Below are 57,671 nucleotides of genomic sequence, written 5' to 3' on the forward strand. Positions count from 1 at the left end.
ATGGCTTTATGATTTTGGGAAAAATAACCGATATTGACCAACAGGCCGATCTCCCTGCCGCGCTACGTGCGATCGTCAAACAAGCATTAGCCTTAGCGCCAGAAACGCTAGAACCGGGGCGCTATGAAATCGACGGCAATGATATCTTTATCAATGTGATGGCCTTTGAAACCGCCGATGCGCAAAGCAAACGTTATGAACAGCACCGCGACTATGCCGATATTCAAATTCTGCTTAGCGGCAATGAACGTATCGATTTTGGTCCCGCCAATTCTGGGCAAGAACTCGATACTTATCATGAAGACGATGACTATCAGCTGTGTAGCGAGGTAGAACCGCAACAAACGCTCCACATGCAAGCGGGCATGTTTGCGGTGTTTCTCCCCGGTGAACCGCATAAGCCAGGATGCGTCGCAGACCAATCGCAGACGATTAAAAAAGCGGTGATCAAAGTACGGAAACGCTGTCTCACCCACTGAGATTTCCAAATCATAATAACAATGCAGTAAGACGACTGTTTCTCTTTGACCGCGTGATGTGTATATACCCCCTATATGTACATCGCGCTTTTTTTAACACCTCACTCTTGCTACGCTCTATCACATCAACTCTCCGCAGCCACGATCGCCTTAAGCAGGTGAAAACAGGGAAATTATGCAGCCTCAAGCCCCTCGCCTTAAACCGGGGAAAATCCTCGACACCTTAGGTGCGATGCAAAACAGCCTGACTCGTGTTGCCCAACGCATTGCGCAGTACATTCTTCGAGCCCCTCAACGCGTCACGCAGCTTTCCATTGCCGAGCTTTCCCGACAAACGCAGGCGGGCGAAGCCTCCGTGATCCGTTTATGCCGCACGCTGGGCTATAAAGGCTTTCAAGATTTCAAAATGGATTTGGCTATCGAATTGGCCACCGCGGAACCTGAAGCCAATGCGCCGTTGCTCGATGCTGAAATTGGAGATATCGACGATGCGCACACCATTGGCTTAAAACTCCAAAATACGATCAACAACGTGTTGTCTGAAACGCTCAATTTGTTAGATATGCATCAGGTCGGTCAGGTGGTTGAGGCGCTGAGAAACAGCCAGTCGGTATATATTTTTGGCGTGGGTTCCTCGGGCATCACCGCAGAAGACATGAAACATAAGCTAATGCGCATTGGGCTGCGTGTTGATGCCGTGACCAATAATCATTTTATGTATATGCAGGCTACGCTGCTCAACGCTGGCGATGTTGCGATAGCCATCAGCCACTCGGGAAGTTCGCCAGAAACGGTGCATGCGCTCACGTTAGCGAAACAGGCCGGAGCAACCACCGTTGCGCTAACGCATAATTTAGGCTCTCCATTGAGCGAGGTAGCAGATTTCAGCCTCATCAACGGTAATCGGCAAGGTACGTTACAGGGAGACTCTATTGGCACCAAAACAGCACAGCTGTTCGTCTTAGATTTGCTGTACACCTTGTTGGTTCAGAGAGCACCAGAGCAGGCGAGAGAGACGAAACTGCGCACCATGAGAGCCTTGGATATAACAAAATAATCCTTCGGTAGCGCCACAGTTTTACCCGGTTTCAGATACAAAAAAGCCAGTCAAATGACTGGCTTTTCACTGACTTAACAACCTAGCTTCACGCTGTTATTTAACATTGTGATTTAGCATTGCTATTTAACAACGCGCAATGAAGGTCGTCCGCGAGGCGGCGGCGTTGGTTCATCGCCATCGTCATCAGACTCAACGGGAACGTCTGGCAAATTACCATCAATCACCGTCATGCTTGGCTCGCTTGTCGTTTCATCGTCTTCTACCGACATCAACGGCATTTCGTTTTCGTAAGCAGGTTCAGGCTCAAACATTGTACCAGCCCCATTTTCACGCGAGTAGATCGCCATGACTGCGGAGATAGGCACATAGACATTACGAGGAACGCCACCAAAACGCGCATTGAAGCGAACGGCATCATCGCCCAGCTCAAGATTACCAACGGCACGCGGCGCAATGTTCAATACGATTTGACCATCGCGAGCAAACTCCATCGGCACCATCACACCATGGCGGTTAACATCAACCACCAAGTGCGGCGTAAGCTGGTTATCAAGCAACCACTCATAGAAGGCACGCAGCAAGAATGGGCGGCGTGGCGACATTTGAGACAATTCCATGATTAGCCTCGGGTATGCAGACGCATTTCACGCTCAGCTTCAGTCATAGAAGCCAAGAATGCATCACGCTCAAAGACGCGAGTCATGTAGATTTTCAGTTCTTTAGAACCAGCGCCAGACAATTCAATGCCCAGAACCGGCAAACGCCATAACAGCGGTGCCAAATAGCAGTCAACCAAGCTGAACTCGTCGCTCATGAAGAATGGCTTCTGAGTAAAGACAGGCGCGATAGCCAGCAGCTCTTCACGCAGCTGTTTGCGCGCGTTGTCAGCTTCCTGAGCAGTACCTTTTTCAATCTTGTGCAGCAGTGAATACCAGTCGTTTTCGATGCGATGCATCATCAGACGGCTTTCACCACGGGCAACTGGATAAACTGGCATCAATGGTGGATGCGGGAAACGCTCGTCCAGATATTCCATGATGATACGGGATTCATACAGAGTCAGCTCACGGTCAACCAACGTCGGTACTGTGCGGTACGGGTTGAGGTCAATCAGATCCTGCGGCAGGTTATCCATCTCAACCTGCTCAATCTCGACGCTGACACCCTTTTCAGCCAGTACGATACGTACTTGATGGCTAAAGATGTCGGTCGGGCCGGAAAACAGCGTCATTACCGAACGTTTGTTGGCAGCGACAGCCATGAAAACCTCCAGGTATATTCAGAATTTTTACTGCTACCAGCCACCAGGTGGCCAGCCAGAAGTGATGTCACCCAGATTCGGAAAGCCATTGCTGTTCAAAATACAAACAAAAAATGAACAATACCGGACATTTGGGCAGAAAATTGGATGATAGTTTACCAGATTTTGTGACCTTTGTGGTGAGTCGATTCTGGAAATGGGAAAAAAGAGGTGGCAATCAGCAGATTACCGTGCTTATTCGCGGGTAACAATCCATAAAAAAACCCGCCGAGGCGGGTTTTTTCGCAAATTGCAATCTGCCGAAGCAGAATCCAATTAACGCTTGGAGAACTGAGGACGACGACGTGCTTTACGCAGGCCGACTTTCTTACGTTCAACTTCACGAGCATCACGAGTAACGAAGCCTGCTTTACGCAGTTCGCCACGCAGTGACTCGTCATATTCCATCAGTGCGCGGGTGATACCGTGACGGATCGCACCAGCTTGACCAGAAATACCACCACCTTTAACGGTGATGTACAGGTCCAGTTTACCAATCATATCGACCAGTTCCAGCGGCTGACGAACTACCATGCGGGCAGTTTCACGACCGAAGTACTGTTCCAGAGAACGTTGGTTGATTACGATTTTACCACTGCCCGGTTTGATAAACACGCGAGCGGCGGAGCTTTTGCGGCGACCAGTGCCGTAGTATTGAGTTTCAGCCATTGCCTATAATCCCGATTAAATGTCAAGAACTTGCGGTTGCTGTGCCGCGTGATTGTGCTCGTTACCAGCGTAAACTTTCAGTTTACGGTACATAGCACGACCCAGCGGGCCCTTCGGCAGCATGCCTTTAACCGCGATCTCAATGACACGCTCAGGGTGGCGAGCAATCATCTCTTCAAAGGTCGCTTGTTTGATACCACCGATGTGGCCGGTGTGATGGTAATAGATCTTGTCAGAACGCTTGTTGCCGGTTACAGCAACTTTTTCTGCGTTCAGAACGATGATGTAATCACCAGTATCAACGTGCGGAGTGTATTCCGCTTTATGCTTGCCACGCAGGCGACGAGCCAGTTCAGTAGCCAAACGGCCCAGAGTCTTGCCGTCTGCATCAACTACGTACCAGTCACGTTTTACGGTTTCTGGCTTAGCTGTAAAAGTTTTCATTAAAAGCTTACCCAATTTAAGTTACACGTTGGTGAACACCCAAACGCTTACCTGTGTAAAAAAGTAAATGTATTAGAGGCTCACACGACCATCGTCCAGCAAACCTACCCCTTCGAATAGCCAATGCCGGCACATAAAGTTTTTGGGAAAAAAAACTTCGTTGTAACGTGGGGTCGCAAGATTATAGAGAAGTAGAATCTAAAGATCGAATAATTTTTCGGGCTAAAATTGATTTTATGATTGCATCCGGTAGACAGCGGCACCGGATGCGAGTGTTTTTTAAACAAAACGTTATGGCAAATGCTCTAAGCGCAAATAATCTTCGCTTTGCATCTCCTGTAAACGAGACAAGCAGCGCTGATATTCAAACTTCAAATGATCGCCCTGATAAATTTCGAACATCGACAGCTCCGCGCTGATGATCAGTTTTACATGACGCTCATAAAACTCATCCACTAGCGCAAGGAAGCGGCGCGCCGTATTTTCATTCAGCGTATCCATCTTCTTGACATGATGCAAAAACACCGTGTGATAGCGCCGCGAAAGCGCAATATAGTCAAGCTGGCTACGCGCCTCCTCACACAGAACCGAGAACTCAACGGCTAATACACCTCCCGAACTGCACAGCGCAGGCAGTGGTCGATGGTTGATCTCTAACACGGGGTTAATCTCTCCTACGCTGCCCGCTAACTTGGCAAACATTTCATCCATGCGCTGCCGCGTTTCGGTGGTCATCGGGGTAAAATACAGTCCTGCTTGCGTCAACGTACGCAGACGATAATCGATACCCGCATCCACATTCATCACGGTGCAATAGCGTTTAATCAGATCAATGGCGGGCAGAAAACGGGCGCGCTGCAAGCCATTATGATAAAGGTTATCTGGGGGAATATTTGAGGTAGAAACCAGCGTAATACCACGGGCAAATAGTGCTTGCAACAGCGTGCCCAACAGCATGGCATCGGTGATATCCGACACAAAAAACTCATCGAAACACAGCACATCCGCTTCGTTTTTAAAGCCATCGGCAATGATTTCTAATGGATTTTCTTGCCCTTGCAACGCAACAAGCTCTTCTTGTACCCGCAGCATAAAACGGTGGAAATGCAAACGCAGTTTGCGTTCGCCGGGAATGCTGTGGAAAAACAGATCCATTAGCCATGTCTTGCCGCGCCCAACCCCGCCCCACATATATAGACCTTGCACCGGCTCCTGCGGCTTAGCTGCAGATTTTCCCCACAGGCTCTGCAAACGACCGCGCAATCCTCGACTTTCGACGACGGGTGTAGACTGTTCTCTCTCAATAAGCGCTTGCTGAATGGCTGTTAGAGCCTCGACAGTTTGCCGCTGAACGGCGTCTGGTTGGTAGTCTCCGGCATCGAGCGCCTGCTGATACAGCATGGTTGGCGTCAAGACGGACGTGGTGCGATTTGATGGCATTAGGTACAGGATCCCTACTCAATTTTTATCATTAGTTATATACCCAAAATAATTCAAGCAGCATTGCGGCGGCAAGTGAGCTCATCCCGATGAGCTTACATCAGTAAGTGATTCGGATGCGCGAATGTAGCCAACAAAAATGCGGCTTGAAGTATGACGGGTATAAAGAATTTTAAAAATCTTAAACGCTACTTTTCGTGCAGCTTAGCGGCTGATTGTCGCCTGTTAACTGACTTTTGTCTTGTATCGGCAATTGTTTTTGCCCGTAAACCTCTCAGCAATGCACCTTCAGGATTCCACTCAGGTAAGGTTAACGGTTATAGTGTGCTTATGTGTAGGATATGTCGTTGAATCCCTACTAAGTAAAATAGCTAACGCAAGCACATTCTATATACAGATAGGAGTCATCATGACCTGGGAGTATGCGCTTATTGGTTTAGTCGTCGGTATCGTGATTGGTGCGGTAGCGATGCGTTTCGGCAACCGAAAACTTCGCCAGCAGCAGGTGCTGCAAAACGAGCTCGAAAAGAGTAAAAACGAGTTGGAGCAATATCGCCAAGAACTGGTGAGCCATTTTGCTCACAGCGCCGAGTTACTCGATAACATGGCGAGCGACTATCGCCAGCTGTATCAGCACATGGCGAAAAGCTCAAACAATCTGCTGCCAGATATGCCGCCGCAGGATAATCCTTTCCGTTACCGCTTGACCGAAGCGGATAACGATCAGGCTCCAGTTGAGTTCCCGCCACGTGATTATTCCGATGGTGCATCTGGATTACTCCGCGCTGAACGCCGCGACAAATAATAAATATACCCAAAATAATTGGCGGGTATAAAACACTTCGGTGGCTGTTTTTTCTAACAGCCACCTCTTTTAATTACTCTTCTTAATCCCCACTTTGTTATTCTGAATAATATGGAACTTAATGCGCGCTGTTCGTTCTGAGTAGCACACCGGATTAATTTGCCCAAGACACATTGACCCTTTTGAAGACCATGAGAAAACATTCCATGATGAAGAAAAAATCTTTATTGCTCAGTGCGCTTGCTTTAAGCATGGGCTTAACAATGTTATCCGCACCGTTTGCCAATGCCGCATTACCACCCATCGTTGCTGGACAAAGCGTACCAAGCCTAGCGCCGATGTTGGAGAAAGTGCTGCCAGCCGTGGTTAGCGTTCACGTTGAAGGCATGCAAAATGCCAAACCAACGCCGGCGGCCAAAGGTGGAGAACGTCAGTTTGAGGGCTTAGGTTCAGGTGTCATTATTGATGCAGCCAAAGGCTATGTGCTGACCAATAACCACGTTATCAGCAATGCGACTACCATCAAAGTGCAGCTCAACGATGGACGCGAATACGCCGCTAAGCTGATTGGCCGTGACGAACAATCGGATATCGCGTTAATTCAGCTCACCGATGCGAAAAACCTGACGGCGATAAAAATCGCAGACTCAGACAAATTGCGCGTGGGTGATTTTGCCGTTGCCGTGGGTAACCCATTTGGTATTGGGCAAACAGCCACCTCAGGCATTATTTCTGCGTTGGGTCGCAGCGGGTTAAATCTCGAAGGTCTGGAAAACTTTATTCAAACGGATGCTGCCATCAACCGTGGTAACTCCGGTGGTGCCTTGATTAACCTCAACGGCGAGCTAATCGGGATTAACACCGCGATCTTGGCGCCGGGCGGCGGTAATATCGGCATTGGTTTTGCGATCCCAAGTAACATGGCGCAAAGCCTCAGCGCTCAGCTGATCAAATACGGCGAAGTTAAACGCGGCGTTCTCGGCATTCGTGGCCGAGAAATGACGGCTGACCTCGCGCAGGCCTTCAAGCTTGACGCGCAGCGCGGTGCTTTCGTAAACGAAGTCTTGGCAAACTCTGCCGCGGCGAAAGCAGGTATTAAAGCAGGCGACGTGATTATCGCACTCGATGGCAACCCGCTCAGCAGCTTCGCCGAGCTGCGCGCCAAAATTGGCTCAGCCGCACCGGGAACCGTGCTAAAACTCGGTTTACTGCGCAACGGCAAGCCATTAACAGTTCCCGTTACGCTTGAAAATAGCGGTGTTACCACCACTCAGGCAGAAAATATCAGCCCTTCACTGCAAGGTGCAACGCTAAGCGATGGCGATGTGAAAGGTACGCCGGGAATTAAAATTGATGACGTTGCCAAAGGCTCTGTTGCAGCACAAATGGGCATGCACAAAGGCGACCTGATCATTGGTATCAACAGCGAGCGTATTCGTGATATCGCCTCTTTACGTAAGGCTCTGGCGGCAAACCCACCGGTCATTGCGCTGCACTTATTACGTAACGGTGAAGGCCTGTATTTGCTGATTCGCTAGATGCGACTTCACTAAAAGAGTGATTTAAACAAAAACTGCACAAAAATCGGGCATAGGCGTGTGCCGTGCCCGATTTTCTCTGTTATTCTTCGCCTATCTTTTCTTACCCTTTCAGAAACTTCATGTTTACTAAGATATTACGCTCAGTTTTTCTGGGGCTTGTGGTAGCCATCATTTTGCTGATTGCGGTGCCATCACTGCGTCCGGTAGGGCTTTTTTCGTTATTTAAAGCAGCCTCATTCGAAGAAGCACCTGTTAGCTACAATTCTGCGGTGAAACGAGCTGCCCCCGCCGTCGTTAACGTTTACAACGGCAGCATGAATAATAGCGGTCAAGGCAACAATGGCTTAGCAATCAAAACTCTAGGCTCTGGCGTTATCATGGATAGCCGAGGCTACATACTCACCAATAAACATGTTGTCAGCGGCGCAGACCAAATCGTAGTCGCTCTACAAGATGGCCGCGTTTTTGAAGCTATGCTCGCCGGTTCAGATACGCTCACCGATTTGGCCGTGCTGAAAATTCAGGCGACCAATCTGCCGGTTATCACCATCAACCCAAAACGAGTTCCTCACATTGGCGACGTGGTTCTGGCTATCGGCAATCCCTATAACATTGGGCAAACCACAACCCAAGGGATTATCAGCGCCACCGGCCGTGTAGGGTTAAGCACCTATGGACATCAGAACTTCTTACAAACCGACGCCTCAATCAACCACGGTAACTCAGGCGGTGCATTAGTGAACACGCTGGGTGAGTTGGTGGGAATCAATACCCTATCGCTTGATAAGAGCAACGACGGTGAAACGCCTGAAGGTATTGGTTTTGCCATTCCAACCGCCCTTTCTACCAAGATCATGGCCAAGCTGATTCGCGATGGACGCGTTATTCGTGGTTTTATCGGCGTGAGCGGCAGAGAAATTGCACCGGCGCGCAATCAGCCGCAAGCCAATGCGATGGAGCGTATTCAGGGTATTATCGTGCGTGACGTGGCCGCTAACGGCCCTGCGGCTAATGCCGGAATTCAGCCGGGCGACATCGTGCTCAACGTCGATGGAAAACCCGCAGTCAGCGCGGCCGAAACCATGGATCAGGTGGCTGAAATTCGCCCTGGAACGGTAGTACCGGTAATTATTATGCGTAACGGTGAACGCATGACGCTCAGCGTGACCATCGAAGAGTTTCCAAACGTCGATTGATCACCTTCAGCGCAGCGAAAAAATGCCATAAAAAAACGCCATCGAAAGATGGCGTTTTTGTTTTCAAGCGTAGGCTAAATTACTCGCCTTTTACGCGCTCGATGTTTGCGCCCAAGGCGCTTAACTTGTTCTCGATGCGGTCATAACCACGGTCGATGTGGTAAATACGATCGACGATAGTTGTACCTTCCGCAACGCAGCCAGCAATAACCAAACTTGCAGACGCACGCAGGTCAGTGGCCATTACCTGCGCACCAGACAGTTTTTCAACGCCGTAGCAAATCGCAGTATTACCTTCGATTTCAGCATGAGCACCCATACGGATAAGCTCAGGGATATGCATGAAACGGTTTTCGAAGATGGTTTCGGTGATAACACCGGTACCTTCAGCCACCAGGTTCAGCAAGCTGAACTGAGCCTGCATATCGGTTGGGAAACCAGGATGCGGAGCAGTACGAACGGTAACGGCTTTTGGACGCTCACCGTGCATATCTAAGGAGATCCAGTCTTCACCGGTTTCAATATCTGCACCCGCTTCACGCAGTTTTGCCAAAACAGCATCCAGCGTATCAGGACGGGTATTACGGCAGATAATTTTGCCGCGTGTAACCGCAGCGGCAATCAGGAAAGTACCGGTTTCGATACGATCTGGCAGCACGCGATAAACACCGCCGCCCAAGCGCGCAACACCTTCAATGGTGATACGGTCTGAACCAGCGCCTGAAATTTTTGCCCCTAAGGTGTTCAGGAAGTTCGCGGTATCCACAATTTCCGGCTCACGTGCGGCGTTTTCAATAACCGTTGTGCCTTCAGCCAGCGTAGCCGCACTCATGATGGTTACGGTAGCGCCAACGCTCACCTTATCCATAACGATATGCGCGCCTTTCAAGCGACCATCAACGGAAGCTTTCACGTAGCCTTCTTCCAGTTTGATCTCTGCACCCAGCTGTTCTAAACCGGTGATGTGCAAATCAACGGGGCGAGCGCCAATCGCGCAACCACCCGGCAAGGAAACCTGACCATAGCCAAAGCGAGCAACCAGTGGGCCCAGCGCCCAAATAGACGCACGCATGGTTTTCACCAGATCGTAAGGAGCACATAGCTCATTTACGTTGCTCGCATCGACGTGAACCGAACCGTTACGTTCAACGCGCACACCTAACTGGCTTAACAGTTTCATCGTGGTGTCGATGTCTTTCAACTTCGGCACGTTTTGAATTTCTACAGGCTCTTCCGCCAGCAACGCAGCGAACAGAATTGGCAGGGCTGCATTTTTTGCACCAGAAATGGTGACCTCGCCGCTTAGGCGAGTGGGCCCCTGCACACGAAATTTATCCATTATTACCGATCTCAGTTAAATATTTGAAACAACCATCACCGCGAACGGTAATAGCGAGTATTGGGATCACAACGCATTAAGCTTGCGATCGCGCTGCCATTCTTCAGGGGTGAAAGCCTTGATCGACAGTGCGTGAATTCTGTTATCTGCAATGTATTCCATCAGAGGTGCATACACCGTCTGTTGTTTTTTAACACGGCTCATACCAGCAAACTGTTCGCCGACAACAATCACCTGAAAGTGGCTGCCGTCACCGGTTACATGGGCTTCCTGCAGGGATAATGCGTTCATCAACACATCTTTAATTTCGTTGTTGTCCATGGGCGCTCAATCATTGAATAAAGAAAAAATATGAACATCGTTTTGGCATTATTGGCATAAATGCTCTTTGCAGCCAAAAGGACTAAGCCGCCCATATTAGAGTAAATATGCTCTATCTTAAACAAAGAAAAGCCCCCGATAGCATCGTTATCGAGGGCTTTAGAAATAATCCTAATTATTGCACTGGGTTAGGAGGCTAATTCAGCCCCTTCAGCGATCAGGATGTCATTGAGGTTATAGAGCGCAATCAGCGTGCGTAGACGCTCGCTCACACCGGTAATCACAATCTGGGAAGCACCGCTCGCAGGCGTGTTTTGCACGTGAACCAGCATAGCGAGGCCCGCAGAATCCACACGCGCCAACTCGCTTAAATCCAGACGTTTCTTACCTTCAAGCAACGTGTGGCGATCGTCCCAAAAACTCATGAGTGAATCTCGGTCGAGAATACCAATCAGCTTGAGCGTATCTTCTTCGCTACGCCATTGCAGGATATTCGGCGTCATTATTTTTGATCCAGCGTAATCGGCTGTTGCGCAGATGAGATCAGCTGTTTGGTTAAACCATCAACGCCGTTCTGACGCAGAATAGATGCCCACTCATTTTGTTTGGTGGTGATCATACTGACGCCTTCTGCGATCATATCAAATGCCTGCCAGTTGCCCGTTTGGCTGTTTTTACGCCATTGGAAATCCAGACGAACCGGAGGACGCCCCTGCGGGTCAATGATAGTGACGCGAATAGGTACGATGGTCGCATCGCCCAAATCACGCTCTGGTGCAATGTTGTAGGTCTGACCATGATACATTGCCAGCGCCTGACCATAAGCCTGTTCTAAGTATGACTGGAAAGCCTTGAAGTAAGCGTCACGCTGTGCAGGTGTCGCGCCACGGTAATACTGACCCAGCACCAGTGCGCCTGCGTATTTTACCTGCACATACGGCATCAACTCTTCATGCACGATGGTGCGCAGATAGTTAGGATCCTGCTTGATTTTAGGCTGTTCGTTTTTAAGACGATCAAAAGTTTGCTTGGCTGCGGCATCCATCAGCTTGTAAGGGTTTGTCTGATCGACGGCAGCATTTGCCAGTGTTGGTACCAGTGGGGCTACCGCCAGCAGTGCCACCATTAACATACGTTTAAACATGAATAAATCCCCTTAAATTAATGTGCTGCCGGAGCTTCAGCAGGCGCAGATGCGTCGCCCGAAGCGCTGTCTTTCTTGTTGGCGTCATCGTTGCCACTCTTATATAAGAACTGGCCAATCAAATCTTCCAATACCATCGCCGACTTGGTGTCTTGAATGGTGCCGCCATCTTTAAGGATAGACGTTCCCATTTCAGGATCTTCAAAGCCCACGTTTAATGCGAGGAATTGCTCACCCAATAACCCTGATGTGCGAATAGCCAATGAGCTGGTATCTGGGATCTGGTTATATTGCTCGTCGATATCCATCGCGACGCGAGGCAGGTAGGTTTTAGGATCTAAAGTAATATCCGCAACGCGCCCAATCACAACGCCGCCGATTTTGATTGGCGAACGTGCTTTTAACCCACCGATGTTATCGAATGTCGCATAGATACGATAGGTTGGCTCATTGCCCAGCGATTTAACGTTTGCAACCTGCAAGCACAGGAATACTACCGCACACAGCGCGATAAGCATGAATACGCCAACCCAAATTTCACTTTTTTTCGTTTGCATTGCATCAGTTCCCAAACATCAGTGCTGTCAGCACAAAATCTAATCCCAAGACCGCCAGTGACGAATGCACGACGGTGCGCGTGGTCGCGCGACTAATCCCTTCAGAGGTGGGTATCGCATCATATCCGTTGAACAAGGCAATCCACATGATTGTAATGGCAAACACCACGCTCTTAATCATGCAGTTGACTAAATCCGTATGGAAATCGACCGAGCCCTGCATCGCTGACCAGAAGAAACCGCTATCAATGCTTTTCCAATCGACGCCCACTACAGATCCGCCCCAGATACCGACGGCCACAAAAATCGCCGTCAACAAAGGCATACTGATAAGGCCAGCCCAAAAGCGTGGCGCAACGATACGCCGCAGCGGATCGACGGCCATCATCTCCATGCTAGAGATCTGCTCGGTGGCTTTCATCAAACCAATTTCCGCCGTCACCGCAGAGCCTGCTCGCCCCGCAAACAGCAACGCAGTGACAACTGGGCCAAGTTCACGCAGCAGCGACAGCGCCACCATCATGCCTAGACTCGCCTCAGCGCTGTAGGTGGTTAAAATGAGGTAGCCCTGTAAACCGAGCACCATGCCGATAAACAAACCAGAAACCACGATGATCAGCAGAGACTGCACGCCAACGCTGTAAAGCTGTTTACGCAGCAGCGGCCATTGTTTGGCAAATTCTGGTTTACCTATCAAGGCATTAAACATCATCAAGCCTGCGCGCCCAAATGAAGCACAGACGTTGATTCCTCGGCGTCCAAACGACGCCAACGCATTTAACAGCATGAGATCACTTACTCCCTGATCCTAATGGGGCTAATCCAAGCAGCGCGGAACGATAATCGCCAGCCGGATAGCGGAATGGCACGGGTCCATCCGCGATGCCGTCAAGGAACTGTCGGACTCGCGGATCGCTATTGCCGCTGAGCTCCGCTGAACCACCTTGAGCCACAACGCGCTGATCCGCCACAATATAAGCGTAATCCGCAATACTCAATACCTCAGGCACGTCGTGAGACACCACCACGCAGGTAATACCCAGCGAGTGATTTAGCTCATCAATCAGTTTGACCAAAACGCCCATTGTTATTGGATCTTGCCCAACAAAAGGCTCATCAAACAAAATCATTTCAGGATCAAGCGCAATGGCACGTGCCAGCGCCGCGCGCCGCGCCATCCCGCCAGAAAGCTCTGACGGCATTAAACCACCGGCACCACGCAGCCCTACCGCCTCTAACTTCATCAATACCGTCGTGCGGATTAACGATTCTGGCAGTTGGGTATGTTCACGCAGCGGAAACGCCACGTTATCGAATACGGTCAGATCGGTAAACAACGCGCCAGATTGAAATAGCATGCTCATTTTTTTGCGAGCTTCAAACAGCTTATGACGCGAAAGCGATGGGATATTTTGCCCATCAAACCAAATTTCACCTTTATCTGGGCGGATTTGCCCGCCAATCAAACGCAGTAGCGTGGTTTTACCGATCCCCGAAGGCCCCATAATGGCAGTGATTTTTCCTTTCGGGACGGTCATCGTAATATCGGTAAAAATTTGCCGGTTACCACGGCTAAAACTCATGCCGTTGATTTCCACCAAATTTGTTGCCTGTTGATTCATGAGCAAGATTCTCTTAGTCATCTTTATGGCACTGATTTATGGCGATTTTCGCCCTCATCCATGAAGCTGCATTAGATTTCACAGCACACGCGTTCCAAACGGTATTCCAAAGATCGGGATTCTCTCACGTTCTGACCCAATACCGCGCCAATACTTTGGCTATATTTATAACAATTTTGCGATTACGGCGCTTAAACCAGACTTATCCGGCTCATTCTGACAAATAATTCTCATGTTTTTCTGGCTAAAGGTGCCATGGGTTTTACTTTTCCCTCTCTGGCAGTCAGAATTGTTAAGATTCACGATAGTTATGGCTTAACGCTGCATCGGTAGTTCATTTTCAATGAATTTCCGCCTCATTTGATAAGCCAAATCTTCGGAAATCATTTTTTCGCTTAACGTTTTTTACTATACCCAAAATAATTGGCGTTGCATCAAGGCGGCAAGAGAGAGGATCCCGAATGCAGCCAGCTCAGGGACAACGTCAAGTATGACGGGTATAGAAACTGCAAATGCTGGATTATACCCAACAAAGGACTCTGCATGCTGCTCGCCACCCTATTGTTGATCGTTGGTTTAATACTATTAGTTTATGGCGCAGACCGCTTAGTTTACGGTGCCGCAGCTATAGCACGCTCATTCGGCGTCCCGCCGATGATTATTGGGATGACAATCGTGGGGATAGGTACATCCCTGCCCGAGCTGACGGTTTCCCTCACCGCGGTAATGAATAATCAAATAAACACCGCTGTCGGTACAGTCATTGGCTCAAACATCGCGAATATCTTACTTATTTTAGGCAGCGCCGCGATATTACGCCCACTTTCAGTTCGGTCTGATATTCTCAGGCGCGAACTGCCGTTAATGTTAGGCGTCACAATTTTGTGCGGGTTTGTCCTTTATGACAATCAGCTAACGCGCCTAGACGGCGCTCTTTTGATTCTCGCCTTTGCGGCTTTTATGTGGCTGATGTTAAAGATGGCACGACTGGCGATGCGCGACGGCAACGATCCGCTCACCGATGAGCAGATGGCAGAACTTCCCAAGGATACCAGTAATACGGTGGCTTTATTATGGATTGCCTTGGGGCTGATTATTTTGCCGCTGTCGGCCAAGATAATCGTTGATAATTCAACGGTAATCGCCCGTTATTTCGGCGTCAGTGAATTGGTGATTGGCCTAACCATTATCGCCATTGGTACAAGCCTACCAGAACTCGCAACGTCCATCGCGGGAGCGATAAAAGGCGAGCACGATATTGTGTTGGGTAATATTATTGGCTCCAATATTTTCAATATTTTGATTGTACTTGGTGTTCCAGCCCTCATATCACAAGGGGATACCCAATTCGATCCTAGCGCCTTTAGCCGCGACTACTGGGTCATGCTTGGCGTGAGTGTAATGCTGACGGCCCTGTGTATCAGGCGAAAGCACAAAATTGGACGAAAAGCCGGAGCGCTGCTGCTATGCGGATTTGTTGCCTACGTCGTGCTGCTGTTCATACATCAGCCAATCGATATGTATTAAATAAGTACGAGACGGTGAGTACCGCTTCATTAAACGTACCGCCGATTAAACCGCTGAATCGAGTGAGAAAAAAACATGTCACATTTGGATTTACAGCCGGGATTTGATTTCCAGCATGTGGGAAAGCAGGTTCTTCAGACTGAACGCGAAGGACTGGCACAGCTAGATCAATACATTAATCAGGACTTCACCCACGCCTGCGAGGCGATTCTGGCCTGTATGGGGAAAGTTGTCGTCATGGGCATGGGCAAATCCGGTCACATTGGCCGAAAAATTGCCGCGACGCTCGCCAGTACAGGAACCCCGGCGTTCTTTGTGCACCCTGGTGAAGCTAGCCACGGCGATCTCGGCATGGTCACCTCCCATGATATCGTGCTGGCGATTTCTAACTCCGGCGAATCTCACGAGATCCAAGCGCTGATTCCGGTGCTAAAACGCCAAAAAGTTAAGCTTATCTGCATGACAAATAACCCTGAAAGTTCAATGGGTAAAGCTTCAGATATCCATCTGTGTGTTAAAGTCCCGCAGGAAGCCTGCCCGTTAGGGCTAGCGCCAACTACCAGTACGACCGCAACGCTGGTCATGGGCGATGCGCTGGCCGTTGCACTGCTGCAAGCGCGTGGTTTCACCGCTGAAGATTTTGCACTGTCGCACCCTGGCGGCGCATTGGGCCGTAAATTGTTGCTGCGCGTGAGCGACATCATGCACACCGGTAGCGAATTACCACACGTCAGCCGCGATGCTTCACTGCGCGATGCCCTGTTGGAAATTACGCGTAAAAATCTTGGGTTAACCGTCATCTGTGATGATTTGATGAAAATCGAAGGGATTTTCACCGATGGTGACCTGCGCCGGATTTTTGATTTGGGTGTTGATTTAAACAATGCGAAAATTGCCGACGTGATGACATCCGGCGGAATTCGTATTCGTCCAAACGCTCTAGCCGTCGATGCATTAAACCTGATGCAGGCACGTCATATCACATCGTTGTTGGTTGCCGACGGCGATCAACTGATCGGCGTCGTTCATATGCATGATATGCTGCGCGCTGGCGTGGTTTAAGATTTAACGTTTTAGGTGAAAAATTAATGAATGAACAAGGTATGAATATCGCTACCTGTTACGGCCCAGTTGCCCGTAAAATCATGGACAGCGCAGCAGATATTCGTCTCGTCATCTGCGACGTAGACGGTGTGTTATCTGACGGCCTGATTTACATGGGTAACAATGGCGAAGAGCTCAAAGCGTTTAACGTGCGCGATGGCTATGGTATCCGCTGTCTCATTACCGAAGGCATTCATGTGGCGATCATTACCGGTCGCCAATCCAAATTAGTCGCCGACCGCGCGGCTACGTTGGGAATTGAGCACCTATATCAAGGGCAATCTGATAAACTGATTGCCTTTGAAAAAATTCTCTCCGATCTGAATTTGCAGCCAAATCAGGTTGCGTATATTGGTGATGATTTGATCGACTGGCCAGTCATGGCCAAAGTAGGACTTTCCGTTGCTGTAGCAGACGCGCACCCTATTTTATTACAGCGCGCTCAATATGTTACCCGTATTGCAGGCGGGCGCGGTGCTGTTCGTGAGTTATGCGACCTTATCCTACAGTCACAGGGCAAACTGGATGAGGCCAAAGGGCTATCAATATGAGTAAAACCAAACGCTGGGTCATCCTGCTATTAACGGTCATTGCATTGGCGCTGATTGGATGGAATATCACCGAAAATGATTCCGATTCCGTGCTGACCCCCACGAATAATCAGGAACCGACCTACCGCAGCCAGCATACTCTGACCGTGGTCTATGACCCGACAGGTAAACTAAGCTATAAGCTGGTAGCAGAAGATGTTCAGCATTTCACCGAGGATAAAACCAGCTGGTTTACCCATCCGGTGTTGACGACTTACGATCAGGACATTCAACCGACCTGGTCTATTCGCGCTGATAAAGCAAAACTTACCGATGACCGTATGCTTTATTTATACGGCAACGTTGAAGTAAACAGTTTGACGACGACCTCGCAATTGGAAAGGATTACCACCGATAATGCGCAGGTAAATCTAGTGACTCAGGACGTCAGCTCTGATGATGAAGTCACTCTTTATGGGTCAAACTTCACCTCCCATGGTCTGAAGATGCGCGGGAACATGCGGGAAAAATCCGCAAGGCTGATTGACAAGGTAAATACCTATTATGAAATTCAAAACAAACAACAAAATCCTTAGCCTTATCATTGCCGGTTCATTGATCGCAGCCAGCGCCCCTGTGCTGGCGCTGACCGGGGATACAGAGCAACCGATTCATATTGACTCGGCTCAGCAGTCTTTGGATATGCAAGGCAACACCGTGACGTTTACCGGTGATGTGGTCGTGACCCAAGGCACTATCAAAATCAACGCCGATAAAGTTGTAGTGATCCGTCCTAACGGTGCTCAAGGCAAAGAAGTCGTTGAAGGTTACGGTAATCCCGTCACTTTCTATCAGATGCAAGACAACGGCAAACCGGTTAGCGGTCATGGACAGAAACTGCGTTATGAATTGGATAAAGACTTTGTCATCCTGACCGGCGACGCTTTCCTGAAACAGGTTGATAGCAGCATCAAAGGCGACAAAATCACCTATCTGGTTAAACAGCAGCAGATGGAAGCCTTTAGCGATAAAGGCAAGCGCGTAACCACGGTACTGATCCCATCCCAGTTGCAGGATAAGGGCGGCAAAGCGGCTCCGGCGGCAGCGCCAGCTAAATCACAACCGCAGAGCAAGCCTGCCGCACCGCAGGGTAAATCTCCGTTTAGTCAGTCCTCACAGACCAAGAGTAACTAATTCGTTATGGCAACTTTAATTGCTGAAAATCTGGCCAAGGCCTACAAAGGCCGCCGCGTCGTTGAAAACGTTAGCCTCACCGTTAACTCAGGCGAAATCGTAGGGCTGCTAGGGCCTAACGGCGCGGGTAAAACCACCACCTTTTATATGGTTGTTGGTATTGTGCCACGTGATGCGGGTCGCATTGAGATTGACGATGAAGACATCAGCCTGCTGCCGTTGCACGCACGTGCTCGTCGTGGGATCGGCTACCTGCCGCAAGAAGCCTCTATCTTTCGCCGCCTGAGTGTGTATAACAACCTTATGGCTGTGTTAGAGATTCGCGAAGATTTAACCAAAGAGCAGCGTGCCGATCGTGCCGATGAGCTTATGGAAGAGTTCCACATCGCTCATCTGCGTGACAACCTCGGACAATCGCTGTCTGGTGGTGAACGCCGTCGCGTTGAAATTGCACGTGCATTAGCCGCAAATCCTAAGTTCATCCTGTTAGATGAACCTTTTGCGGGCGTTGACCCAATCTCTGTTATTGATATTAAAAAAATTATCGAACACCTGCGCGACCGCGGTTTGGGCGTATTGATTACTGACCATAACGTGCGTGAAACGCTAGACGTTTGTGAACGTGCTTATATCGTGAACCAGGGCAACCTCATTGCTCATGGTACGCCATCTGAAATCTTGGCCGATGAGCAGGTTAAACGCGTCTATCTGGGTGAAGAATTCCGTCTGTAACGGCGGCTATCTTGCGTCATATTTACCCTGTGCCATCTCGTGCAGGGTATACCGCACGGTGGTCTTCATGCGGCCGGACTCTTTTTAGTTTAGCAGGCACTCTGCTTACACCAATGGAAATGAGCTCGCGATTATGAAGCAAGGTTTGCAACTCAGGCTAAGTCAGCAGTTAGCGATGACTCCACAGCTGCAGCAGGCAATTCGCCTGTTGCAATTATCAACGCTAGAGCTTCAGCAAGAGATTCAACAAGCATTAGAAAGCAACCCGCTGCTTGAACAAGATGACACTCACGATGAAATCGAAACTTCAACGGAAGAAGTCAACGAAGAGCTGGATACCCGCGAACAGCTAGAGCAGCCGGACATGCCGGAAGAACTTCCTCTCGATGCCACATGGGACGAAATCTATACGGCTGGCACCCCATCAGGTACAGGAACGGACTACAGCGACGACGAGCTGCCGATCTATCAGGGTGAGACCACCCAGACCCTGCAAGACTATCTGATGTGGCAAGTTGAACTCACCCCATTTAGTGATACCGATCTGGCTATTGCCACCGCCATCGTCGATGCTGTGGATGATACTGGCTACCTCACCTCTTCTCTCGACGATATTTTAGAGAGCATGGGCGATGAACACGTCATGATGGATGAAGTCGAAGCGGTACTTAAACGCGTACAGCGTTTCGACCCCGTCGGCGTCGCCGCCCGCGATCTGCGTGATTGCCTGCTGGTTCAGCTCTCACAGTTTACCGATGGAACACCTTTCCTTAACGAAGCACGCCTCATTGTTGATAAGCATTTAGATCTCTTAGCTAATCACGATTTCCGTAATCTGATGCGTTCGACTAAGCTAAAAGAAGATGTCCTCAAAGCGGCGATGCAGCTGATCCAAACGCTCGATCCGCGCCCAGGGCTTTCTATCAACACCGGCGAGTCCGACTACGTGATCCCAGACGTTTTGGTACACAAACATCAAGGACGCTGGGCAGTTGAATTAAATCAGGACAGCGTTCCACGCCTTAAAATTAATCAGCACTACGTTTCGCTCGGAGCACAAACCCGAAGCGATAGCGATACCCAGTTCATCCGCAGTAACCTGCAGGAAGCGAAGTGGCTGATTAAAAGTCTGGAAAGCCGTAATGAAACCTTACTGAAAGTGTCGCGCTGTATCGTAGAGCAGCAGCAGGCATTTTTTGATAATGGCGCTGAGTTCATGAAACCGATGGTGCTGGCCGATATCGCCCAGCAGGTCGAAATGCATGAATCCACCATCTCGCGTGTAACAACGCAGAAGTTTCTGCACAGCCCGCGAGGCATATTTGAACTGAAATATTTCTTCTCGAGTCACGTCAGCACCGAAGACGGCGGTGAAGCCTCCTCAACGGCAATCCGTGCTCTCGTGAAGAAACTCGTTGCGGCGGAGAACCCTGCCAAACCGTTGAGCGACAGCAAGCTAGCGACCTTGCTTGCCGATCAGGGTATTATGGTTGCCAGACGTACCGTTGCTAAATACCGAGAGTCTTTGTCCATCCCACCGTCAAACCAACGCAAACAATTGGTTTGACCATAACAGAGAAGGAAGACACTATGCAGCTCAACATTACCGGACACCATGTCGAAATAACCGAAGCTTTGCGCGAATTTGTCACCACTAAATTTGGCAAGCTAGAGCAATATTTTGACCGAATAAATCAGGTTTATGTGGTACTGAGCGTGGAGAAAATCCAGCACATTGCGGAAGCAACGGTACATATTAACGGCGGTGAGCTGCATGCTACCTCGGAGCAGCTAGATATGTATGCTGCGATTGATACTCTGGTTGATAAACTGGCGCGCCAGCTCAATAAACATAAAGACAAATTGAAACAACACTAGCGTTTAAATTGTTTAAACGCCTGCTGACTTCATCGGCCTGTTTCCTCCATGAAACGGGCCGATAAGCCATCATGGGGAGCATGAAAAATCAGCCCTTTGGTCTGATTTAAATGAAGAAGATGAGATGAGTAACGATTTAACTATGCCATTAACCTCCGTACTGAGTCCGGAGTGCACGCGCAATGCAGTTCACTGTTCCAGCAAGAAACGCGCTCTGGAAATCATCAGCGAACTCGCAGCTGCACAGCTGAACCTGCCACCACAGATCGTCTTTGATGCGATCTTAACGCGTGAGCGTATGGGGAGCACCGGCATTGGCAACGGCATTGCGATTCCTCACGGCAAGCTTGAGGAAGACACCCTGCGAGCCATTGCGGTTTTCATTCATCTAGAACAGCCGATAAGCTTTGACGCTATCGATAATCAGCCCGTCGACCTGCTGTTTGCCTTGCTAGTTCCCGCTGACCAATGCAAAACCCACTTACAAACGCTCGCGATTATGGCGCAGAAATTGGCCGATAAAGGTGTATGCCGCCAATTACGCAGTGCGCAAAGCGATGATGAGCTGTACAAAATCATTACAGAATAAAGCGTTAGCACGCTGTCAAAACAGTGGCAGTAAGTGCTGCGTCACGTTACATTGGGTATAACAATGAGTGATAGACCTCCCTTGGGAGGTCAAATTTCCACAGACAGTCATAAGGCTGTCCGAAATTAAGGGGAGTTGTGACATGGTGCTGATGATTGTCAGCGGCCGTTCCGGTTCAGGGAAATCCGTTGCGTTACGTGCGCTTGAGGACATGGGATTTTATTGTGTAGACAATCTTCCCGTTGAGCTCTTGCCGAATTTAGCTCGCTCTCTGGCCGATCGCGGAACCTCCGCCGCCGTCAGTATTGACGTGCGTAACATGCCAGAATCTCCAGAAGTTTTGGAAACAGCGATGGACAGTCTGCCTGACAGCTTCTCTCCACAGTTGCTGTTTTTAGATGCCGATCGTAATACGCTAATCCGCCGATACAGCGATACCCGCCGTCTGCACCCTCTCTCGACTAAAAATCTGTCGCTCGAAAGCGCCATTGATGAAGAGAGTGATTTGCTGGAGCCACTACGCTCACGTGCCGATCTTATTATCGATACGTCCGAAATGTCGGTACATGAACTGGCTGAAATGTTGCGTACACGCCTGCTTGGCAAACGCGAGCGCGAGCTGACGATGGTGTTTGAATCATTTGGTTTCAAGCACGGTATTCCGATTGATGCCGATTATGTCTTCGACGTTCGCTTTCTGCCAAACCCGCACTGGGACCCAAAACTACGCCCAATGACAGGTTTAGATAAACCGGTTGCTGCATTTTTAGATCGTCATACCGAAGTGCATAACTTTATTTATCAGACCCGCAGCTATTTGGAACAATGGCTGCCAATGCTGGAAACCAACAACCGCAGCTATCTCACGGTAGCCATCGGCTGTACCGGCGGCAAACATCGTTCTGTTTATGTGGCTGAACAGCTTGCAGATTATTTCCGCTCACGCGGGAAAAACGTGCAATCTCGTCACCGTACGCTAGAAAAACGTAAATAGGCACCGTTGAATGACCGTTAAGCAAACCGTGGAAATCAAAAATCGTCTGGGCATGCATGCTCGCCCAGCGATGAAATTGTTTGAACTGGTTCAAGGCTTTGATGCAGAAGTATTGCTGCGTAACGAAAGCGGCGTTGAAGCCGAAGCCAGCAGCGTCATCGCACTTCTGATGTTAGATTCCGCTCAAGGCGGTCATATTGAGGTTCAGGCCGAAGGGCCGGATGAAGATAAAGCGCTAGAAGCCGTGATTTCGTTGTTTGAAGCCGGATTTGATGAAGACTAGTTGATTCCATATTTTCATGTTAAAAGCCTCTACGCGCAGAGGCTTTTTTATTTTAATTTTCTGTGATCAACAAGATGAGATTAACTTCGGCTCAAACAATCCATCGCAATATCCCTAAACTGCTCAAAGTCAGTGCTGGCCAACAGTCGCCCTACGGCACGCTCTCGCATAAAGGTCACGAACAAGTCGTAAATAGCCATCGCCTCTTCATAATCCTGTTTGCTAATGGCGAGCAGAAAAATCACATGCGCCGTTTCGTTCTCGCCCCAACGCACGCCTTGCGGAGCAAGCACGGTGTAAATCACCGTTTTCTTGGCCAGCAATCCTAATGAATGGGGTAGCGCAATACCCTCGCCCAGCATCGTAGACACAATGCCTTCACGCTCAACCAGCGAAGGATGAAAATCTGCGTCGACGTACCCTTCCTGCTGGATTTGATGGCAAATACGGGCAAACAAATCCGCCTGCGAAACAGGCTCATGCAAGACACAGAAATGAGTCGCATCAAAAAATTTTTCCAACATATAAGGCTTGGTACGATCGACTAAGACCAGCTTAGCCAACTGCTCTAACTGAAAACTGGTTGGGAAAGGTGCTACGGTGACAACCGGTTTATTCTTCTCAGGCACCTTCGCCATGGAGATAACAAAGTCTTCTTCGATATGCTCGAGCTTTTCATACTCTCTTAGCGAATCAACCTGATTGACGATCAGCTGTGGAAACTCACGTTTCAGCTTGGTTTCCAGCAAGCGCAACGTAGACATACCGGAATCACAGACCAGCAGCGCCTGCGGATGACGCTCGTAACCAATGTCATAATGGCGCTCCAACCCCACGCCGATGTGCAAAACCAGATAGCCAATTTCATTATCGGTAATGGTATAGGGCATATTTTTACCCCAACTCGACACCGCAGCCAGCGTCACATCATAGGCTAATGGATAATGCTGTTTGATATGCTCAAGCAGAGGGTTAGGGATATTTATCTGGTACTTAGCGCGAGTCATCATCGTTGCAATATGCGACAGCAAATCGCTGCTCAGTTGCTCATCGTCACGTAAATCGTAGTTATAATGCTCGTTGATAAAGCTAAGAATATGGCTTACCAGCGCATGGTTTTCATCGCCATCAATATTTTGCAGGCTGCTGGCATCCGTGATGCGTCGGGCAGCAATTTGCACGCTCAGATAGGCTACTTCGGTTTCAGGAATACCGCAGCCAAATCGCTCTTCCAGATAACGGGCAACGTCACGCGCGGCCTGAGTAAACACCGGTTCTACGTCGCTAACATCCAATATATCTAACAGAAAACCGGTGCGAATACGGTGCAAAATAATGCCGCAATAAATCAGTAGCTGCTGCTCAGCTTCATCCGTTAAACGGATATGATACTGCTGCATGGTGAGATGCAATTGTTCGCGCAGTTGGGCAATATCAATTTCAGGTAATACTTTGCCTCGCAGCTCGCCAAACAGCGGATCGCCCGCAGGATACTGAAACAACAGGTTTGCCAAACAGGCGCGCACCGCGTTCTCACGGCCAAACAGCTTCATACCATAGTGCGGCTTACTTTCTATCGTTAATCCGTACTTACCCACCATGTCACGCACATCGGCCATATCACTTTGCAATGATGCTCGACTAACAAACCAGCTGTCCGCCACATCATCGAGTTTGATTGGCTCACCCTGCGCCAAAAAACGCAGCAATAGATGCGTTACACGATCTTTTGCCGAGCGCGGTACGCTTCGCGTCGCTCGACTTTGCTGCTGTAGCAGTGAAAAACGGTCGGCATCATGCACATCTAACCGGTAGCCGCTGCCCCGTAAATGCACAAACTCGGCACCATATTGGCTCAGGATATCGTTCAACGCGGTGACGTCGGTTCGCACGGTTCGAGTTGAGACAGCAAAACGCCGCGCTAGCTCCTCTTGAGGCAACGTTTCCTCAAGAAGCGCATCAAACACCTGATTTAAACGAGGATAAGGAAATGAGATCATGCTAATACCGCTGCTAACTTACTGATGGACGCAACCCTGCGCAAAAAAATCATAGAGAAAACCAAATATGCAGAGGCAATTTATGGACCAACTTTACACTGATGTATCAAATCATACGGTGAATGGTTGCATTGGAATTATATCGTTCACTAGCAGATGCAGACAGGCAAGTAATGTGATCTAACGGGCAGAATTCGGAATTACTTCGCGGCGAGAAAAAAGAGAATGGCTGAAAACAACCTTAAAATTTACCTCACCCTATCCCTGCTCAAAAGTGGGAATCATTCATATTCGTTTAATGGCGCTCGATCGGCTCTTCCTTCTACCAACAAGGGCGACTGGGAGAAGCTATCTCTCCCAGCCCAAAAAGACTAGCCCACCAGCTTCTTCACCATCCCCAGCAACCGCGCAACATCTTCCGGACGCGTATTCCCCGAGGCTTTATCAATGATCGAACTGTAGATATGCGGGATCACTTTTTCTACGCCAGCATCCAGCGCAATTTTCAGGATCGCTTCAAAGTTATCCAGATCGATCCCGCCCGTTGGCTCTAGCCAGAAATTCTGTTTCGCACAGGCTTTAGCCACATACTCAAACTCTTCACGGCATTTCAACCCGCCCATTGGGAAGTATTTCACCGAGCTGCCGCCCATATCCTGTAATAGCGCAATCGCAGACTCGACAGGCACAATCGCATCAGGTCCTTGGCAGCTCAGCGGGCCGGTAGAGATCTTCACCTGCCCAACCGTGCCGGTAGGCGATACTAAACCATTCACCACCGATGCATTCTGCCCAAGCATTCCACGGCTGGTGCCCACGCCGGTAAATACCTGATTCACATGCTGTGGCTGCACCTCAGCTGAAATCTGCGACACCATCAGTGATTGGTTAGGATCTCCGGCCCCCAGTCCCACGGACAGCGCATTATTAATCAGCGCTGAGTACTCTTTCATATCCGCAACGGCAGAAGAAACATCGGGATAATCTTTCGATAGCACCCCAACCAGCACATAGCCTTCGGCGGCTTCATAAATTTCGCGGGCGTTCTCTTTGGAACCCGCCAACACGTTCAGGCAAACACGATTTTTATAAAATTTAGGTGTCAGTTGCATCAGTTAACTCCCTTAATTAGAACAATGCTTTAATACACTGGTAAACGGTATGCAGCTGCTCGGCGCTAACGCTACGCACGTCCACTTCGATTTTTCCTTCGTTGGCCTTGTAGCCACGGAAATAAATCGCGGGATCGCCGTTCTTCAAACGATCAACGATCTCCTGCGTGCTGATCCCCAGCGCCGCATGATCGAACGCGATTTCAGTACGAGCAATATCGCGACCGGCGCTGTCCCAAACGACTTTTGCCTGTACGCCGTTAAGTGAATTCAGGTTCTCGATGAACGCCGTCATTTTTTCGACCATCTGCTGGCCGCTCTCTTTTTCAAGCGTCATATAGCTGGCGATGGCCTGAGTCAGGCCAAGAATGCCCTCTTTACCCACTTTCATCGCACGCCCAATCCCATTGGACTGAAGCTTCACCCACTCAACATACTGCTGCTTACCGATCACCAAACCACTGGTTGGGCCTTCAATCGCCTTAGCACCGCTATAAATCACCAGATCGGCACCCATATGGTAATAGCACTGCAAATCCTCTTCCGCCGCCGCATCAACAATAAGCGGTAGCTGGTGAGCTTTCGCGACTTCAGCGGCCTGTGCCACATTCAGCATGCTTTTCTGCACACAGTGATGGGATTTGATATACAGAATGGCGGCCGTATTGGGCGTAATCGCCGCAGACAGCTGTGCTGGTGAACATTCATTGGCATATCCCGCCTCACGCAGCGTACCTCCGCCCAATTGCACCATGGTGCCCACCGGCGCACCAAAGTTCACGTTATGGCCTTTTGGCACTACGATCTCGCTGGGAACATCATGCGGATGCGCATGCAGGTTTTCCAAACGGTACAGATTATCTTTAACGATTACCGCAGCCACCGACTGAGCGATTCCCGCAGAAGCGCAAGACACCACCACTGCATCTTCCACGCCAAGCAAATCAGCAATATAGCGACCGGTTTTATTCACCAAATCTTTGACTTCAAAATAGTGATTCAGGCCAAAATTGACGGCTTCAACCACATCTTCGCGCGGCGTCGATACGCCCAAAATGGTCATACGGCCTGAAGTATTGATCACCGTTTTCAGGTTATATTTCTGGTAGATAGACTGATTAGAAGACATTTCTGGATTCTCCATCCTGAGTAAGCATTGGCTGCCCTGCCACAACGGCGGCCAGCGGCAGGATTAGGGTTTGCCCGCTCCTGCTTTGTTGTTCCGAGTCTGCAAAAACCTGCGCCTGTTCAACCACATCAAAGATCGTAAAGTCAGCGTCGCAGCCCACGGCTAAGCGGCCTTTATTTGGCAAACGCAGCGCCTGAGCGGCATTGGCGGTGACGCAGTTGATGATTTGTGGCAACGAGAGCCCGACCAGCAGGAATTTAGACATCACGTAGGCCAGGCTATAAACCGGCCCCTTGATACGATTTTTACAGTAGATATCTGAGCTAATGGTGTGCGGGTAAATCCCCTGCGCGATAGCCACTTCAGCCACATCAAAACTAAAGCTGGCGCTACCGTGCCCAACATCGAGTAAAACACCACGATTCAACGCGCGCTTCACCGCACTGCGTAGCTCCCCTTCAGGGGTCAGAATGCGGTTCGGTTTGCCGTTATAGCAGTGGGTAATGATGTCACCCTGAGTCAGTAAATCAGCAATGTCATCGAGGTTTGGTGGATTGTTACCGATGTGCACCATCAGCGGTAAACCGCCGTTGTTGGCCTGAATTTCTTTGGCTCGCACCAGTGGCTGAATCCCATTTTGCTGCACCACGCTGCTGCTCATTCGCGCCTTAATACCGACCACAAAGCCTTGATGCGCCCGAATCGCCTTATGCGCCAGCGCATCATCAATATCATTCATATCTCCCAGCTCATTTTGGCGCAGCAGGCCAATGCGAGAGATGTTCAGAAAGGCAAACACGTTGGTTTTAGCGCTACGTGTTAGGCGATAAAACTCATCGATGTCATCAGCGCCGGTGCTTCCCGCATCAACAACGGAGGTCACGCCGCTGGAAACACCCACCAGATCGGGCTCATCGTTATAAATGGGAGAGGAGGGATAACAGTGGGTATGGGAATCAATCCAGCCTGCGCTGAGGAAATATCGGCCTTGCAGATCGATTGTTCTCGCTGCCGTCGCGTTATGTTCCAGCGAGCCTAGCGCCGCAATTTTTCCCTCTTTGACAGCAATATCCACCACGCTGCCGTCGGCACATTTTCCCTGTTTAATGATTAAATCGTACATCGCACACCTTCTTACTTCTTAGTTCAGGTGAAGAATGTCCCGCGCCACGGCGCGGGCATTGAGGAGATTTGAATAGTTAAATCGCGACTGGGAAAATTGAGCCAAAAATCATGGCACCCAGAATTGCACCACCGGTGATCGGCTTCTGCCAGAGATAGAACAACAGAGCGCCAATCAGTGAGCCGATACCAATAGGAATCGACGCGGTAATCGCAGACAGAATAATCAACGGCCCCAAGAAGCGACCGGAAGCATTCCCCGCGCCCATCATGACGTCAGCACCGTAGGTTGAGTTGCTCTGATTGATGGTAAATTTACGTGCCAGAATAATCAGGTAGCCAATCGCTAAACCAATGGCCAAGCCGGTTGCCAGCGAAGCGCCAAAGTTCTCTACTGGATAAGCAAAGCCAGCCCCGAGTAGCAGTGCAGGAACCCCTAAACCAACGCCGGTTTGGATAGCACCGCCGATATCCAAAATTCCCACCAGAGAACCTTCGATAATACGCGCAAACAGGAAGCTCGCTCCGAATGCCGCTACCGCACCGTAAGAGCCGGTATCAATGCCCGCACGCAGCATGGAAACAAACGCCACTTCGTTAAATGCACCGATGCCATACAGGTAGTACATATGCGTACCGGCGAACACACCGGCAGAGAGCAAGCCAACAAAGATCGGGAATGACCAGTCGGCGTACCAGAAGTTATTCTTTAATTTCTCGTCCATTATCTGCACTCCGCCTGATTATTTGCCGCTAAGGGTGTTATGGATTTGGTCTAACCAGAACGGCACACCAAGATGGAAGGACTCCAGCATTTTCATGTCGAAACCACGGAAGAACCCGCTCAGCACAAACAGCAGCACGATAACCGCCATCATGATCTTAGTGACCTTGTTCCAACCGCTCTCTTCCACGCCTTTACCAATCAGGATGCCCAATACCAAACCGGGTACGGCGTTCCCCATGATAAGCTGCGCCAAACCACCGAAGATCGTGGCCCAGAAGCCAGAGCGACGTCCTGCATCAATGGCGGCTAACCAGAAAATTACCGGCATCACGGTATTCACCAGCAGGTTCGCCGCAGGAACCAACACCTTGACGGCGGTGATTTGCAACGCGGCGGGTACCGCCGAAGCCGTTGAGTTCAGGAAAGCAACCACAATCACACCGATGATGCCGCAGGCAATCGCCATCTTTTTAGGATCGTGCATGGTAGTGGCTAAGTCGCGGTTTTTCATCAGCAATACGGCTGCACCCCAGTTAGGGATGATGCGGTGATCGACGTCCTGCGTGAATGCACCGGCGGCAACGGAAGATGCCCAAGCGTTAAAGAAGAAGCCTAAGCCAAAAGAGAAATGCGAAGCCGGATCGCCCTCGCAGGAGTTCAACTCACCTAAAGTACGAAACGCCCCCATACCCTGAACCGTGGGTGCATGAAACATACGCGCAGCCCCTGCGCCAACCCCCACGCCAACCAATCCGCCGATAATAATCGACTTCAGGAGGATAATTAGAAACATCAGCATATTCCTTATAATGTTATATACCCTTCGCCTTGCAAACTGCTGCTTTTGGCATGCATGCTGAAAACGATGGAGTACAGGAGAACATTAAATAATTAATATTCTCCTATTGTGATAATACACTGGAGTGGTTATACCCCTGTTATATTTGGCACAGCGCCAAGTATTTAGGGCATTAATTTAAAATCAATTTTATCGGTATCGACCGTCGTCATATTCACCGTAACGTCAATGGTTACAGAATAGAGGTATTTCTTTCTTGGCAAGAAAAAGAAAAGAAACTTTTCGGTCGTTATTTTCTCTTCTGCCTTTATGACTTTAATATCGACTGGTTCAATTCTGAGGAATACTTTTTTTGACTCCCGCAGTAATGCACCCTGAACGCTACTTAAAGCGGCGGCAAAAGCTTTTTGCTTGGTATCACTTTTACCACTGACGGTTACCGTCGTCGTGATATTTTCTTTCATAAATTAGCAACCGTATTTTTTTGCATACGCTTCAACTAATCTCTGGCCTAACTCTTCTTTATCCATAAAGCCAAAACCCAGCACGTTATAGCCTTCGTTAATTGCGGTTACGCCTTCTTCAACCGAGCGCATACCATATTTTGCTTTATAGCCATGCTTAGTTTGAGCCGTAATTGCACCAGCGCCGCCGCTGCCGCAGAAAGAGATCCCCAGGTTCGCTTCTTCTTTCTTCATTACGTCGCCCAGCTTCATATCAGCCGCAACCCCTGGGATGACAACTGCAACACCGCCAGCAGCTTCGACACCCTGTCCCACTTTCTGACCTTTACCCAGACGATCACCGATTACCACCTTAATTGCAGTCATGATTATTCTCCCGTTACACAACTTAATTCATTTTCTTTGGCCACTTCAAAGTGGACAGATAATAAATGTGCTTCTTCATAAGCTAGATTATTAAACCAGCTAACAACCTGCTCTGCTAAATTTAGAGATAAAGGCGAAATTTCATCGAAGAGAGAAATATCGACTTCAGGTAATGCTTCACCCGTATGAGAACGTAACACCATGGCTTTAACGTGCGAAAATAACATCTGTTTTTGCACGTCATTAGGATAAATACCTTTATCCGTAAGCAGGCTGACAACTTTTTCAAGCGTCGTATTAGTTTCTGATTCTACTATTTTCTCATCCACTGAGAGTTGTTGTTCTGCCACGCCTTCTCTCCCCTATTATTCATTTCAACCGGAGCGTTATCTCTGTTGATGTTTGTACCCTACCGCGGATAAATAAAAGTGAGCAGAGGGTCTTTTTCCAATTCAAACTGGAAATTAATGCCAAAAACCATTTCCAGTTCAAATTTCGTTTAAAGTTCGGCAGTGGAAAATATTTTATTCCCTGATTTATCAGGAAAAAACAGTTGAGAGGTTATAAACCCGGATAGATTTTGATACTATCAAAGAGTCGGATATAGACTGTCCGATTCGTGATACAGCTCACTTTTAAAAATCTGGCAAGCTATCTATTATCACGTTATAGAAATTTAGAAGAACTCTGAACCCTTGCGCTTACGGGCGCGAGGGTTTTCTTTTGACACAAGACAACAAGAACAGGAAAGCCTCCTGTCTACCTTACATGGAGAGAACTATGTCACGACCAGCCATTATTCTGAACGAACTCGATGCTGCCCGCTTAGACACGCTGCTTGAGCAGCCCGCTTTCGCCAGCCTGCCGGTCGCTGAAGCATTAAACAATGAGCTCGATCGCGCTGAAATGCTCAGCCCTGCAAACATGCCTGCTGACGTGGTGACCATGAACAGCCGGGTTAAATTCCGCGACCTCTCTTCCAAAGAAGAACACGTGCGCACGCTGGTTTATCCTGCCAACCTGAAAGACAGCGCAACTCAGCTGTCGGTCATGGCACCTATCGGCGCCGCATTACTCGGCTTACGCGTGGGCGATGCTATTACATGGGAACTGCCGAACGGCCAGAAAACCCATATCGAAGTCTTGGAATTACAGTATCAGCCAGAAGCGGCCGGTGAATATCATCGTTAATCATCACCATCCGTAATCATATTTAACGAGTAAAATATCTCTCTCACCTCGCTGGGTTAGCGGTTGGCTTCAGGCAAACAGAAACGGCGGATGAAAATAGGGAAGCCACAGCGGACTCGCTGGCTTCCTTTTCCTACAACATCAACTTGGGAAATTCATGAACAGACGTCGTTTTCTCCGCCTCAGCGCTGCCGTTCCTTTCATTGCTTCGGCTCTTATGGGCGTTAACCCCGCTAACGCAGCAAATGAAACCAAAGACTGGAACCATTATCGCGTCACAACACAGGTTGATATTCCTGCAACCAACGAAGCGGTGCAGCTGTGGCTGCCATTGCCCGCTACCCGCTTAGGCGACTATCAACGCGCTCAAACGCCACACTGGAAAGTGTCAGACGATGGCAAGGCCAAGCTGATGCTGATAAAACCATATAATACGCTGGTGCTGCATGTCACTTGGCCTACCACAGCCAACCAACATAGCGTGACCATGACGCAAAGCGTGAGCACTCGCAATCGCCATATCGACCTTAAAACTCCACCGGCTAATCCCGTTAAGCTAACAGCAGAAGAAATGGCGCTCTATTTGCAGCCAACGCGCTATTTACCAACCGATGGCATCGTGGCTAAAACAGCCAATAAAATCATTCAAGGACGCGGCGACAACAACATCGATCGCGCCAAAATGATCTATGACTGGGTGGTGGCTAACACCCAACGAGACCCGAAAACCCAGGGCTGCGGTGACGGCAACGTTAAGCAAATGCTCGACAGCGGCAACCTTTCTGGCAAATGTGCCGACATCAATGCGCTGTTTGTAGCGCTGGCACGCTCGGTTGGGATTCCTGCTCGCGATGCCTACGGCGTGCGTTTGGGCAAATCAGACATGGGCTTTAACAGCCTAGGCAAAGATGGCGATATCACCAAAGCCCAGCACTGCCGCGCAGAGTTTTATATGGAAGGTTATGGTTGGATCCCGGTCGATCCTGCGGATGTACGCAAAGTGATGTTGGAAGAACAAGCCGGCGGTCTACCGTTTAGCGATCCTAAGGTGCAAAAAGCCAACGACTGGATGTTTGGCGGTTGGGAGATGAACTGGATGGCCTACAATCATGCCCATGACCTCAAACTGCCAGGCACTCAAGATCAGGCGGCTTATCTGATGTATCCACAGGCGCAGGTCGGGGATAAAAAACTGGATAGTTTGAAACCAGACACATTTAAATACTCGATTAACAGCGTGAAACTTTAATCGTCGCGCAACGCCAATCCTCTCCTCACGCGAAGAGAGGGTTGGACGTTTACCAAATCGCTCACCGCTTACCCGGCAACATGGCGCGTACCAAGTCTTTACGCAGCCAAATCGACATCGCAATCACCGCCACAATATGTACACAAACTAGCGCCGTGACCGCGTTCACTAACCAATAATGCCAATCATCGACCGGATAGAGATCGATGAAATCCGTATCTTGTGCCCAGCCGGTGAGGGCCACTAGCGGCAACAAAATCCAGAACAGCCAAATCCCAATAGCGCCTAGCGGATTATGATGTAGCTCGGATGGGGAAGTTCGCGTTTTCAACTCGCGAAAATGGTTCTTCAGAGATGAGGGCGTTGGAACAATCGCAGACAAACGCGCAGGGCCTTTAGCGAAAGTCAGTCCCCACAGCAAGCGCAGGATCACCAGACTCGCCACGGCAAGCCCAATCCCCTGATGCCAGTCGCTGCCCGGCTTGGTGACATGCAGGCGGTTAAGCAAAAAGCCCAACGCTACGCCCCAATGAGTGACGCGCACCACGATGTCCCAACGCATCCCCCGCGCCATAATTACTTATACTTCTTATGGTAAGCGTTTCGCGTATCTTTAAATTTCTCAGCGGCGGCTTTAGCCTGCTCAAACTGGCCAGCATCAGCGAGTTTCTCAGCATCGTTGATTTGGCCAATGAGAATATCTAGCCCATGGCGAAAATCAGTCATTTTCGCGCCATCAGCGGGCTCTTTTTCCAGCTTGGGCGGAGTGCCTTTTTGTGCCTCTTGAGCCCCTGCCTTCATGCCTTCCAGCGCTTTCTTAAACTCTTGCGGGTTATCCGTCTTTAACGCAGTTTTATAGTTGCTGGCGATGGTATCCATGGCATCACCCACATCTTCTCCAGCTGCATAGGCCAAAGAGCTCCCCATCAACATTGCCGCACTTGCCAATACCAGTAATGTTTTACGCATCTTATTTTATCCTTACGTATTGATAACATTTGCTCACGTTTATCAACATAGAGAGTAGGGGCGGGATGTGCAAGATATGAAAGAGGAATTTACGTTTATTGACGGGGTATCAACATCTCTGCGGATGACTGACCCCCTCCCAACCTCCCCCTTCGCAGGGGGAGGAGCCGATCGTGATTCTTACAGACTACACAGAACAGTACCCTCCCCTGCAAAGGGGAGGGTTAGGGTGGGGTCGATAACTGTTGATGAAACTACCCTCTGACAGGGCGAGGAGCCGATCGTGATTCTTACAGACTACACAGAACAGTACCCTCCCCTGCAAAGGGGAGGGTTAGGGTGGGGTCGATAACTGTTGATGAAACTACCCTCTGACAGGGCGAGGAGCGATCGAGATTCTTACAAACTTCGCTGAACAGTCCCCTCCCCTGTGAAGGGGAGGGTTAGGGTGGGGTCTATTCCCCCGCGATCTTCATCGCTTCCAGCAGCGCCGAGCCGCACTGAATATTACTGCGCAGTTCGATGTCATCACCCATCGTGACCAGATTCGACCACATATCTTTCAGATTACCGGCAATCGTCACTTCGCTAACTGGATACTGGATTTCACCATTCTCAACCCAGAAACCCGCCGCTCCGCGAGAATAATCACCGGTTACGCCGCTCACGCCTTGACCCATCAGCTCTGTCACTAAGAAGCCGGTGCCCATTTTCTTCAGCATATCCTCAAAGCCCAAACCTTGGCCCGCGATACGCCAGTTATGAATACCACCCGCGTGCCCAGTGCTTTGCATACCCAGCTTACGTGCTGAATAGCTGGTCATCAGCCAAGTCTGTAACACACCATTTTCGACAATGTTGCGTTCCACGGTGCGCACGCCTTCGCTGTCAAACGGCGTTGAGGCCATGCCTTTCAGCAGATGCGGCTGTTCATTGATGGTCAGCCATTCAGGCAAAATCTGTTTACCAAGGCTATCGAGTAGGAAGGTTGATTTGCGATAAACGCTGCTGCCGCTAATCGCGCCCACGAGATGACCAAATAGCCCCGTAGCCACTTCTGCTGCAAACATAATCGGCGCTTCCATAGTCGGCAGGCGACGCGGCGCTAAACGTGAAAGCGTACGGCGAGCGCACTCTTCACCAACCCACTCAGGCGTTTTCAGATCGTTGATATCACGCGCAATGGTGTATGCATAATCGCGTTCCATATCACCTTCATGCTCGGCAATCACGCAACTAGAAAGCGAATGACGGCTGGAGCTATAGCTTTGCAGCATACCGTGGCTGTTACCAAAAACTTTGATGCCATAGTGGCTGTTAAAGCTGCCGCCTTCGGTATTAGTAATACGCGGGTCAAACTGCAAAGAAGTCTGCTCGGCACGTGCCGCTAATTCAATACCGCGCTCCGCGTCCAACTCTGCTGGGTGGAACAGATCAAGATCCGGCGCATCAAACGCCAGCAGCTCTTTATCTGCGGGACCAGCAAACGGATCGGGAGAGGTATAACGCGCAATATCCAGCGCGGCCTGCACGGTGCGGGCAATTGCATCAGGGCTCAGGTCGGTCGACGACGCGCTACCTTTACGCTGCTGGTGATAAACGGTGATGCCTAAAGCACCATCGCTGTTAAATTCAACATTTTCAACTTCGCCAAAACGGGTGCTAATACTGATACCGGTGGTTTTGGTGACGGCCACTTCGGCGGCATCGGCGCCGACTTTAGCCAGTTCCAACGCCTGTGCAACCGCGTTTTCCAGCGTCTTGCGTTGTTCTGCAACCTGAGTGATTACTTTCATCAATCTGCCATAATTATCAGAAATGGATTAAACCACCGGCGCAATCATCGCCGTAGGCCGTTATGATAGGCACCTTAACGTGCCTGTTTCTAAAGCTTAGCTAGTTCTGAGTTTATCAGGAACTGAGATCAATTTCGCACAATCGCTACAACCTGATAGGATTAGCGTCTTTTTTTAAGGAATCAGATATGCAGAAGCATCCAGACGAAGACTGGTTAGACGAAGTACCCGAAAACGACATTGATAAAGACGAAGACGACGAGATCATCTGGGTCAGCAAAAGCGAGATCAAACGCGATGCGGAAGCCTTGAAAGATCTTGGCGCAGAGCTGGTTGATCTCGGCAAAAATGCGCTGGATAAAATCCCGCTGGACGTCGATCTGCGTGCTGCCATTGAACTGGCGCAGCGCATTAAAAAAGAAGGCCGCCGCCGCCAGCTACAGCTAATTGGTAAAATGCTGCGTCAACGCGACCCAGAGCCAATCCAAACGGCGCTAGATAAACTCAACAACCGCCACAACCAGCAGGTCGCTCTGTTCCATAAACTGGAACAAATTCGTGACCGTTTGATTGATGAAGGCGATGACGTGATTGCGGTTGTATTGGATCTCTATCCACAAGCCGATCGTCAGCAGCTACGTTCGCTGATCCGCAATGCGAAGAAAGAGAAAGCGACCAATAAGCCGCCTAAGTCAGCACGCCAGATTTTCCAATATCTGCGCGAACTGTCTGAAGAAAGCGAGTAATGGCGCCCCTGCCAGTGCATCTTTCAGCTCAGCGGATTACCGCTTGAAAGGTGCACTGTTGCAGACGTCGTTGTACGTGCGCCCTAAAGGGCTTTTTCTGCAGTATTAAAACGTAGCGCCCCTTCCAGCTCCTCTTCGGCTTCTTCAAAAAGCAGAACCAGCGCGGCAAAGCGACGTTTTTTATGGCCGTTAAAATTCACGAACTCAATTTCTACCGGTAATTTGATGCCCGCCGTCACCACATCCCAGAGCGCATCAAGGTTGTTGCCAAACTCACTATCAAGAGAAAATGCTTGGCTAAACTGACGGTAAAATGCCGGAAGATCGGCAATATGATTAAAATCGAACTTAACTTTATTCATGCTGATCACTCCATTTTAGTAAAGTTGCGATAGTGATCTCGCGTTACGTAAATCAGCCCATCATTAGAGTAGATCAACCGATCGGCCTGCCGACGCCCACAGCGGTAATTAACATCAGCTTCTCGCCACACGCGCTTAGCTTTTTGAGGTAAGCGTTTTTCACGATTCGAAAAACGATCGCCGCCAATCGCTTTGCCGGGGAGCACGCTACATAAATTCCCCGCGCTAGGCTCCCACCCTTCCGCTCTGGCCTGTTTTTTCGTGATGTAAAAACTAGGCAGTCGCTGATGTTCGCGTAAGTAGCTGATAACACGATCCTGTTTGGTGAGCTGCTCAATATCTTCTGACGTTGAGGCTGATTGCCCTTCATTGCTGCTACTGCTGCTGGCGGCCTGACTATTAAGAAATGCCACCCCGCTCAATGCCAGAATAATCAGTAATCCTGTCCATAAACGCTTTGCCATACATCCTCACCCAACCATTGCATAAAAGATCTAACTAAAATAATTGCGAAAAATGAAGCACAGATGAAACCCACATTTTTATTTTAGGCCGCTTGATCAACGTGATTACGCAGAACTGAGCAACCAGCCCTCGTACTTATCATAATCGCAGAATAGGGAAACACCAGTAGGTATGGACTGAACAAATAGGAAAATAACGTAGAGTTTGTCTTATAAGGGCGAAATACGTAAACACACGCAGTTCGCCCGTCAGGATTTAGAGGTTACCGAGGTGCAACGTTTTCACTTCCATAAACTCTTCCAGACCCAGCGTGGAGCCCTCACGGCCCAGTCCAGACTCTTTCACACCGCCAAATGGCGCGAGCTCCGTTGAGACCGAACATTCATTAATGCCGATCATCCCGCTTTCCAATAATTCGGACACGCGGAACACACGCGAAAGATTTTGAGTATAGAAATAGGCCGCTAAACCAAACGGCGTATCGTTGGCACGTTTGATCACTTCATCTTCAGTTTTGAAACGATAGCAGGCAGCAACAGGACCGAAGGTCTCTTCCGATGCCATCAGCATGTCTTCGTTAGCTTCAGCAATCAGCGTTGGTTGGAAGAAATTGCCGCCCAGCGCATGGCGCTGACCACCCACAATCACTTTCCCGCCGTTTTCTAAAGCATCTTTGACGTGTTGCTCCACTTTATCCACGCCCTTCTCGCTGACCAGCGGGCCAACATTCACGCCATCGTCCATGCCATTGCCCACTTTCAGCTTACGTACTTCATCCGCCAAACGACTAACAAACGTATCGTAAATGCTGTCGTGAAGATATATACGGTTGATGCAGACGCACACTTGACCCGCATTACGGAACTTATTCGCCATCACACCTTTAATTGCAGCATCTAAATCAGCGTCTTCAAAAACGATGAATGGCGCATTACCACCCAGCTCCATTGACACCTTTTTCATGGTTTCAGCGGCATTACGCACCAAGGTTTTACCTACGCCCGTTGAACCGGTAAACGAGATTTTACGCACGTCTTTGCTGGCCATAATCACGTCGCTGATAGCCAGCGTATCCCCCGACACCGCGTTCAAAACACCATCTGGAACACCCGCTTTCTGTGCCAGCGCCAGCAGTGCAAAGGCACACAGCGGAGTTTCATTGGCTGGTTTAATCAAACCGGTACAGCCCGCAGCAAGAGCAGGGCCTAATTTGCGCGTTAGCATCGCTAACGGGAAGTTCCACGGCGTGATCGCGGCCACTACCCCAACAGGTTCACGCGTAGCCCATATGCGCGACCCCGGTTTCACCGGTGGGATTATCTCACCGTTGGCACGCTTGGCCTCTTCGGCAAACCACTGAATAAAGCTGGCGGCATAATCTACTTCACCCAATGCTTCTTTAAGCGGCTTACCCTGCTCTGCCACCATCAGTTCGGCCAAAAATGGCTTATTTTCAACGATCAGGTGATACCAATTCTGTAGGATTTCAGAGCGTTGCTTGGCCGTCGTTTTACGCCATGCAGGTAATGCTTCACTGGCTGCACGAATCGCTGCCTGAGTCTCTTTTTGTCCTGCATTGGCGACTTTAGCTACCACTTCACCTGTTGCTGGGTTAGTGACTTCATAGGTATTCGAGGCGTCCTGCCATTGACCAGCAACAAAGAAGCCGGTTTTAAAGAATTCATTTTTCTTAAGTTTTTCGTGTAATGGGTTCACTTCTGCCTCCAGAATCGCCGCGATACTCACAAATGAGGTTCACTGTGAGTGGTAAAAAAAATGCACACCGAAGAGTATAGAGGAAGATTTTTGAGGTGGAGAGAAGAAGTCGATGAATTTTAACAGGTGCTAGCTATATTCCTTATTTTAGTCAAGGAACGTTATTATTTGCCAAGCCTAAGAAATCTTAGCGCTTGGCATTAGATTTAAATCTTAGTGCGCAACTAAATCCTGCAATTTGTTTTTAAACTCATAGACTTTTTTGTCTTGGTTTTTCTTACAGAATTCAACCATAGGCGGCACAGCAATAACGGCTGATTCACGCAAAGAAACAGAATCACCGCCTTTATAGTCGGTGACATCATCAAGCATAAAGAAGGCAATCGGAGCCATAGCTTTAGGATTTAGATCGAGAAATTCTTTGCAGCTCATATTCTTAGGTGTCATATCTACATTAGCAGCAAAGGTTGAGCTCAGGGGAATAAACAATGCAGCAGAAAGAGTGGCAACAAGGATTGATTTTTTCATAAAAACCTCAAGTGAATAATGATGAGTTATTGATAAAATAACAATACATTTTAAAATAAGAAACTCAAATAAATAAATGAATCCGTTTAAATAGAGTTTATTAACTATTCATTAGATATGAGATAACAATAGATAAGAATTAACATAATTTCCAACCGATACCTTATGAATTATCTGACACTTGTAATCCACAACCTACGCTTTTTTAGCGTCTACCCTATAGACGATAGCACCTCATGAATTTATCATATTCATCGTAACGTTAAGATATATAAAAAACATAAACCTGATTTAAGTTAATGTCCTTCATTAACCTCTAATAAAAATAAATTCATCGTAACCAGTTGCCGAAACATGCGTATCACTATGTAGAGCTGTGCGCTAACGTACATGATAAACCTGTTAAATAATGCAAGGGTGTTTTGTGAAGATTATATATATTTTTATTATCGGATTTATGTTCATACCCTCCCTACATTCAGACCATGAGCATAGCACACACAAAGTCTCACTTACCTATCTCATTCATAAGGTAAACATAAAAGATGCCACAAAGAGCATCATGAACAGCTCATTGTTAAGTAATAAGAAATGCTTATCCTTGACGTTAAGATGTTCTACAAAATACATGCACTAAAAGATATTTTATCTCATGAAAAATCACCTTTATAAAAATATCAGAATAGATAAGAAATAAAACAGAGCACCATTATCATGAAGAAAACAAAACAAGATTGGCTGTTACAACTTCGCCGTTGCACATGCAAGGACACTTTAGAAAAAGTTATTGAGGCTAATAACTATAAACTAAATAATGACGAAATTATCATTTTTTATTCGGCTGCAGATCATCGGCTTGCTGAAATAACAATGAATAAACTCTACGATAAAATCCCTACTAGCGTCTGGTCTTTTGTAAGATAGTGAAACTATTTCCACTTAAATCAAAATGCAACATCCTACAAGCGTAGGAATATGACTTCATTTCCAGATGACTTATCCGAGAGCGCTAAGCTGAATACTCTCATGGCGAAAATAAGAACATCTTCGTTGATTAAACTGAGAACAATAATAATGTCTAATCATGTCACTGGAGTGAATCTAGTATCTAGCTTAAATATGACATCAAACTTTTAGAGGTAATAAATGAATAATAAACAAACGCTGAAATGCAATGATGGACTAGACGATGTTTACGCTTCCATTGAATTAGCATCTTCATTGCCAAAAACAAAATTCCCAGCCCAAGAACATGACCCTCGTAATATTTTTAACGCAGTGCGCGATGAATTAATGTTAGACGGCAATTCTCGTCAAAATTTGGCAACCTTTTGCCAAACATGGGTTGATGAAGAAATTCGTGATTTGATGGATTTATCAATTGATAAAAACATGATTGATAAAGATGAATATCCACAAACGGCCGAAATTGAAACTCGCTGTGTTCACATGCTAGCTGACCTTTGGAACTCTCCAACACCTGAAACCACGCTAGGCTGCTCTACTATTGGCTCATCAGAAGCCGCCATGTTGGGTGGATTAGCACTTAAGTGGCAGTGGCGCAAAAAGCGTGCAGCCTTAGGCCTATCAACCGATAAACCAAACTTGATCTGTGGCCCAGTACAGATTTGCTGGCATAAATTCGCTCGCTATTTTGATGTTGAACTGCGTGAAATCCCGCTGCAAGGCGATCGTCTCATTATGAGCCCAGAAGAAGTCCTTAAGCGCGTCGACGAAAATACCATTGGCGTAGTGCCAACGCTCGGCGTCACTTTCACGTGCCAATATGAGCCTGTTAAGCAAGTTCATGACGCCCTCGATCAGCTACAGAAAGAAACGGGTCTGGATATCCCAATGCACATTGATGGCGCGAGTGGTGGCTTCTTAGCCCCATTCTGCGCACCCGATCTTGAGTGGGATTTCCGTTTACCTCGCGTAAAATCCATTAATGCTTCCGGCCACAAATTCGGCCTTGCTCCACTAGGGACTGGCTGGGTTGTTTGGCGTGAAGCGGCTGACCTACCGCAAGAACTTATTTTCAACGTTAATTATCTTGGTGGTGACATGCCAACCTTCGCGCTGAATTTCTCGCGCCCAGGCGGCCAAATTATTGCGCAGTATTACAACTTCTTGCGTTTAGGCCGCGAAGGCTATGCCAAAATTCACAATGCCTGTTATTCAACGGCCCAATATTTAGCCCAAGAAATTGAAAAACTTGGCCCATTCGAAATGATCTTTGATGGTGATTGCGAAAAAGGCATCCCTGCACTTGCTTGGAAGCTTAAAGACGACTCCTCTACAAATGGCTATACCCTATATGACTTGGCTGACAGACTACGCAGCCGTGGTTGGCAGGTGCCAGCTTATTCCATGCCGGCTGAGCGTGAAGACCTCGTGGTTCAACGCATTTTAGTGCGACATGGCGTTAGCCGCGATCTTGGTAGCCTACTGATTGATGATATGAAGCGGGCGCTTGATTATTTCGAAAAACATCCAGTAAGCCATGCTCTATCGGAAAAAGAAGCCAGCGGATTTAATCACGGTTAAATTCTATTGGTTTTTCCTATGATTACTTAATCAATAATTTCATTAGATTTAGAAAATCTAGGCCTCCCTATATTTAAAAGGCAACAGCTGCCCTTTCATAACTATATTCCGTAAGGAATAGAGAGGGTAATTGTTGTTTCAAGGAAATAACAATGGCGAATATAAAAGCCTCTCCGGTGACAAACCAATTATCGTTATTAGGCTTCTTTGCTATAACGGCATCAATGGTTATGGCAGTATATGAATATCCCACTTTTGCAACCTCAGGATTTAGCTTAGTCTTCTTTCTGCTGCTCGGTGGTATTTTATGGTTTATTCCCGTAGGCCTATGTGCTGCTGAAATGGCCACGGTTGAAGGCTGGGAAGAAGGCGGCGTTTTTACTTGGGTATCTAAGACTCTCGGCGAGCGATGGGGGTTTGCCGCAATCTCATTTGGATATCTGCAAATTGCTGTAGGCTTTATCCCGATGCTGTATTTTATTTTAGGTGCTTTATCCTTCATCCTAAAATGGCCAGCGCTCAATGAAGATCCGATAACAAAGACTATTGCTGGATTAATTATCCTCTGGGCATTAGCGATTACTCAGTTCAGCGGCACAAAATACACCGCACGCATTGCAAAAATCGGTTTCTTTGCGGGTATTTTACTACCTGCACTAATTCTGGTTGTTTTGGCCATTAGCTATTTAGCAAGTGGTGCTCCGTTACAGATTGAAATGAGCACAGCGACCTTCTTTCCTGATTTCACACAAATCGGAACATTGGTTGTATTTGTTGCCTTCATTCTGAGCTACATGGGCGTTGAAGCGTCAGCAACGCACGTCAACGAAATGAAAAACCCAGGTCGCGATTACCCTATTGCGATGATACTGCTGATGATTGCCGCTATTTGCTTAAGCTCAATCGGCGGACTTTCTGTTGCTTCCGTTATTCCACATAATGACATTAACTTGTCTAGCGGTGTCGTCCAGACATTCAACGTGCTTATTTCACATTACGGCCCCGGTTTTGAATGGGCAACTCGTATCATTGCTGCACTGCTGATGCTGGGTGTTTTAGCCGAAGTTGCGTCTTGGATCGTCGGGCCTTCACGCGGTATGTTTGTCACCGCACAAAAGGGCATACTTCCTAAAAGCTTTGCGAAAGTGAACAAGAACGGTGTACCTGTTGCATTAGTTATTTCTCAATTGGCTATTACGACCATTGCGTTAACTATTCTGACGAACACCGGTGGCGGCAGCAATATGTCGTTCCTAATCGCATTGTCATTAACAGTGGTTATTTATCTCTGCAGCTACTTCATGTTGTTCTTGGGTTATATTCAATTAATCCGTAAACAACCTGATAAAAAGCGCGCATTCCATATCCCTGGCGGCAAGAACTTCAAAATACTTATTGCTGTTGTTGGACTAGTAATTTCAATACTGGCTTTCATTGTTTCATTCTTCCCGCCAAGTTCATTACCGGGCGGTGAGGCAAATGATGTCTACGTTGAACTGTTGGTTGTTAGCTTCCTCATTGTATTGTCCATACCTTTCATCGTTTATGCATTGCATACAAAGAAAGGGAAAACAACCAATGCAACCCTAGTACCCATCAAATCTCACAACGCGCCAGAAGGACATTTCTTCATGCACCCACGCGCACGTTCAACACATCACTTTGTCGTTGGCAGCGAAAAGAAAATTGATAGCAAATAGCTAGCGTTTTTCCTTCAGATAAATGCAACTCCTTGAAACGCCTAATTCACTCATTAGGCGTTTCTTACTCTTTAGAGACTATAATATTTCACTGTAGGGTTAACTTTATGACTATGGTTCTAAGTAATGTACAAGATGCATTGGTGAACGCCTATTCACAATTCTCAACGCTCAAGGGCGGGGAAAACGCAAACTATATTCCTTATTTAGCTAGCATCCCAAATAACGTCTCATCCATGGCTATTGTCACCGTTGATGGCGATATTCTGTCTCAGGGCGATTCTGACTTCAGGTTTGCTTTAGAGTCTATTTCAAAAGTATGTTCGCTTGCCTTAGCACTCGAAGACGTAGGACCAGCAGAGGTGCAAAACAAAATTGGAACCGATCCGACGGGGCTACCCTTTAATTCAGTGATTGCATTGGAATTGCATAACGGAAAGCCCTTATCGCCATTGGTTAACGCGGGTGCTATGTCTACCGTTAGCCTCCTTAAAGCAAACAGTAGCGAACATCGATGGGAACGTATTCTCGATATTCAGCAACAGCTAGCCGGCGCGCCGATTTCATTGTGCGAAGAACTTAATCACTCAGAGCAAACCACTAACTTTCATAATAGAGCCATTGCATGGCTGCTTTATTCTGCCGATGCCATGTATTGTGATCCCATGGAGGCCTGCGATGTGTATACCCGTCAGTGCTCAACATTAGTTAATACCGTTGAGCTTGCGACGATGGCGGCCACCTTTGCCGCTGGCGGTATAAATCCAATTACCCAGAAAAAAGTATTAACCGCAGAAAATATTCCCTTCCTGCTTGCTGAAATGACCATGGAGGGAATGTATGGAAGCTCTGGCGATTGGGCTTATACCGTTGGCTTGCCTGCAAAAAGCGGCGTCGGTGGTGGGATTTTAACGGTAGTTCCGGGTGTGATGGGAATTGCGGCATTCTCTCCACCGCTTGATGCCATGGGCAACAGCGTTCGAGGTCAAAAGATGACTGCATCCTTCACCCAGCAGTTGGGTTATAACCTGTATAAAAATCGCTAAGATTCAGCGCTACTGTTTCTACCTATGAACAAGGCGATTGAAACAGATAAAAGAATTTAATGGCTCCATCCTCTCTATCTCAATTTTGACAAAAATTGGGAGAGAGGATGGAGCCATTTATTTTACGCAAACACTAATCATGTCGGTGAAAAGCTATTAATCGCCTCTCTTAAACGATTGAGCTCAACCTCAAGCAATTTCATTCCATGATCAATGGCTGAATCATCAGCTTGAACGACTGAATAGTTCTCTAATTTTTCCGCTAATTCCTGTAATTTCGCCGCGCCAAGAATTTGAGCAGTGCCATTAATACGATGCATATGCATTTTAAATGCGATCCAATCACCGGCTATTTTGGCCTCCTGAGCAGCTAAAAAATCTTTATCATTCTCACGCAGAGATTGCGCCAACATCTGCTGCATTAACTTTGGATCATTTAATGCCAGCGATTTTAGTGTCGCAAGATCAATAATCTCGTCTAGCTGGTAAGTCATATTTACTGTTCCCACAGAGGCCAATGCGGAAGCCAATTGTTGCAAATTTATTGGTTTAAAAAGACATGCATTCATGCCAGTAGCAAGACATCGATCCTTTTCCTGCGTTTGAGCATTGGCGGTTAAGCCCCAAATAACGATATCACTATCAAAACTTCGAATATGACGGGTCAAAGTCACCCCATCCATATTCGGCATATTGACATCCGTTATTACCAAGTCATAGCTATTTTCATTTATCAATATCAGCGCAGCATTTCCATCACTCGCTTCATCGACTTTATATCCCAGCGTATCTAATTGACGGCGCAGCAGCAGACGGTTAACCGGATGATCGTCAACGATTAATATTTTTAGTTTCTTGGCTGGATACACGGCAGGCTGGAGGTCATCCGAGCTAATTATATCTTCATGAGATACCGCAGTTACCAGGTCGATCGTCATCGTTGTCCCTTGTCCAACCTGACTCAGCAGAACCAGTTTTCCATTCATGCGCGTCACTAACTCTCGGCAAATCAAAAGCCCTAACCCAGAGCCTGTCTGTCGTTTACCCGTTTCAGTTTGACTGTATGGTTTAAAGAGCCGTTCCTGATCTTCTTGGCTAATGCCAGCACCGGTATCTGTCACTCGTAACATAAGCTGAGTTTGGCCAGAACCCGTGGCAATGGACTCTGCACTAACCTCAACACCACCGCTTTCTGTAAATTTTATGGCATTGCTCAGCAAATTAGAAAGCAACTGTTTAGTTGCCTGAGGATCTAGACGTAAATATTCCCCTTTGACCAACCGATTAACAAAGGTGAGTTTTAGCTGTTTCTGCTTGGCAAGACCTTCGAATCCTCTCATCACCGTCGTAATCAGCACATCGAGATTGACCCAATCTGGAGATAATTCAAAGCTCCCAGATTCGATTTTATTCATATCTAAAATGTCGCCGATCAATCCTAGTAATGACTGTGCTGTGGCGTAAGCCAGCGAAATAGACTCTTTATCTTCTTCAGGGCTTTGGTTATGTAGCGCCAGTAATTCAAGGAATCCCATTACCGCACTGACTGGCGTGCGAATCTCATGGCTCATGCTGGCCAAGAAGGTGCTTTTTGCCTCATTAGCCTGAATCGCTTTATCTTTTTCAATTTGCAATGCGCTGAGCAACTGTCGGGATTCAGTCACATCTTGCCAGCCACAGATTAGCGTTGGCATAACATTGTCTGACGGCATAACACAAAGCGTAATCCAATGAATAATATGGCGATCCTCCCGGCCATTGTTCAGCATAATGCTATGTTCAATTACCTTATCTGGGATCAGACCATTTTGAATGTCTCGATTGAGAACAGAAAAAATACCCGACAGCGGATTACGACTATCAAATAACGATGTTGAGGTCACATTTTTCTGGTCCGTTGAAAAAAATGACATAAAAGCGCTGTTATAACTTTGCACCTGACCATCGAGAGAAATGGTGTAAACAGGTATAGGGATAGAATTGGATAGTGTTTTTCTAAAGCTGAGTTGATTCTCTAAGTCCGCCTGAGATTGTTTTCTCATACGAACTTCCCGTGATAGATATCCACCCCATAACAAGAAGCTCAAAATAATAAAAATAGATAACGTAATGACAATATAAAATTGCTTGTTATATAGATGCCAAGTGTCAATTTTTATATCAGGTAGCTTAACCCATTTTGAGGAAATAAATAATATCGATTTTGGCGGGATATTATCCAACGCTTTATTCAATATCTGCTTTAACTCTTGATCCCCACGCGGGATAGCAAAACTGACTAAGGCCGGAGCTTCATCCGCCATGATCTCATATTTGAGTTGATTTGGATAATAGTGGTCTATCATGTAACGGGCGGTTAGCTGTGTTGATATGACAGCATCAACTTTTCCCTCAGCCAATAGATTGAGTCCAATGCTGGTATTTTCGACCTGTACCAGATCGATCCCAGGATATTTAGTATGTAATTTTTCCGTAAGTATATGCATAGTAGTCACTGCTACTTTCATACCCGGCAACAACTCAGTTTTGCCAGAAGAAGTTCTCACTACGATAGCAAAAGGCGTCGTAATAATGGGATGAGTAAATGAAATTAACTCCTCACGGCTAGGGCTATATGTGGCTGTAGGGAGTATATTCCAATCACCGTTTAGCATTTTATCAACCATTTCGGTATTGGAATTAGCCGTCACCGTTTCAAACTCTAAGCCCGTCTGCAAATGAATAAGATTGAGGATATCGCCTGTCACACCTCTTATTTCATTGTTTTCATCCAACAAAGTAAACGGCGCATAATACGGATTAATTAATACTTTAAGCTTGGGATGTTTCTCTAACCAACGCTGTTCCTGAGGGGTTAGTGATAGAGGTTTCGTCAAAAGCGCGGGATTACCGCTCTCTAGCCACGGCTGAGAGATGTGATTAGTAATAGGATTTGTCAATCCTGCTAAAAAATTATTAATAATAGGAATTAGAGGTGATTGCGTATCTAGAGCGATAAACTGATTATGTATTGGTGATGTACGCCAGAATTTTATAATACTTAATGACTGATGGAAATCACGCATGATACTTGTGCCACTGGCAAGATTATTACCAATGAAATAATTACTTTTTTCGTTATATAACGAAGCAAGACCCTGATATGCAGTCTCATAGTGAACAATTTTTGCATTCGGGAATGAAGCTTTCACAAACTGTTCGCTAGGATATCCCTCTGCAATAGCAATGGTTACCGGACTATCCGTATGTAGCGGTTGCATAACATTTTTTTGCGTGGTGACTAAGGCAGGATAGGCGCTTACCATTGGCAAAGATGCAATAAATGGTGCCACGGCATTAAAATTTGTTCTAAGCGAGGTCAGCACTAAATCAGCTTTACCTGTTTTGACAGCATTCAAAGCAAACTCTTCGCTTTCATAGCGGTCAATTTTAACGTTGATACCCAACGCTCTCTGCAACAAAGACAGATATTCAGCATTCATCCCACGGAAACGACCAGAGGAACTATCCAACATCAGCGGTGGCGACTCAGGGGAATAGACAGCCACAACTAAGGTTTTTTTCTTCGCCAGCCACAACTGCTCAGCAGTGCTCAATTTGAGATTAGGGAGCATGGGCCCGCTATTACTAAAAATATCCAGCCTTATGGGTTCTTTACCAGCAATCGCCCCCTGAGCAACGAATAGCGTTCCAATGAAAAACAGCGTAAATCTGAGCAAGCGTTGCAGCATAAAATCAGCCAATTTTATTTCTATTTGATAAATTAAATAATTCCATCAGAGACTTACACTCCAGCTTTTCCATTAGACGACTTTTGTAGGTACTTACTGTTTTGCTGCTAATATTCATCTCAGTCGCAATATGCATGTTATCCACGCCATTTAAAATATAGCGCATAACTTTTATCTCTTGTGTTGATAAGGAATCCAATTTTTCTTGTTCTGATGTTAGTTTACCGACAAAGCTATCCAATGAAAAAGGAAAATAACTATAGCCATTACGCGCAGCCTTTACCGCTGCCACAATATTAGACATGCCCTTTTTCTTGCTCACGAACGCATTTGCACCTGCATCGGCGCTACGTTTACCATAAAAACGATCGTTTTTAGCGGAAACCACCACGATAATGCAGCTGTTTTGTTGTCTTCTCAGCTTCTCGACAACTTCGATTCCGCTCAGTACAGGGATATCAATATCGACAACGACAATATCTGGCTGCATTTCTTTAATAACCTGTAGGGCTTCCGCGCCATCTCCAGATTCAGCAATCACGTTAATACCATCATTTTCCAGCAAATTTCTGATTGCCACTCTTGCTAGGGGATGGTCGTCTATGATTATCGCACTCAACTTGTTATTTTCACTCAACATTGCTACCTCAAAAATAAACCGTACTGTATTGATAAATATAGAGGAAAACCTCAACAGCGATTTCAGCAATGGCGAAGGCCATAACGTTTTTCGTGATGAGAGTCCTATCACTTTTATTGATGTAGACTACCTTGAACACGCCTTATCGGCTCCAGCTTTGCGAGGAAGGGTTCATTGATTGCAAACAAGAAGCACGCTACAACGTCATCTTATAAACAAAAGAATAGTAATATGTTCTCGATAGCGCGAATGTAGAATTGAGTTGATTATATGCTAATAAAATAAACAGTAGCTAAATGAAACCATTAGTTTATATATTCCACATGCTTAATTTTATTTCTCACCCACTGCTTGGTGCTACATTATTCCCTCATATATCTTATACATACGCTACCTGATACCTACAAGCGTAGGACGCCACCTACCCATAAAAAATGCTGAGTCTTATATATTTGAATTACTGCAACAGTTATAGTTTTCTACATAAACTTCACTCACACATTTTTAATCCACCTCTAATCAGAACGACATCTGTTTATATTAGTGAGAGTTTAATATAGGCCCCACCGTAACTAAAAATATTAAAACTCACTTAAATAACGTTGCTCAACCTAATATTTAATTAAACAAATAGGAACCGTTAAGGTTATATATATGGCAATTGAATCAGATTCACATAAGGTAGGTCTCATACCTGTAACTTTAATGGTTTCAGGTAATATTATGGGGTCAGGTGTTTTTCTCCTTCCTGCAAACCTAGCATCCACGGGCGGCGTTGCTATTTATGGTTGGCTGGTCACCATCATTGGGGCTTTAGCGCTATCGATGGTGTACGCCAAAATGTCCTCGCTAGATGCCAGCCCTGGCGGATCTTATGCCTATGCTCGTCGCGCTTTCGGTCCATTTATCGGATATCAAACTAACCTGCTGTATTGGCTAGCCTGTTGGGTCGGTAACATTGCGATGGTTGTTATCGGCGTTGGCTATCTCAGCTACTTCTTCCCAGCGCTAAAAGACCCAATGATCATGACGCTGACCTGCGTTTTAGTCCTCTGGTTCTTCGTTATTTTGAACATTATCGGCGCCAAAATGATAACGCGTGTGCAGGCTGTGGCAACGGTGTTAGCACTGGTTCCTATTCTGTCAGTCGCTATTTTTGGCTGGTTCTGGTTCAGCGGCGATACCTATATGGCCGCATGGAACGTCAGTGGGAAAGGTACGCTGGGCGCCATTCAAAGCACCTTGAACGTTACACTATGGTCATTTATCGGCGTAGAGAGCGCGTCCGTTGCTGCTGCCGTGGTAAAAAACCCGAAGAAAAACGTCCCAATTGCCACCATTGGTGGTGTACTGATTGCCGCCGTTTGCTACGTACTCTCGACCACCGCCATTATGGGTATGATCCCGAATGCAGCGCTGCGTGTTTCAACCTCTCCGTTCGGTGATGCCGCGCGTATGGCATTAGGTGAAACCGCGGGCGCTATCGTGACATTCTGTGCCGCAGCCGGTTGCCTTGGTTCATTAGGTGGCTGGACATTACTTGCCAGCCAAACCGCTAAAGCAGCCGCTGACGATGGTCTATTCCCACCAATCTTCGCTAAAGTGAATAAAAAAGGTGTTCCGGTCCAAGGTCTTATTGTGATCGGCATTCTGATGACAATATTCCAAGTCGCTTCGATATCGCCTAATGCAGCTGCGCAATTTGGTATTGTCTCTTCAGTTTCCGTTATTTTTACCTTAGTACCTTATCTTTACACCTGTGCAGCGCTCCTGCTTGTGGGACACGGTCACTTAGGAAATCAAAAAGGGTTATTTGCGTTTATCACATCGGTTGCCTTTGCTTATTGCATATGGGCTGTTATTGGCTCCGGCGCACAAGAAGTCATGTGGTCGTTTGTTGCGTTAATGGTCGTAACCGCACTCTACTCTTTAAATTACAACCGAACACACAAAAATCCATTCCCGCTGGATGTTCAAGCTTAATAACAACACTAAGTGGCCTAGTTATCGCTAGGCCACAAAAAGTTATTTAATAGTTTATTTAATTAATAGATAGGACTAAACATGATTGAATTAAATCATCTCAAAAAACGTAAAGTACTAGTGGTAAATAGTGACATTACAAATAGAAATACTGCTAATGGGCAGTCCATCTGTAATTTAATCGAGGCTCTAGAAGAAAGGAACCTCTCGGTTATCGTTGCGACAACCTATAACGATGGAATAGCGAGCATTACCTCTGACGCCTCTATCTGCTGTGTATTCGTAGATTGGACATCTGAAGAAAACAATGCTGATTCACACAGCCATGCATTAACGCTTTTACAGGAAGTTCGTCGTCGAAATAAAACCGTACCCATATTACTGATGGCGGAACGCGCCTGCCTAGAAACGCTGACGCTCGACACCATGGAGTTAGCGAATGAGTTTGTGTGGATGCAAGAAGACACCGCTGAATTCATTGCCGCACGCAGTGAGGCCCTGATCAAAAAATACTTCAATCAACTGTTACCTCCTTTCACAAAAGCCTTATTCGATTACACTAACGGTTCTCCAGAATACTCATGGGCAGCACCAGGTCATCAGGGCGGTGTCGCATTTACCAAATCGGCAGTTGGCCGTGAATTCCTTGATTTCTTCGGCGAAAATCTTTTCCGTACCGATACCGGAATTGAACGTGATTCGCTCGGATCGCTGCTCGATCACAGCGGCCCAATCAAAGACTCCGAAGCTTATGCCGCCAGAGTATTTGGCGCTCACCAAAGCTATTCCGTTCTGAATGGCACATCAGGTTCTAACCGTGCCGTCATGTCAGCCGTCGTTGGAGAGGGGCAATTTGCGCTCTGCGACCGAAACTGCCATAAATCCATCGAGCAAGGGCTGGTGATGACCGGCGGGATCCCGGTGTTCTTCATTCCAACACGTAACCGTTTTGGCATCATTGGACCAATCCCTAAGTCACAGTTCCAACCAGAATCTATCCAGCAGAAAATCGATGCGCACCCGCTGAAACAGCTTGCCGTTGACCCTAAGCCGGTTTATTCCGTGGTCACCAACTGTACTTATGACGGTATGTGCTACAACGCGAAGCAGGCTCAAGATCTTCTGGCTGAAAGCGTTGATACTATTCATTTTGATGAAGCATGGTATGCCTATGCACGTTTTAACCCACTCTATCGCGATCGTTTCGCAATGCGTGGAAATCCGACAGAACACGACGCAACTGGTCCAACGGTATTTGCTACACAGTCTACTCATAAGCTGTTAGCGGCGCTTTCTCAGGCTTCCTACATTCACATTCGTAATGGCAAAAAACCCATTGAACACTCACGTTTCAATGAGTCTTACATGCTGCAATCCACCACCTCGCCGCTGTATGCCATTATCGCGGCCAATGAAATCGGCGCAGCCATGATGGATGGCCAGCAAGGTGAAGCGCTGACTCAGGAAGTGATTGATGAAGCGGTCGATTTCCGTCTAGCACTTGCAAAAGCTCACGCCGCTTTTGCCGCCAAAGGGGAATGGTTCTTCTCTCCATGGAATGCGCCAGACGTGATTGATGCAGAAACGGGTAAAAAAGTGCCGTTCTTGAATGCGTCAAAACAGCAGCTCACAACCGATCCTGAGTGCTGGGTGCTTCGTCCGGGTGAAAATTGGCATGGTTTTGAACAGTTGGAAGACGACTGGTGCATGCTCGACCCAATCAAAGCCGGCATTTTAGTACCTGGCATGGGCGACGACGGCGAGATGCAGGAAACCGGTATTCCTGCCGCTGTTGTAACCGCATTCCTTTACCAGCACGGTATTGTGCCTTCACGCACCACCGACTTCATGGTGCTATGCCTGTTCTCTGTGGGGATCACCAAAGGCAAATGGGGAACGTTAATTAACGTTCTGATCGAATTCAAAAAACATTACGACAGCAATACGCCGCTGTCGGTCTGTCTACCTGACCTTGCCGCATCTCATGTTGAGAACTATGCCGGTATGGGCATGAAAGATCTGTGTGATGAGATGTTTGCCTACATGAAAACCAGCCAGATGGATAAGCTTCAGGCAGCCGCCTTCAGCCACATCCCAACACCGGTTAAACTTCCTCGTGCTGCATTCCAAGATCATATGGCCGGACGCTGCGAATTACTGTCGCTTGATAAACTTGCCGGACGTATTTCCGCCGTTGGAGTGATCCCTTACCCACCGGGTATTCCGATTGTGATGCCAGGCGAAAGCTTCGGCACCACTGAGCAACCATGGCTGCAATATATTTATAGCATTGCGCAATGGGGCAAGAAATTCCCAGGTTTCGAAAAAGAGCTTGAAGGCGCTGAGCTGAAAGATGGCCAATATTATATATGGGCACTAAAAGACTAAGTCGCTCTATAAAATAACCCATAAAAGAGATTCTTAATGAATCTCTTTTATTTCATTTCTATTAACCCCTCGTGATTTTATGAAAAACTCCATGCAGAAACTTATATGCAGAAATTAGCGACTAAATGCATCCAGTTCCATTCAGCAAAAGCGATCGGTTTAGCTTTTATTATTCTGTCTCTAACGGGTTGTTCCTGTGCACCATCAATAGTTCTCTTTGGCGCATCATTTCCTGACTGGCTGATATGTTCAGCCATTGGCGTTATTGCTATGACACTTATGCACACAATGTTAAGGAAAGGCGAACACCAGTGCTGGCTTGAGCCTGCCGTGATTGTCTACCCCTGTGTTACGGCTCTCAGCGCAATGTTGACTTGGTTGTTGTTTTTTACCCATTAAGAGAAATACAGAATGTCCCTTAAGAATAAGTTTTATATTTGTTTGCTCGTATTTGTAACGTTAATTGCGCTATGCATTGTGATGCTAAAGATCGATGAAGCTCCACAAACTGACGATGCTTATATCTATGCGGATACCATTAATGTGGTTCCTATCATTGAAGGGCATATAGTGACGATCCCCGTCAAAGATAACCAGCTGGTTTCCAAAGGCGATCTGCTATTTAAAATTGATCCAAGACCCTATGAGCATGCCATTGAATCTGGCACCGCCCAGCTTGCTACCTTAGATGAACAAATAAAGCTCGCACAGCGAACTGTTGATGCTCAGCAATACAATGCTCAGGCCGTTTCAGCGAAAGAAATCAGCGCCAAAGAGAACTACCTGCAGGCACTCAGCACCTACCAACGTATATTGGCGCTTAAAGGCAAGGGATACGTTTCCGCAGAAGAGTTTGATCAAGCTAGAACGGCAAAAAATAGCGCCGAGGCGATGTATAAAGCCTCTCGCAGCGAAGTAGAACAGGCCAAATCGGCGGTAAGCAGCGTAGATGCACTTATTGCGCAGCGTAAAGTTGTCTGCGTGGATATCGCAAAAGCCCAGTTAAACCTTGAATATAGTGAGATTCGTGCGCCTTTCGATGGTCGAGTGGCCTCCCTGAATACCACTATTGGGCAATATGCATCGCCGCAACAGTCGGTAATGACGCTCATTGATACCCAAGCATGGTATGTCGTGGCTAATTTCCGTGAAACCGACCTAAAAAATGTCTGTAGCGGTGTTCCTGCACGTATATACGTCATGGGCGATACAGGTAAATCCTTTACTGGTAGCGTTGATTCTGTAGGCTACGGCGTATCTCCTCAAGATGGCGGCATGAGCAACGGACTCCCGTCAGTTGCACGTACCATTAACTGGGTGCATGTATCCCAACGCTTCCCTGTCAAAATTCGCGTCGATAACCCAGAGCCTGCGCTATTTCGCGTTGGTGCCTCGGCGATTGCCATCGTCTATCGAGATACCGCACCCTAGAGGAAATCAGAATGAAATCATTTGACCTCTTCGTCTCTCGATTTTATCAGGGGCTTGGGTTTTATCCGGGCCGAGCAAATCAGATCCTGCGAACCACCGTGGCCTGTATCATTGTGGTTATTCTCAGCCAAACGTTACAGATCCCCGATCTAGCGCTATCACTTATCGTGGTCTTTTTTGTCACCCAAACCAATATTGTGGTGACCAAACTCACCGGCCTATTTTTTATTATTTCTATCGCGCTGGCCGTAGCAGCGTCGCTGTTAATTTTAAAAATAACCTGGGACGTGCCTTTTTTACGCATTTTACTGGCATCATTGGTGGCTTTTATTAGTCTATTTATGATGCGAGCCTCAAAATATGGGGTGATATTCTACTTAGTCGCTCTAATCGTTATTTTTTCACAAAGCTTTGTTGATGTAAGTTCAGATTCAGAAGAGATCATCAGAAATATTTTGTGGGTATGGGTGGCGATGACCTATGCCATTGCCGTCACTCTCATTATTAATGCTTTATTTCTTCCCTCAGAACCGGAGAAATTACTCAATAAAACGCTTATATCGCAACTTAACCATATAGCTGATCTCTTAACTCCCAACAGTGAGCTTAAGAGAAAAGAAAATACCCTCGCCTCGATTGGTCAAGATTTACAATCGCTGTATAAACTACTGCAATATACCAAATCCCGCGATCGGTTAAGTGCCAACGATCATACGGCGCAGTTAGCAACGGTGACAATGGTTTCTGAACTACGCTCTCTTTCGTGCCATTTGCCTGTGGAATTGATTAATCCCAAAGCCCGTGATGCAGCCTTAAGTATTAAGTCTGTTTGCGAAGGTATGGCAGCCGGTTTAAAAAAAACCTCAGATTGCCTTACACCAACGAGCATCAATACGAATGCAGAAAATGTCACCTTAAACCAAATGGCAAAGGTGATAAATAATTACGATCAAAATAAAAATGTCTCTTACAACAATATCCCGAGCCAAAAGAAAAATTTCTCATTCTTCGTTCCTGATGCATTCTCAAATAAAATCTATGTTACCTATGCATTAAAAACGTTACTTAGCGCGCTGATTTGCTATGTTTTTTATACCGCCACTGACTGGTTTGGTATTCACACCATCATGCTGACCTGCCTCGTTGTGGCACAGCCAGGTTTAGGAAAAACGCAGCGAAAAATCACACTGCGTTTATTAGGTGCTATTGCTGGAAGTATCGCCGCGCTGGTTGCCATTGTTTTTATTCTGCCTAATTTAACCACGCTATTTGGGCTGCTATTACTTTCAGTTCCTATCTTTATGCTTTGTTCATGGGTTGCCACTGGCCCAGAGAATATTAGCTATGCTGGCATCCAAATGTTGCTGACCTTCTCACTTGCCGTTCTCAATGGTTTTACACCGGTCAACGATCTCACTGAGGTACGCGACAGAATTGTCGGCGTCATTTTAGGTATTATTATCGCAGGGCTGATTCAAACCTTAATCAAGCCCGAAAGAAATGGCGAAGTATTACAGCTTAAACTCGCTGGCCTAATGGACTTAATGAAAACCAGCCTATCCATGAAAAATGCTACCGAAGATAAACGAGGTGCGTTAATGGTGAGCTTTAAAGGGTGTAAGGATTTAGCTACTGAGATAGCCCTTGAGCCCACTTGGATGAAAACAGAAGGTTCCCATGATGGGACTTGTCAGAAGTTGCAGGAGGTTATGCAACAGGCAAAAAGCATGCTGATCAATACTGATGCTGTGGTGCTTTGGTGTCAGCAAAATGCTCCGGTTAATCCCGTAGTTGGATGTTTTATCCAACAAAATGTAGAGAACATCGGCGTTATTGCTAAACGGTTAAAAACGGGGGAGAAAAACGATAATATGACTCTGCCTGATTTACCGAAAGGATTATCCAAAGAAGTATCGACTATGCTCACTTTGCTCAGTGACTCAATGGAAGGTTTCTGGAACTCTATTAAAAAATTATAATTTTTTGAACATTTAAAATCCGACTAACACATCCATATGAAAAAGCACAAGAGCGGTAGAGATACTACCGCTCTTGTGGCTAATTAATATATTTTATTGCTTAACCCAATTACTGCCATTAAAGAGGAAGTTAGCTGGGGTATTACTAGATTTATTCATAGTGAGAGTGTTTCCACTGTAGCTTACCTTAGTCTCTTGGCTGGCCTCTGAAACTATTCTCACCGCAGATCCAGTTGCTGCTGTAGCAGGGAGTGTGACGCTACCAGACCAAGAACCATCTCTGAAACTATACAGAATAGATTCATAGTTATTTAACGATGCGGCAACTGTTGTACTTAGAATCTGACTTCCATTTGAAACGGATTGTTGAACAAAGTATCTGTTTATCACTATGCTTAACGAACTCACGTTAAATGCAGCACTGTTTACACGAGCCGTGACGGTTGTTTTTCCAGAGCCATTCAGCGTAGTGCTTCCGGACCGCACAGTTGTCAGGTCTGCGCTATAAACCCCCGTACTCGTTTCTTTAACTGTCCCTACAGTCGATCCATTTAAGCTTGAAACGAAAGCAACGGTTTGCCCGCCGACATTACGCCCAAATGAATCTTGTAGCGTCAAGGTGAGTTTAGATTTTGTAGTGCCATCAGCCTGAATCGTCATTGGTGTTGCACTCAATGATGATTTTGCAACCACTGGCTCTCCAACAACGAATGTGACACTTACTTTCTGACTATCTC

The 57,671-nt window shown here is 47.4% G+C and carries 60 protein-coding genes (1 of these 60 running past the window's edge); 28 read left to right on the plus strand and 32 right to left on the minus strand.

Annotation, left to right across the window (positions count from 1 at the left end; genetic code table 11):
* The coding region (gene nanQ / locus RSC70_RS11630) for an N-acetylneuraminate anomerase (protein WP_332542491.1) at positions 1-479 on the plus strand (479 nt) is incomplete at its 5' end.
* Positions 480-654: 175 nt separating this feature from the next.
* Entirely contained in the window at positions 655-1,536 is an 882-nt protein-coding gene (locus tag RSC70_RS11635) for a MurR/RpiR family transcriptional regulator (protein ID WP_332542493.1), read from the plus strand.
* Positions 1,537-1,658: 122 nt separating this feature from the next.
* On the opposite strand, the gene sspB is transcribed toward RSC70_RS11635, so the two are convergent.
* The 5 genes from sspB to zapE all read right to left on the minus strand — a co-directional run bounded on the left by sspB (position 1,659) and on the right by zapE (position 5,392).
* Positions 1,659-2,156 carry a ClpXP protease specificity-enhancing factor gene (gene sspB, locus RSC70_RS11640; RefSeq protein WP_040047157.1) on the minus strand — a complete coding sequence of 166 codons (498 nt, stop codon included), beginning with the start codon at positions 2,154-2,156 and terminating at the stop codon, positions 1,659-1,661.
* A 2-nt stretch (positions 2,157-2,158) separates the two neighbouring features.
* Positions 2,159-2,800, minus strand: a complete 642-nt coding sequence (sspA, locus tag RSC70_RS11645) for a stringent starvation protein SspA (protein ID WP_004091284.1) — start codon at positions 2,798-2,800, stop codon at positions 2,159-2,161.
* A 315-nt stretch (positions 2,801-3,115) separates the two neighbouring features.
* The gene (gene rpsI, locus RSC70_RS11650; protein ID WP_332542494.1) at positions 3,116-3,508 is read right to left on the minus strand and encodes a 30S ribosomal protein S9; all 393 of its coding nucleotides are present in this window, start codon (positions 3,506-3,508) and stop codon (positions 3,116-3,118) included.
* Between the two features lie 15 nt (positions 3,509-3,523).
* The gene (gene rplM / locus RSC70_RS11655; protein ID WP_004091281.1) at positions 3,524-3,952 is read right to left on the minus strand and encodes a 50S ribosomal protein L13; all 429 of its coding nucleotides are present in this window, start codon (positions 3,950-3,952) and stop codon (positions 3,524-3,526) included.
* A gap of 291 nt (positions 3,953-4,243) precedes the next feature.
* Positions 4,244-5,392, minus strand: a complete 1,149-nt coding sequence (gene zapE / locus RSC70_RS11660) for a cell division protein ZapE (RefSeq protein ID WP_332542496.1) — start codon at positions 5,390-5,392, stop codon at positions 4,244-4,246.
* Between the two features lie 409 nt (positions 5,393-5,801).
* On the opposite strand from zapE, the gene zapG reads away from it, so the two are divergent.
* The 3 genes from zapG (at position 5,802) to degS (ending at position 8,934) form a co-directional block, all read left to right on the plus strand.
* Positions 5,802-6,197: a Z-ring associated protein ZapG gene (gene zapG / locus RSC70_RS11665; protein WP_025801137.1), complete on the plus strand. Its 396-nt coding sequence runs from the start codon at positions 5,802-5,804 to the stop codon at positions 6,195-6,197.
* 209 nt (positions 6,198-6,406) lie between these two features.
* Positions 6,407-7,735: a Do family serine endopeptidase gene (locus RSC70_RS11670; RefSeq protein ID WP_040047167.1), complete on the plus strand. Its 1,329-nt coding sequence runs from the start codon at positions 6,407-6,409 to the stop codon at positions 7,733-7,735.
* A gap of 122 nt (positions 7,736-7,857) precedes the next feature.
* Positions 7,858-8,934, plus strand: a complete 1,077-nt coding sequence (degS, locus tag RSC70_RS11675) for an outer membrane-stress sensor serine endopeptidase DegS (protein ID WP_040047154.1) — start codon at positions 7,858-7,860, stop codon at positions 8,932-8,934.
* A gap of 79 nt (positions 8,935-9,013) precedes the next feature.
* On the opposite strand, the gene murA is transcribed toward degS, so the two are convergent.
* The 7 genes from murA to mlaF all read right to left on the minus strand — a co-directional run bounded on the left by murA (position 9,014) and on the right by mlaF (position 13,917).
* A complete protein-coding gene (murA, locus tag RSC70_RS11680) occupies positions 9,014-10,273 on the minus strand; it encodes a UDP-N-acetylglucosamine 1-carboxyvinyltransferase (protein ID WP_040047153.1) in 1,260 nt (419 codons plus the stop codon).
* Between the two features lie 66 nt (positions 10,274-10,339).
* Entirely contained in the window at positions 10,340-10,594 is a 255-nt protein-coding gene (gene ibaG / locus RSC70_RS11685) for a BolA family iron metabolism protein IbaG (protein ID WP_008815209.1), read from the minus strand.
* Positions 10,595-10,782: 188 nt separating this feature from the next.
* The gene (gene mlaB, locus RSC70_RS11690) at positions 10,783-11,097 is read right to left on the minus strand and encodes a lipid asymmetry maintenance protein MlaB (protein ID WP_332542497.1); all 315 of its coding nucleotides are present in this window, start codon (positions 11,095-11,097) and stop codon (positions 10,783-10,785) included.
* Entirely contained in the window at positions 11,097-11,738 is a 642-nt protein-coding gene (gene mlaC / locus RSC70_RS11695) for a phospholipid-binding protein MlaC (protein WP_025801132.1), read from the minus strand. Before mlaC ends, mlaB begins: the two co-directional genes overlap by 1 nt.
* Positions 11,739-11,755: 17 nt before the next feature.
* Positions 11,756-12,295: an outer membrane lipid asymmetry maintenance protein MlaD gene (gene mlaD / locus RSC70_RS11700; protein ID WP_025801131.1), complete on the minus strand. Its 540-nt coding sequence runs from the start codon at positions 12,293-12,295 to the stop codon at positions 11,756-11,758.
* Between the two features lie 4 nt (positions 12,296-12,299).
* A complete protein-coding gene (gene mlaE / locus RSC70_RS11705) occupies positions 12,300-13,082 on the minus strand; it encodes a lipid asymmetry maintenance ABC transporter permease subunit MlaE (RefSeq protein WP_025801130.1) in 783 nt (260 codons plus the stop codon).
* A 4-nt stretch (positions 13,083-13,086) separates the two neighbouring features.
* Positions 13,087-13,917 carry a phospholipid ABC transporter ATP-binding protein MlaF gene (gene mlaF, locus RSC70_RS11710; RefSeq protein ID WP_025801129.1) on the minus strand — a complete coding sequence of 277 codons (831 nt, stop codon included), beginning with the start codon at positions 13,915-13,917 and terminating at the stop codon, positions 13,087-13,089.
* 543 nt (positions 13,918-14,460) lie between these two features.
* On the opposite strand from mlaF, the gene RSC70_RS11715 reads away from it, so the two are divergent.
* The 11 genes from RSC70_RS11715 (at position 14,461) to npr (ending at position 22,748) form a co-directional block, all read left to right on the plus strand.
* On the plus strand, positions 14,461-15,444 hold the full coding sequence (locus RSC70_RS11715) for a calcium/sodium antiporter (protein WP_130984486.1): 984 nt from the start codon (positions 14,461-14,463) through the stop codon (positions 15,442-15,444).
* Positions 15,445-15,519: 75 nt separating this feature from the next.
* Positions 15,520-16,506: an arabinose-5-phosphate isomerase KdsD gene (kdsD, locus tag RSC70_RS11720; protein WP_046459252.1), complete on the plus strand. Its 987-nt coding sequence runs from the start codon at positions 15,520-15,522 to the stop codon at positions 16,504-16,506.
* 26 nt (positions 16,507-16,532) lie between these two features.
* The gene (gene kdsC / locus RSC70_RS11725; protein WP_282808113.1) at positions 16,533-17,099 is read left to right on the plus strand and encodes a 3-deoxy-manno-octulosonate-8-phosphatase KdsC; all 567 of its coding nucleotides are present in this window, start codon (positions 16,533-16,535) and stop codon (positions 17,097-17,099) included.
* Positions 17,096-17,674 carry an LPS export ABC transporter periplasmic protein LptC gene (gene lptC / locus RSC70_RS11730; protein ID WP_332542499.1) on the plus strand — a complete coding sequence of 193 codons (579 nt, stop codon included), beginning with the start codon at positions 17,096-17,098 and terminating at the stop codon, positions 17,672-17,674. Before kdsC ends, lptC begins: the two co-directional genes overlap by 4 nt.
* A complete protein-coding gene (lptA, locus tag RSC70_RS11735; RefSeq protein WP_025801124.1) occupies positions 17,643-18,272 on the plus strand; it encodes a lipopolysaccharide ABC transporter substrate-binding protein LptA in 630 nt (209 codons plus the stop codon). Before lptC ends, lptA begins: the two co-directional genes overlap by 32 nt.
* A 6-nt stretch (positions 18,273-18,278) precedes the next feature.
* Positions 18,279-19,004, plus strand: a complete 726-nt coding sequence (lptB, locus tag RSC70_RS11740) for an LPS export ABC transporter ATP-binding protein (RefSeq protein WP_025801123.1) — start codon at positions 18,279-18,281, stop codon at positions 19,002-19,004.
* Positions 19,005-19,137: 133 nt separating this feature from the next.
* The gene (rpoN, locus tag RSC70_RS11745) at positions 19,138-20,571 is read left to right on the plus strand and encodes an RNA polymerase factor sigma-54 (protein ID WP_234618505.1); all 1,434 of its coding nucleotides are present in this window, start codon (positions 19,138-19,140) and stop codon (positions 20,569-20,571) included.
* Positions 20,572-20,594: 23 nt separating this feature from the next.
* Complete coding sequence (hpf, locus tag RSC70_RS11750) at positions 20,595-20,882, plus strand: ribosome hibernation promoting factor (protein ID WP_040047149.1); 288 nt, start codon at positions 20,595-20,597, stop codon at positions 20,880-20,882.
* A 124-nt stretch (positions 20,883-21,006) separates the two neighbouring features.
* Positions 21,007-21,471: a PTS IIA-like nitrogen regulatory protein PtsN gene (gene ptsN / locus RSC70_RS11755; RefSeq protein WP_025801120.1), complete on the plus strand. Its 465-nt coding sequence runs from the start codon at positions 21,007-21,009 to the stop codon at positions 21,469-21,471.
* A 142-nt stretch (positions 21,472-21,613) separates the two neighbouring features.
* Positions 21,614-22,465, plus strand: coding sequence for an RNase adapter RapZ (gene rapZ, locus RSC70_RS11760; protein WP_025801119.1), 852 nt, complete (start codon positions 21,614-21,616; stop codon positions 22,463-22,465).
* Positions 22,466-22,475: 10 nt separating this feature from the next.
* Positions 22,476-22,748, plus strand: a complete 273-nt coding sequence (gene npr / locus RSC70_RS11765) for a PTS phosphocarrier protein NPr (protein ID WP_025801118.1) — start codon at positions 22,476-22,478, stop codon at positions 22,746-22,748.
* Positions 22,749-22,828: 80 nt separating this feature from the next.
* Here the strand turns inward: npr and RSC70_RS11770 are convergent, their stop codons facing one another.
* From RSC70_RS11770 to RSC70_RS11810, 9 genes are all read right to left on the minus strand, one after another.
* Positions 22,829-24,748 carry a BglG family transcription antiterminator gene (locus RSC70_RS11770; protein WP_332542501.1) on the minus strand — a complete coding sequence of 640 codons (1,920 nt, stop codon included), beginning with the start codon at positions 24,746-24,748 and terminating at the stop codon, positions 22,829-22,831.
* A 371-nt stretch (positions 24,749-25,119) separates the two neighbouring features.
* Positions 25,120-25,860 carry a 2-dehydro-3-deoxy-phosphogluconate aldolase gene (dagF, locus tag RSC70_RS11775; protein ID WP_282814997.1) on the minus strand — a complete coding sequence of 247 codons (741 nt, stop codon included), beginning with the start codon at positions 25,858-25,860 and terminating at the stop codon, positions 25,120-25,122.
* A 16-nt stretch (positions 25,861-25,876) separates the two neighbouring features.
* Positions 25,877-26,989 carry a DgaE family pyridoxal phosphate-dependent ammonia lyase gene (locus RSC70_RS11780; protein ID WP_282814998.1) on the minus strand — a complete coding sequence of 371 codons (1,113 nt, stop codon included), beginning with the start codon at positions 26,987-26,989 and terminating at the stop codon, positions 25,877-25,879.
* Positions 26,979-28,112, minus strand: coding sequence for an amidohydrolase/deacetylase family metallohydrolase (locus RSC70_RS11785; RefSeq protein ID WP_234618509.1), 1,134 nt, complete (start codon positions 28,110-28,112; stop codon positions 26,979-26,981). Before RSC70_RS11785 ends, RSC70_RS11780 begins: the two co-directional genes overlap by 11 nt.
* Positions 28,113-28,188: 76 nt before the next feature.
* The gene (locus RSC70_RS11790) at positions 28,189-28,836 is read right to left on the minus strand and encodes a DUF4310 family protein (RefSeq protein ID WP_025801114.1); all 648 of its coding nucleotides are present in this window, start codon (positions 28,834-28,836) and stop codon (positions 28,189-28,191) included.
* Positions 28,837-28,854: 18 nt separating this feature from the next.
* Entirely contained in the window at positions 28,855-29,631 is a 777-nt protein-coding gene (locus RSC70_RS11795; protein WP_025801113.1) for a DUF4311 domain-containing protein, read from the minus strand.
* A gap of 170 nt (positions 29,632-29,801) precedes the next feature.
* The gene (locus RSC70_RS11800) at positions 29,802-30,101 is read right to left on the minus strand and encodes a DUF4312 family protein (protein ID WP_025801112.1); all 300 of its coding nucleotides are present in this window, start codon (positions 30,099-30,101) and stop codon (positions 29,802-29,804) included.
* A gap of 3 nt (positions 30,102-30,104) precedes the next feature.
* The gene (locus RSC70_RS11805; RefSeq protein WP_040047142.1) at positions 30,105-30,467 is read right to left on the minus strand and encodes a glycine-rich SFCGS family protein; all 363 of its coding nucleotides are present in this window, start codon (positions 30,465-30,467) and stop codon (positions 30,105-30,107) included.
* A 2-nt stretch (positions 30,468-30,469) separates the two neighbouring features.
* Complete coding sequence (locus tag RSC70_RS11810) at positions 30,470-30,817, minus strand: transcriptional regulator (RefSeq protein ID WP_040047141.1); 348 nt, start codon at positions 30,815-30,817, stop codon at positions 30,470-30,472.
* 430 nt (positions 30,818-31,247) lie between these two features.
* Between RSC70_RS11810 and rnk the strand changes: the two genes are divergently transcribed.
* Together rnk and RSC70_RS11820 are read left to right on the plus strand one after the other, a co-directional pair.
* On the plus strand, positions 31,248-31,658 hold the full coding sequence (gene rnk, locus RSC70_RS11815; RefSeq protein WP_040047140.1) for a nucleoside diphosphate kinase regulator: 411 nt from the start codon (positions 31,248-31,250) through the stop codon (positions 31,656-31,658).
* A gap of 157 nt (positions 31,659-31,815) precedes the next feature.
* Positions 31,816-32,907 (plus strand): transglutaminase-like domain-containing protein, encoded by a 1,092-nt coding sequence (locus RSC70_RS11820; protein WP_130932845.1) that lies wholly within the window; start codon positions 31,816-31,818, stop codon positions 32,905-32,907.
* Positions 32,908-32,968: 61 nt separating this feature from the next.
* Here the strand turns inward: RSC70_RS11820 and RSC70_RS11825 are convergent, their stop codons facing one another.
* The 3 genes from RSC70_RS11825 to pmbA form a co-directional block, all read right to left on the minus strand.
* On the minus strand, positions 32,969-33,469 hold the full coding sequence (locus tag RSC70_RS11825; protein ID WP_227741627.1) for a cytochrome b/b6 domain-containing protein: 501 nt from the start codon (positions 33,467-33,469) through the stop codon (positions 32,969-32,971).
* A 14-nt stretch (positions 33,470-33,483) separates the two neighbouring features.
* Positions 33,484-33,876 (minus strand): cytochrome b562, encoded by a 393-nt coding sequence (gene cybC, locus RSC70_RS11830; protein ID WP_025801106.1) that lies wholly within the window; start codon positions 33,874-33,876, stop codon positions 33,484-33,486.
* Between the two features lie 455 nt (positions 33,877-34,331).
* On the minus strand, positions 34,332-35,672 hold the full coding sequence (gene pmbA, locus RSC70_RS11835) for a metalloprotease PmbA (protein ID WP_130998257.1): 1,341 nt from the start codon (positions 35,670-35,672) through the stop codon (positions 34,332-34,334).
* A gap of 188 nt (positions 35,673-35,860) precedes the next feature.
* On the opposite strand from pmbA, the gene yjgA reads away from it, so the two are divergent.
* Positions 35,861-36,418 (plus strand): ribosome biogenesis factor YjgA, encoded by a 558-nt coding sequence (gene yjgA, locus RSC70_RS11840; RefSeq protein WP_025801104.1) that lies wholly within the window; start codon positions 35,861-35,863, stop codon positions 36,416-36,418.
* An 83-nt stretch (positions 36,419-36,501) separates the two neighbouring features.
* Here yjgA and RSC70_RS11845 read toward each other — a convergent pair whose 3' ends face one another.
* The 4 genes from RSC70_RS11845 to RSC70_RS11860 all read right to left on the minus strand — a co-directional run bounded on the left by RSC70_RS11845 (position 36,502) and on the right by RSC70_RS11860 (position 39,489).
* Complete coding sequence (locus tag RSC70_RS11845) at positions 36,502-36,780, minus strand: barstar family protein (protein ID WP_025801103.1); 279 nt, start codon at positions 36,778-36,780, stop codon at positions 36,502-36,504.
* 5 nt (positions 36,781-36,785) lie between these two features.
* Positions 36,786-37,244 carry a ribonuclease domain-containing protein gene (locus tag RSC70_RS11850; RefSeq protein WP_040047136.1) on the minus strand — a complete coding sequence of 153 codons (459 nt, stop codon included), beginning with the start codon at positions 37,242-37,244 and terminating at the stop codon, positions 36,786-36,788.
* A 256-nt stretch (positions 37,245-37,500) separates the two neighbouring features.
* Positions 37,501-38,961: an NAD-dependent succinate-semialdehyde dehydrogenase gene (locus tag RSC70_RS11855; protein WP_165490637.1), complete on the minus strand. Its 1,461-nt coding sequence runs from the start codon at positions 38,959-38,961 to the stop codon at positions 37,501-37,503.
* A 213-nt stretch (positions 38,962-39,174) separates the two neighbouring features.
* The gene (locus RSC70_RS11860) at positions 39,175-39,489 is read right to left on the minus strand and encodes an HdeA/HdeB family chaperone (protein WP_040047134.1); all 315 of its coding nucleotides are present in this window, start codon (positions 39,487-39,489) and stop codon (positions 39,175-39,177) included.
* A 714-nt stretch (positions 39,490-40,203) separates the two neighbouring features.
* Between RSC70_RS11860 and hha the strand changes: the two genes are divergently transcribed.
* The 4 genes from hha to glsA all read left to right on the plus strand — a co-directional run bounded on the left by hha (position 40,204) and on the right by glsA (position 44,782).
* The gene (gene hha, locus RSC70_RS11865; protein ID WP_234619845.1) at positions 40,204-40,413 is read left to right on the plus strand and encodes a hemolysin expression modulator Hha; all 210 of its coding nucleotides are present in this window, start codon (positions 40,204-40,206) and stop codon (positions 40,411-40,413) included.
* Between the two features lie 222 nt (positions 40,414-40,635).
* Positions 40,636-42,036, plus strand: a complete 1,401-nt coding sequence (locus RSC70_RS11870; protein WP_234619844.1) for a glutamate decarboxylase — start codon at positions 40,636-40,638, stop codon at positions 42,034-42,036.
* A 152-nt stretch (positions 42,037-42,188) separates the two neighbouring features.
* Complete coding sequence (gene gadC / locus RSC70_RS11875) at positions 42,189-43,736, plus strand: glutamate:gamma-aminobutyrate antiporter (protein WP_040047132.1); 1,548 nt, start codon at positions 42,189-42,191, stop codon at positions 43,734-43,736.
* 107 nt (positions 43,737-43,843) lie between these two features.
* Positions 43,844-44,782, plus strand: coding sequence for a glutaminase A (gene glsA / locus RSC70_RS11880; RefSeq protein ID WP_332542507.1), 939 nt, complete (start codon positions 43,844-43,846; stop codon positions 44,780-44,782).
* Positions 44,783-44,919: 137 nt separating this feature from the next.
* Here glsA and RSC70_RS11885 read toward each other — a convergent pair whose 3' ends face one another.
* Together RSC70_RS11885 and evgA are read right to left on the minus strand one after the other, a co-directional pair.
* On the minus strand, positions 44,920-48,525 hold the full coding sequence (locus RSC70_RS11885) for a response regulator (RefSeq protein WP_332542508.1): 3,606 nt from the start codon (positions 48,523-48,525) through the stop codon (positions 44,920-44,922).
* Entirely contained in the window at positions 48,518-49,132 is a 615-nt protein-coding gene (gene evgA, locus RSC70_RS11890; protein WP_040047297.1) for an acid-sensing system DNA-binding response regulator EvgA, read from the minus strand. Before evgA ends, RSC70_RS11885 begins: the two co-directional genes overlap by 8 nt.
* 675 nt (positions 49,133-49,807) lie before the next feature.
* On the opposite strand from evgA, the gene adiC reads away from it, so the two are divergent.
* Together adiC and RSC70_RS11900 are read left to right on the plus strand one after the other, a co-directional pair.
* Positions 49,808-51,136, plus strand: coding sequence for an arginine/agmatine antiporter (gene adiC / locus RSC70_RS11895; RefSeq protein ID WP_025801093.1), 1,329 nt, complete (start codon positions 49,808-49,810; stop codon positions 51,134-51,136).
* Between the two features lie 81 nt (positions 51,137-51,217).
* Entirely contained in the window at positions 51,218-53,524 is a 2,307-nt protein-coding gene (locus tag RSC70_RS11900) for an Orn/Lys/Arg decarboxylase N-terminal domain-containing protein (RefSeq protein WP_332542510.1), read from the plus strand.
* Between the two features lie 101 nt (positions 53,525-53,625).
* On the opposite strand, the gene RSC70_RS11905 is transcribed toward RSC70_RS11900, so the two are convergent.
* Positions 53,626-53,781 carry a hypothetical protein gene (locus RSC70_RS11905; RefSeq protein WP_227660532.1) on the minus strand — a complete coding sequence of 52 codons (156 nt, stop codon included), beginning with the start codon at positions 53,779-53,781 and terminating at the stop codon, positions 53,626-53,628.
* On the opposite strand from RSC70_RS11905, the gene RSC70_RS11910 reads away from it, so the two are divergent.
* From RSC70_RS11910 to RSC70_RS11920, 3 genes are read left to right on the plus strand one after another with little or no spacing between them, the layout of a single operon-like run.
* Positions 53,780-53,923, plus strand: coding sequence for a YtcA family lipoprotein (locus RSC70_RS11910; protein ID WP_265332015.1), 144 nt, complete (start codon positions 53,780-53,782; stop codon positions 53,921-53,923). The genes RSC70_RS11905 and RSC70_RS11910 overlap by 2 nt on opposite strands.
* 12 nt (positions 53,924-53,935) lie before the next feature.
* Positions 53,936-54,955 carry a multidrug transporter subunit MdtN gene (mdtN, locus tag RSC70_RS11915; protein ID WP_130932839.1) on the plus strand — a complete coding sequence of 340 codons (1,020 nt, stop codon included), beginning with the start codon at positions 53,936-53,938 and terminating at the stop codon, positions 54,953-54,955.
* 11 nt (positions 54,956-54,966) lie between these two features.
* The gene (locus RSC70_RS11920) at positions 54,967-56,934 is read left to right on the plus strand and encodes an FUSC family protein (protein ID WP_332542512.1); all 1,968 of its coding nucleotides are present in this window, start codon (positions 54,967-54,969) and stop codon (positions 56,932-56,934) included.
* Positions 56,935-57,027: 93 nt separating this feature from the next.
* On the opposite strand, the gene RSC70_RS11925 is transcribed toward RSC70_RS11920, so the two are convergent.
* Positions 57,028-57,671: the final stretch of an Ig-like domain-containing protein gene (locus RSC70_RS11925; RefSeq protein ID WP_332542513.1), read on the minus strand. The gene runs 5,737 nt beyond the window's last position; 644 of the gene's 6,381 nt are visible here — the last part of the coding sequence; its start codon lies off the right edge, out of view — the gene reads right to left on this strand; its stop codon occupies positions 57,028-57,030.

Origin of the sequence: Hafnia sp., assembly GCF_036648275.1 — a bacterium.
Lineage (GTDB): Bacteria > Pseudomonadota > Gammaproteobacteria > Enterobacterales > Enterobacteriaceae > Hafnia > Hafnia alvei.

Coding starts and splice junctions, on each gene's coding strand:
- RSC70_RS11870 (WP_234619844.1), top strand. CDS start 40,636: ATGAATAATAAACAAACGCTGAAATGCAATGATGGACTAGACGATGTT.
- hha (WP_234619845.1), top strand. CDS start 40,204: ATGAAGAAAACAAAACAAGATTGGCTGTTACAACTTCGCCGTTGCACA.
- lptA (WP_025801124.1), top strand. CDS start 17,643: ATGAAATTCAAAACAAACAACAAAATCCTTAGCCTTATCATTGCCGGT.
- RSC70_RS11850 (WP_040047136.1), bottom strand. CDS start 37,244: ATGGCAAAGCGTTTATGGACAGGATTACTGATTATTCTGGCATTGAGC.
- RSC70_RS11820 (WP_130932845.1), top strand. CDS start 31,816: ATGAACAGACGTCGTTTTCTCCGCCTCAGCGCTGCCGTTCCTTTCATT.
- murA (WP_040047153.1), bottom strand. CDS start 10,273: ATGGATAAATTTCGTGTGCAGGGGCCCACTCGCCTAAGCGGCGAGGTC.
- RSC70_RS11635 (WP_332542493.1), top strand. CDS start 655: ATGCAGCCTCAAGCCCCTCGCCTTAAACCGGGGAAAATCCTCGACACC.
- pmbA (WP_130998257.1), bottom strand. CDS start 35,672: ATGAAAGTAATCACTCAGGTTGCAGAACAACGCAAGACGCTGGAAAAC.
- rpsI (WP_332542494.1), bottom strand. CDS start 3,508: ATGGCTGAAACTCAATACTACGGCACTGGTCGCCGCAAAAGCTCCGCC.
- glsA (WP_332542507.1), top strand. CDS start 43,844: ATGACTATGGTTCTAAGTAATGTACAAGATGCATTGGTGAACGCCTAT.
- RSC70_RS11800 (WP_025801112.1), bottom strand. CDS start 30,101: ATGAAAGAAAATATCACGACGACGGTAACCGTCAGTGGTAAAAGTGAT.
- gadC (WP_040047132.1), top strand. CDS start 42,189: ATGGCGAATATAAAAGCCTCTCCGGTGACAAACCAATTATCGTTATTA.
- RSC70_RS11670 (WP_040047167.1), top strand. CDS start 6,407: ATGAAGAAAAAATCTTTATTGCTCAGTGCGCTTGCTTTAAGCATGGGC.
- mlaF (WP_025801129.1), bottom strand. CDS start 13,917: ATGAATCAACAGGCAACAAATTTGGTGGAAATCAACGGCATGAGTTTT.
- degS (WP_040047154.1), top strand. CDS start 7,858: ATGTTTACTAAGATATTACGCTCAGTTTTTCTGGGGCTTGTGGTAGCC.
- rnk (WP_040047140.1), top strand. CDS start 31,248: ATGTCACGACCAGCCATTATTCTGAACGAACTCGATGCTGCCCGCTTA.
- sspB (WP_040047157.1), bottom strand. CDS start 2,156: ATGGAATTGTCTCAAATGTCGCCACGCCGCCCATTCTTGCTGCGTGCC.
- zapE (WP_332542496.1), bottom strand. CDS start 5,392: ATGCCATCAAATCGCACCACGTCCGTCTTGACGCCAACCATGCTGTAT.
- rpoN (WP_234618505.1), top strand. CDS start 19,138: ATGAAGCAAGGTTTGCAACTCAGGCTAAGTCAGCAGTTAGCGATGACT.
- npr (WP_025801118.1), top strand. CDS start 22,476: ATGACCGTTAAGCAAACCGTGGAAATCAAAAATCGTCTGGGCATGCAT.
- rapZ (WP_025801119.1), top strand. CDS start 21,614: ATGGTGCTGATGATTGTCAGCGGCCGTTCCGGTTCAGGGAAATCCGTT.
- kdsC (WP_282808113.1), top strand. CDS start 16,533: ATGAATGAACAAGGTATGAATATCGCTACCTGTTACGGCCCAGTTGCC.
- RSC70_RS11770 (WP_332542501.1), bottom strand. CDS start 24,748: ATGATCTCATTTCCTTATCCTCGTTTAAATCAGGTGTTTGATGCGCTT.
- mlaC (WP_025801132.1), bottom strand. CDS start 11,738: ATGTTTAAACGTATGTTAATGGTGGCACTGCTGGCGGTAGCCCCACTG.
- rplM (WP_004091281.1), bottom strand. CDS start 3,952: ATGAAAACTTTTACAGCTAAGCCAGAAACCGTAAAACGTGACTGGTAC.
- RSC70_RS11795 (WP_025801113.1), bottom strand. CDS start 29,631: ATGTTTCTAATTATCCTCCTGAAGTCGATTATTATCGGCGGATTGGTT.
- adiC (WP_025801093.1), top strand. CDS start 49,808: ATGGCAATTGAATCAGATTCACATAAGGTAGGTCTCATACCTGTAACT.
- RSC70_RS11845 (WP_025801103.1), bottom strand. CDS start 36,780: ATGAATAAAGTTAAGTTCGATTTTAATCATATTGCCGATCTTCCGGCA.
- mlaB (WP_332542497.1), bottom strand. CDS start 11,097: ATGACGCCGAATATCCTGCAATGGCGTAGCGAAGAAGATACGCTCAAG.
- ptsN (WP_025801120.1), top strand. CDS start 21,007: ATGAGTAACGATTTAACTATGCCATTAACCTCCGTACTGAGTCCGGAG.
- ibaG (WP_008815209.1), bottom strand. CDS start 10,594: ATGGACAACAACGAAATTAAAGATGTGTTGATGAACGCATTATCCCTG.
- RSC70_RS11905 (WP_227660532.1), bottom strand. CDS start 53,781: ATGGCTGAACATATCAGCCAGTCAGGAAATGATGCGCCAAAGAGAACT.
- RSC70_RS11715 (WP_130984486.1), top strand. CDS start 14,461: ATGCTGCTCGCCACCCTATTGTTGATCGTTGGTTTAATACTATTAGTT.
- lptC (WP_332542499.1), top strand. CDS start 17,096: ATGAGTAAAACCAAACGCTGGGTCATCCTGCTATTAACGGTCATTGCA.
- hpf (WP_040047149.1), top strand. CDS start 20,595: ATGCAGCTCAACATTACCGGACACCATGTCGAAATAACCGAAGCTTTG.
- dagF (WP_282814997.1), bottom strand. CDS start 25,860: ATGCAACTGACACCTAAATTTTATAAAAATCGTGTTTGCCTGAACGTG.
- RSC70_RS11825 (WP_227741627.1), bottom strand. CDS start 33,469: ATGCGTTGGGACATCGTGGTGCGCGTCACTCATTGGGGCGTAGCGTTG.
- RSC70_RS11920 (WP_332542512.1), top strand. CDS start 54,967: ATGAAATCATTTGACCTCTTCGTCTCTCGATTTTATCAGGGGCTTGGG.
- RSC70_RS11860 (WP_040047134.1), bottom strand. CDS start 39,489: ATGAAAAAATCAATCCTTGTTGCCACTCTTTCTGCTGCATTGTTTATT.
- mdtN (WP_130932839.1), top strand. CDS start 53,936: ATGTCCCTTAAGAATAAGTTTTATATTTGTTTGCTCGTATTTGTAACG.
- RSC70_RS11790 (WP_025801114.1), bottom strand. CDS start 28,836: ATGGACGAGAAATTAAAGAATAACTTCTGGTACGCCGACTGGTCATTC.
- cybC (WP_025801106.1), bottom strand. CDS start 33,876: ATGCGTAAAACATTACTGGTATTGGCAAGTGCGGCAATGTTGATGGGG.
- RSC70_RS11805 (WP_040047142.1), bottom strand. CDS start 30,467: ATGACTGCAATTAAGGTGGTAATCGGTGATCGTCTGGGTAAAGGTCAG.
- zapG (WP_025801137.1), top strand. CDS start 5,802: ATGACCTGGGAGTATGCGCTTATTGGTTTAGTCGTCGGTATCGTGATT.
- kdsD (WP_046459252.1), top strand. CDS start 15,520: ATGTCACATTTGGATTTACAGCCGGGATTTGATTTCCAGCATGTGGGA.
- sspA (WP_004091284.1), bottom strand. CDS start 2,800: ATGGCTGTCGCTGCCAACAAACGTTCGGTAATGACGCTGTTTTCCGGC.
- RSC70_RS11900 (WP_332542510.1), top strand. CDS start 51,218: ATGATTGAATTAAATCATCTCAAAAAACGTAAAGTACTAGTGGTAAAT.
- RSC70_RS11785 (WP_234618509.1), bottom strand. CDS start 28,112: ATGTACGATTTAATCATTAAACAGGGAAAATGTGCCGACGGCAGCGTG.
- mlaE (WP_025801130.1), bottom strand. CDS start 13,082: ATGCTGTTAAATGCGTTGGCGTCGTTTGGACGCCGAGGAATCAACGTC.
- mlaD (WP_025801131.1), bottom strand. CDS start 12,295: ATGCAAACGAAAAAAAGTGAAATTTGGGTTGGCGTATTCATGCTTATC.
- lptB (WP_025801123.1), top strand. CDS start 18,279: ATGGCAACTTTAATTGCTGAAAATCTGGCCAAGGCCTACAAAGGCCGC.
- yjgA (WP_025801104.1), top strand. CDS start 35,861: ATGCAGAAGCATCCAGACGAAGACTGGTTAGACGAAGTACCCGAAAAC.
- RSC70_RS11780 (WP_282814998.1), bottom strand. CDS start 26,989: ATGTCTTCTAATCAGTCTATCTACCAGAAATATAACCTGAAAACGGTG.